General features: G+C 44.1%; 52 protein-coding genes (1 of these 52 running past the window's edge). 30 read left to right on the top strand and 22 right to left on the bottom strand.

The window, feature by feature from the left end; genetic code table 11:
* The 3 genes from PMG71_RS08380 to PMG71_RS08370 all read right to left on the bottom strand — a co-directional run.
* Window positions 1-289 carry the 5' portion of a HepT-like ribonuclease domain-containing protein gene (locus tag PMG71_RS08380; protein WP_283753210.1) on the bottom strand. It extends 59 nt beyond the left edge of the window, so only the first 289 of its 348 coding nucleotides appear in the window; its start codon is at window positions 287-289; its stop codon lies off the left edge, out of view.
* Window positions 279-572, bottom strand: coding sequence for a nucleotidyltransferase family protein (locus PMG71_RS08375; RefSeq protein WP_283753209.1), 294 nt, complete (start codon window positions 570-572; stop codon window positions 279-281). Before PMG71_RS08375 ends, PMG71_RS08380 begins: the two co-directional genes overlap by 11 nt.
* A 75-nt stretch (window positions 573-647) precedes the next feature.
* Window positions 648-1070, bottom strand: coding sequence for a Fur family transcriptional regulator (locus PMG71_RS08370; protein ID WP_283753208.1), 423 nt, complete (start codon window positions 1068-1070; stop codon window positions 648-650).
* Window positions 1071-1421: 351 nt separating this feature from the next.
* Between PMG71_RS08370 and PMG71_RS08365 the strand changes: the two genes are divergently transcribed.
* The 4 genes from PMG71_RS08365 (at window position 1422) to PMG71_RS08350 (ending at window position 5099) form a co-directional block, all read left to right on the top strand.
* Complete coding sequence (locus tag PMG71_RS08365; RefSeq protein WP_283753207.1) at window positions 1422-1988, top strand: DUF4334 domain-containing protein; 567 nt, start codon at window positions 1422-1424, stop codon at window positions 1986-1988.
* A 106-nt stretch (window positions 1989-2094) separates the two neighbouring features.
* Complete coding sequence (locus PMG71_RS08360; RefSeq protein WP_283753206.1) at window positions 2095-2586, top strand: CRR6 family NdhI maturation factor; 492 nt, start codon at window positions 2095-2097, stop codon at window positions 2584-2586.
* 99 nt (window positions 2587-2685) lie between these two features.
* Entirely contained in the window at window positions 2686-4476 is a 1791-nt protein-coding gene (locus tag PMG71_RS08355; RefSeq protein ID WP_283753205.1) for a sensor histidine kinase, read from the top strand.
* A 188-nt stretch (window positions 4477-4664) separates the two neighbouring features.
* Window positions 4665-5099, top strand: coding sequence for an ATP-binding protein (locus PMG71_RS08350; RefSeq protein ID WP_283753204.1), 435 nt, complete (start codon window positions 4665-4667; stop codon window positions 5097-5099).
* A 33-nt stretch (window positions 5100-5132) separates the two neighbouring features.
* Here PMG71_RS08350 and PMG71_RS08345 read toward each other — a convergent pair whose 3' ends face one another.
* Entirely contained in the window at window positions 5133-6389 is a 1257-nt protein-coding gene (locus tag PMG71_RS08345) for an L-lactate MFS transporter (protein WP_283753203.1), read from the bottom strand.
* 553 nt (window positions 6390-6942) lie between these two features.
* Between PMG71_RS08345 and PMG71_RS08340 the strand changes: the two genes are divergently transcribed.
* The 4 genes from PMG71_RS08340 (at window position 6943) to PMG71_RS08325 (ending at window position 12223) form a co-directional block, all read left to right on the top strand.
* The gene (locus PMG71_RS08340; protein ID WP_283753202.1) at window positions 6943-8988 is read left to right on the top strand and encodes a SpoIIE family protein phosphatase; all 2046 of its coding nucleotides are present in this window, start codon (window positions 6943-6945) and stop codon (window positions 8986-8988) included.
* A gap of 25 nt (window positions 8989-9013) precedes the next feature.
* Window positions 9014-9358 carry an anti-sigma factor antagonist gene (locus PMG71_RS08335; RefSeq protein WP_283753201.1) on the top strand — a complete coding sequence of 115 codons (345 nt, stop codon included), beginning with the start codon at window positions 9014-9016 and terminating at the stop codon, window positions 9356-9358.
* 42 nt (window positions 9359-9400) lie between these two features.
* Entirely contained in the window at window positions 9401-11521 is a 2121-nt protein-coding gene (gene glgX / locus PMG71_RS08330; protein WP_283753200.1) for a glycogen debranching protein GlgX, read from the top strand.
* A gap of 441 nt (window positions 11522-11962) precedes the next feature.
* On the top strand, window positions 11963-12223 hold the full coding sequence (locus PMG71_RS08325; protein WP_283753199.1) for a hypothetical protein: 261 nt from the start codon (window positions 11963-11965) through the stop codon (window positions 12221-12223).
* Window positions 12224-12559: 336 nt separating this feature from the next.
* On the opposite strand, the gene rlmN is transcribed toward PMG71_RS08325, so the two are convergent.
* The gene (rlmN, locus tag PMG71_RS08320; RefSeq protein ID WP_283753198.1) at window positions 12560-13639 is read right to left on the bottom strand and encodes a dual-specificity RNA methyltransferase RlmN; all 1080 of its coding nucleotides are present in this window, start codon (window positions 13637-13639) and stop codon (window positions 12560-12562) included.
* Between the two features lie 2 nt (window positions 13640-13641).
* On the opposite strand from rlmN, the gene lgt reads away from it, so the two are divergent.
* Complete coding sequence (gene lgt, locus PMG71_RS08315; RefSeq protein WP_283753197.1) at window positions 13642-14520, top strand: prolipoprotein diacylglyceryl transferase; 879 nt, start codon at window positions 13642-13644, stop codon at window positions 14518-14520.
* A 245-nt stretch (window positions 14521-14765) separates the two neighbouring features.
* Window positions 14766-15536 (top strand): precorrin-4 C(11)-methyltransferase, encoded by a 771-nt coding sequence (cobM, locus tag PMG71_RS08310; RefSeq protein WP_283753196.1) that lies wholly within the window; start codon window positions 14766-14768, stop codon window positions 15534-15536.
* A gap of 4 nt (window positions 15537-15540) precedes the next feature.
* Here the strand turns inward: cobM and PMG71_RS08305 are convergent, their stop codons facing one another.
* From PMG71_RS08305 to gloB, 4 genes are all read right to left on the bottom strand, one after another.
* A complete protein-coding gene (locus PMG71_RS08305; protein WP_283753195.1) occupies window positions 15541-16242 on the bottom strand; it encodes a Uma2 family endonuclease in 702 nt (233 codons plus the stop codon).
* A 46-nt stretch (window positions 16243-16288) separates the two neighbouring features.
* Entirely contained in the window at window positions 16289-18190 is a 1902-nt protein-coding gene (gene dnaB, locus PMG71_RS08300) for a replicative DNA helicase (RefSeq protein WP_283753194.1), read from the bottom strand.
* Window positions 18191-18356: 166 nt separating this feature from the next.
* On the bottom strand, window positions 18357-18815 hold the full coding sequence (gene rplI, locus PMG71_RS08295) for a 50S ribosomal protein L9 (RefSeq protein ID WP_283753193.1): 459 nt from the start codon (window positions 18813-18815) through the stop codon (window positions 18357-18359).
* A 96-nt stretch (window positions 18816-18911) separates the two neighbouring features.
* Entirely contained in the window at window positions 18912-19685 is a 774-nt protein-coding gene (gene gloB, locus PMG71_RS08290; protein ID WP_283753192.1) for a hydroxyacylglutathione hydrolase, read from the bottom strand.
* Window positions 19686-19805: 120 nt separating this feature from the next.
* Between gloB and PMG71_RS08285 the strand changes: the two genes are divergently transcribed.
* The 3 genes from PMG71_RS08285 to PMG71_RS08275 are packed head-to-tail and all read left to right on the top strand — an operon-like array spanning window position 19806 to window position 23325.
* Window positions 19806-20015, top strand: a complete 210-nt coding sequence (locus PMG71_RS08285) for a hypothetical protein (RefSeq protein ID WP_283753191.1) — start codon at window positions 19806-19808, stop codon at window positions 20013-20015.
* A 44-nt stretch (window positions 20016-20059) separates the two neighbouring features.
* The gene (locus PMG71_RS08280) at window positions 20060-21268 is read left to right on the top strand and encodes a glycosyltransferase family 4 protein (protein ID WP_283753190.1); all 1209 of its coding nucleotides are present in this window, start codon (window positions 20060-20062) and stop codon (window positions 21266-21268) included.
* A gap of 35 nt (window positions 21269-21303) precedes the next feature.
* The gene (locus PMG71_RS08275) at window positions 21304-23325 is read left to right on the top strand and encodes an ABC transporter ATP-binding protein (protein ID WP_283753189.1); all 2022 of its coding nucleotides are present in this window, start codon (window positions 21304-21306) and stop codon (window positions 23323-23325) included.
* Between the two features lie 51 nt (window positions 23326-23376).
* Here the strand turns inward: PMG71_RS08275 and PMG71_RS08270 are convergent, their stop codons facing one another.
* Window positions 23377-24639 (bottom strand): glycosyltransferase, encoded by a 1263-nt coding sequence (locus tag PMG71_RS08270; RefSeq protein ID WP_283753188.1) that lies wholly within the window; start codon window positions 24637-24639, stop codon window positions 23377-23379.
* Window positions 24640-24695: 56 nt separating this feature from the next.
* Window positions 24696-25742 (bottom strand): glycosyltransferase family protein, encoded by a 1047-nt coding sequence (locus PMG71_RS08265; protein WP_283753187.1) that lies wholly within the window; start codon window positions 25740-25742, stop codon window positions 24696-24698.
* Window positions 25743-25994: 252 nt separating this feature from the next.
* On the opposite strand from PMG71_RS08265, the gene PMG71_RS08260 reads away from it, so the two are divergent.
* From PMG71_RS08260 to PMG71_RS08240, 5 genes are all read left to right on the top strand, one after another.
* Complete coding sequence (locus tag PMG71_RS08260; RefSeq protein WP_283753186.1) at window positions 25995-27104, top strand: glycosyltransferase family protein; 1110 nt, start codon at window positions 25995-25997, stop codon at window positions 27102-27104.
* 21 nt (window positions 27105-27125) lie between these two features.
* The gene (locus tag PMG71_RS08255; protein WP_283753185.1) at window positions 27126-28037 is read left to right on the top strand and encodes a sulfotransferase family protein; all 912 of its coding nucleotides are present in this window, start codon (window positions 27126-27128) and stop codon (window positions 28035-28037) included.
* A 4-nt stretch (window positions 28038-28041) separates the two neighbouring features.
* The gene (locus PMG71_RS08250) at window positions 28042-29529 is read left to right on the top strand and encodes an MBOAT family O-acyltransferase (protein ID WP_283753184.1); all 1488 of its coding nucleotides are present in this window, start codon (window positions 28042-28044) and stop codon (window positions 29527-29529) included.
* 7 nt (window positions 29530-29536) lie between these two features.
* Window positions 29537-30646, top strand: coding sequence for a hypothetical protein (locus PMG71_RS08245; RefSeq protein ID WP_283753183.1), 1110 nt, complete (start codon window positions 29537-29539; stop codon window positions 30644-30646).
* 82 nt (window positions 30647-30728) lie between these two features.
* Window positions 30729-33401 (top strand): non-ribosomal peptide synthetase, encoded by a 2673-nt coding sequence (locus PMG71_RS08240; protein WP_283753182.1) that lies wholly within the window; start codon window positions 30729-30731, stop codon window positions 33399-33401.
* Window positions 33402-33415: 14 nt separating this feature from the next.
* Here PMG71_RS08240 and PMG71_RS08235 read toward each other — a convergent pair whose 3' ends face one another.
* Entirely contained in the window at window positions 33416-34345 is a 930-nt protein-coding gene (locus PMG71_RS08235; protein ID WP_283753181.1) for a sulfotransferase family protein, read from the bottom strand.
* A 316-nt stretch (window positions 34346-34661) separates the two neighbouring features.
* The gene (locus PMG71_RS08230; RefSeq protein WP_283753180.1) at window positions 34662-35579 is read right to left on the bottom strand and encodes a sulfotransferase family protein; all 918 of its coding nucleotides are present in this window, start codon (window positions 35577-35579) and stop codon (window positions 34662-34664) included.
* A 199-nt stretch (window positions 35580-35778) separates the two neighbouring features.
* On the opposite strand from PMG71_RS08230, the gene PMG71_RS08225 reads away from it, so the two are divergent.
* The 4 genes from PMG71_RS08225 to PMG71_RS08210 all read left to right on the top strand — a co-directional run bounded on the left by PMG71_RS08225 (window position 35779) and on the right by PMG71_RS08210 (window position 39890).
* Window positions 35779-36807 (top strand): glycosyltransferase, encoded by a 1029-nt coding sequence (locus tag PMG71_RS08225; RefSeq protein ID WP_283753179.1) that lies wholly within the window; start codon window positions 35779-35781, stop codon window positions 36805-36807.
* 152 nt (window positions 36808-36959) lie between these two features.
* The gene (locus tag PMG71_RS08220; protein ID WP_283753178.1) at window positions 36960-37973 is read left to right on the top strand and encodes an Npun_R2821/Npun_R2822 family protein; all 1014 of its coding nucleotides are present in this window, start codon (window positions 36960-36962) and stop codon (window positions 37971-37973) included.
* A 2-nt stretch (window positions 37974-37975) separates the two neighbouring features.
* The gene (locus PMG71_RS08215) at window positions 37976-38890 is read left to right on the top strand and encodes an Npun_R2821/Npun_R2822 family protein (RefSeq protein WP_283753177.1); all 915 of its coding nucleotides are present in this window, start codon (window positions 37976-37978) and stop codon (window positions 38888-38890) included.
* A 49-nt stretch (window positions 38891-38939) separates the two neighbouring features.
* Complete coding sequence (locus tag PMG71_RS08210) at window positions 38940-39890, top strand: NAD-dependent epimerase/dehydratase family protein (RefSeq protein ID WP_283753176.1); 951 nt, start codon at window positions 38940-38942, stop codon at window positions 39888-39890.
* A 509-nt stretch (window positions 39891-40399) separates the two neighbouring features.
* Here the strand turns inward: PMG71_RS08210 and cbiT are convergent.
* Together cbiT and PMG71_RS08200 are read right to left on the bottom strand one after the other, a co-directional pair.
* Complete coding sequence (gene cbiT / locus PMG71_RS08205; RefSeq protein WP_283753175.1) at window positions 40400-40996, bottom strand: precorrin-6Y C5,15-methyltransferase subunit CbiT; 597 nt, start codon at window positions 40994-40996, stop codon at window positions 40400-40402.
* A gap of 79 nt (window positions 40997-41075) precedes the next feature.
* Window positions 41076-42560, bottom strand: coding sequence for an aminotransferase class I/II-fold pyridoxal phosphate-dependent enzyme (locus PMG71_RS08200; RefSeq protein ID WP_283753174.1), 1485 nt, complete (start codon window positions 42558-42560; stop codon window positions 41076-41078).
* Window positions 42561-42658: 98 nt separating this feature from the next.
* Here PMG71_RS08200 and ychF point away from each other — a divergent pair, with 98 nt between their 5' ends.
* The 4 genes from ychF to mog all read left to right on the top strand — a co-directional run bounded on the left by ychF (window position 42659) and on the right by mog (window position 45568).
* Complete coding sequence (ychF, locus tag PMG71_RS08195) at window positions 42659-43750, top strand: redox-regulated ATPase YchF (RefSeq protein ID WP_283753173.1); 1092 nt, start codon at window positions 42659-42661, stop codon at window positions 43748-43750.
* Between the two features lie 90 nt (window positions 43751-43840).
* Window positions 43841-44236, top strand: coding sequence for a hypothetical protein (locus PMG71_RS08190; RefSeq protein WP_283753172.1), 396 nt, complete (start codon window positions 43841-43843; stop codon window positions 44234-44236).
* A 222-nt stretch (window positions 44237-44458) separates the two neighbouring features.
* Window positions 44459-44890: a SufE family protein gene (locus tag PMG71_RS08185; RefSeq protein ID WP_283753171.1), complete on the top strand. Its 432-nt coding sequence runs from the start codon at window positions 44459-44461 to the stop codon at window positions 44888-44890.
* A 147-nt stretch (window positions 44891-45037) separates the two neighbouring features.
* Entirely contained in the window at window positions 45038-45568 is a 531-nt protein-coding gene (gene mog / locus PMG71_RS08180) for a molybdopterin adenylyltransferase (RefSeq protein ID WP_283753170.1), read from the top strand.
* Between the two features lie 212 nt (window positions 45569-45780).
* Here the strand turns inward: mog and PMG71_RS08175 are convergent, their stop codons facing one another.
* The 3 genes from PMG71_RS08175 to PMG71_RS08165 form a co-directional block, all read right to left on the bottom strand.
* The gene (locus tag PMG71_RS08175) at window positions 45781-46017 is read right to left on the bottom strand and encodes a DUF2811 domain-containing protein (RefSeq protein WP_283753169.1); all 237 of its coding nucleotides are present in this window, start codon (window positions 46015-46017) and stop codon (window positions 45781-45783) included.
* A 437-nt stretch (window positions 46018-46454) separates the two neighbouring features.
* Window positions 46455-48146 carry an HD domain-containing phosphohydrolase gene (locus tag PMG71_RS08170; protein ID WP_283753168.1) on the bottom strand — a complete coding sequence of 564 codons (1692 nt, stop codon included), beginning with the start codon at window positions 48144-48146 and terminating at the stop codon, window positions 46455-46457.
* A gap of 304 nt (window positions 48147-48450) precedes the next feature.
* Window positions 48451-49152 (bottom strand): DUF4079 domain-containing protein, encoded by a 702-nt coding sequence (locus PMG71_RS08165; RefSeq protein WP_347179231.1) that lies wholly within the window; start codon window positions 49150-49152, stop codon window positions 48451-48453.
* A gap of 41 nt (window positions 49153-49193) precedes the next feature.
* Between PMG71_RS08165 and PMG71_RS08160 the strand changes: the two genes are divergently transcribed.
* Window positions 49194-50045: a hypothetical protein gene (locus PMG71_RS08160; protein ID WP_283753166.1), complete on the top strand. Its 852-nt coding sequence runs from the start codon at window positions 49194-49196 to the stop codon at window positions 50043-50045.
* Window positions 50046-50079: 34 nt separating this feature from the next.
* Here the strand turns inward: PMG71_RS08160 and PMG71_RS08155 are convergent, their stop codons facing one another.
* The 4 genes from PMG71_RS08155 to PMG71_RS08140 all read right to left on the bottom strand — a co-directional run bounded on the left by PMG71_RS08155 (window position 50080) and on the right by PMG71_RS08140 (window position 53546).
* Complete coding sequence (locus PMG71_RS08155) at window positions 50080-51702, bottom strand: alpha/beta hydrolase (RefSeq protein WP_283753165.1); 1623 nt, start codon at window positions 51700-51702, stop codon at window positions 50080-50082.
* 36 nt (window positions 51703-51738) lie between these two features.
* Window positions 51739-52113: a hypothetical protein gene (locus tag PMG71_RS08150; RefSeq protein ID WP_283753164.1), complete on the bottom strand. Its 375-nt coding sequence runs from the start codon at window positions 52111-52113 to the stop codon at window positions 51739-51741.
* Window positions 52114-52253: 140 nt separating this feature from the next.
* Window positions 52254-52574, bottom strand: coding sequence for a FliH/SctL family protein (locus PMG71_RS08145; RefSeq protein ID WP_283753163.1), 321 nt, complete (start codon window positions 52572-52574; stop codon window positions 52254-52256).
* Window positions 52575-52595: 21 nt separating this feature from the next.
* Window positions 52596-53546, bottom strand: coding sequence for an RpnC/YadD family protein (locus tag PMG71_RS08140; protein ID WP_283753162.1), 951 nt, complete (start codon window positions 53544-53546; stop codon window positions 52596-52598).
* Window positions 53547-53663: 117 nt separating this feature from the next.
* On the opposite strand from PMG71_RS08140, the gene PMG71_RS08135 reads away from it, so the two are divergent.
* From PMG71_RS08135 to PMG71_RS08125, 3 genes are all read left to right on the top strand, one after another.
* Window positions 53664-54713, top strand: coding sequence for a bifunctional heptose 7-phosphate kinase/heptose 1-phosphate adenyltransferase (locus tag PMG71_RS08135; RefSeq protein WP_283753161.1), 1050 nt, complete (start codon window positions 53664-53666; stop codon window positions 54711-54713).
* A 350-nt stretch (window positions 54714-55063) separates the two neighbouring features.
* Complete coding sequence (gene rfbB, locus PMG71_RS08130; RefSeq protein ID WP_283753160.1) at window positions 55064-56134, top strand: dTDP-glucose 4,6-dehydratase; 1071 nt, start codon at window positions 55064-55066, stop codon at window positions 56132-56134.
* A gap of 447 nt (window positions 56135-56581) precedes the next feature.
* A complete protein-coding gene (locus PMG71_RS08125) occupies window positions 56582-57442 on the top strand; it encodes a hypothetical protein (RefSeq protein ID WP_283753159.1) in 861 nt (286 codons plus the stop codon).
* Window positions 57443-57671 lie beyond the last annotated feature (229 nt).

Here is a 57671-nt window from a genome sequence, read left to right as displayed (position 1 = left end):
TTTGAATTGTTTCCCAGATAATTTGTAAGTCTAAGTTGAAATATTCATGAATCACTACATTTCTCATTCCTCGAATATCAACCCAAGGCACTTGTGGATATCTAGTCTGTACTTGCGGTAAAATATTAGCCGTTGCCTCACCAATAACGGCCAATCCATACAAAACTGCTTTTAAGGTGCGTCGATCTGCACAAAATTGAGTAAATGTCATACCTTCGACAAATTTCTCAATCTCAATCACTTCTATTAGGATATCCTCAACTCGGTCAGCCAATTCTCTAGAAGGCACGTATAGCCTCCTTTAAGACCTTTTCCTTGAAAGCTGGTTTGAGGGAATTCGGCGTACCCAAATCTACCGAGCAGCCTAAGATCTCTTCCAGATAATGCTTGAGACCCAGAAATGTAAATAACCCAACCGGCCGCTCAAATTCTACCAGCAAATCTACATCGCTGTCTGCATGAGCCATATCTCTAGCCACCGAACCAAATAAAAACAACATTTTTACTGAAAATTGCTGCAATTGTTCACGATGCTCTGATAATTGTTGTAGAACGGTTTGCTTACTTAACATTTCGTTCCCCCTGTCAACTTTGCCCCGATCAACTTTGATTGTTGATTCCAGGATAAACCTGACCAGCTTTCTTGTTTAGGTTTGAGATTGATATCCATAGAAATCAATCCGATAATCGGTGATTTTCACCCCGGTTTGGGCTTCAATTTTCTCGATCAATTCTGGGGGTAGCTCGACGTGAATATCAAGAATCTTGCCATTATCTAAGCAATTGATATGGGAGTGGGGGTCACTAATATGACCATAAAGCCGTCCATCGGCGCGATCGACACATTCAATAATACCTTGGGAAGAAAGGGCTTCGAGATTCTGATACACTGAGGTATGACCGATCGCCCGTCCCTGTTGATTGAGCAGGTCATAAATGTCCCTTGCCGACAGATGCTCTTGTTCTTGCCAGAGCAATTCCAGGATAAACCGCCGTTGACGACTCAGGCGCATTCCTAAATGTTGACATCGATCGATAGCATCCTCTAAGGATCGGATAGGTGGTAGCATGACAGGTTCGTTGCTCATTGTTAATGATATGGATTCTCCTATTTGAGGTACACAACAACAGGATCGGCTCATCAGGGTAAAGCGCGATCGCTTTAGGGGTATGCTAGTTTTACCCTTCAAAGTAAACTCATTACCACTTTAACTCAGAATTTCTAAGGCTGTGTTTAAGTACAACCATTGATCCAGGTTGATCGTAGTGAGTAACAGGATAGTGGAAGATCTGCAATCCGGGTGCAGTTGAGTAGAATTTCTTAAGGCGATCGCCGCGATCGAGGTATATTGCCCTACTCATTCAGGATCAAACCAGCAATCCGATAGAATATAAATCTATAAAAATCAGGAATCGATCCAGTGACCCTTAGTAACTCCAAACAAATCCTCAAAAATACTCAATTAATTCTCAACAAAGGTCGCACAACCCTGGAAACCGCCCTAGAATTATTTGATGCCCTAGAACCCGTAAATCTAGAATTTATGTTCGGTCGGTGGAAAGGTTCTGGATTGCATACCGATCACCCCATGGATGGCTTATTAGAAGCCTCGAATTGGTATGGCAAAGAATTTGTTAATGCTGAGACTGTACATCCTTTACTGTTTCTAGATGCTCAGGGTAAACTCATTAAAGTAGCGCCTAATGCTAGGGCGATGGAGTGGGTCAATAAAATTCCCAAGATCAATCTAGGAATCATCAAGCCTGTATTTAGTTTAACAAATTCTTTATTCAAAACTGAAAAGAGTCAAGCGCGATTACGGATGATGGAATACCGAAATCAAGTCAGTGCCACCATGATCTATGATTATTTACCCATTAATGATTCTTTTAGAAAAATTGACGATCGGACTGTATTAGGAGTGATGGATTTTAAGAGTTTACCCCAACCCTTCTTTTTTGTTCTCGAACGGTCTTTGCAGAAATAAATTGTGTAAATCTTGTTAGAATCAGTTAATCTTTGACATGATTGAAGTACAAATGGTGAAATCCTTGCTCATCTAAGCCGTTCAAATCATGAGGAAGCCATAAACAATGACGATGGAAATTCAATTAGAGGCTAAAGCCATTCAGGGGTTAGATCTTTCGCCAGCTCAGGAGCAGATTGCCCCCCTATTGGCTCAAGGGAAATTATCGGCATACGAGCAACAGCTCAGATTTAGCATTGACTATCCCCGCGAAGACACCGATCCGAGGGAACTCTCAGAAATTCCCGAAATTCGCCTATGGTTTATCCGTTTAGATGCGGTTTATCCTTGGTTACCCTTCCTATTGGACTGGAAAGCGGGAGAACTTGCCCGTTATACCGCCATGCTCATTCCCCATCAATTCCATCGCACCGACGGCATTCAGTTTAATCCCGAAGCCCTAGAAATTTTCGTGATGGGTAAAACTTTTGTCTTAATCGATTGGATGCAACAGCAGGGAATTGAGCCGCGATCGCGACTTAAAGCCATGACCCAGATGCTAGGCTATGAGTTAGACGACGGTTTTTTTGATCTGACGATCAAAGATAGAGCAATTTAAGTTCATTACCCGATCGCTCAGAATTCACCCTAGTGGAGGAAGTCACGGTATCAATTCATCCTTAATGTAAAAAGGAAAGAAACCGATACTCGATCACCCATGGATAGCAGAATTCTGATTCAGGGATACCCAATCAGCCGATACACGGGGTTAACTGGAGCGATCGCCCTAGCGTACTTTACAGTAGCCTATATCACGACAACCATCCTCGGCTTAGGCGCAATTCCCCCCATTTGCCCAGCCGCAGGGATAGCCCTAGGAGTATTAGTCGTTTATGGCATTGAGTTTTGGCCAGGAGTAGCCCTAGGCAGTTGGGCTTATGCTCTCATTCTAGGCCATTCCCCCATAGCAGCGATCGCCCTAGCCCTCAGTTATACCCTAGGCCCCACCCTCGGCGTTTATCTCTTAGGATTATGTCGATGGCAACCGATACAAGCCAATCTCAAGGGAGTCTTTAAGTTGATTCTCTGGGGCGCGATCGTCAGTACAGGGATCAGTGCCTCTCTAGATGTAGCTTTGGGCCTATGGCTCCATACTTTAAGTAACCCTTTAGAGCATCTGTGGAGTCTCTGGTTTGGCCAAACTATGGGAGTTTTATTGGTCACTCCGATACTGGTTTATGCGATGGGGCGTTGGTCTCTGGGGAACTGGGAAGTCGAGGTTAAGGGTTCTGCCTCTTGGATGGAAACGGCGATCGCCATTATGCTTGGGCTAGGGGTGAGTAGCTTCGTTTTTGGCGTACCCCATGGGGGATGGATCGATCGGGGGTGGATACAGGAAGTCGCTGATGTCCCCTTAGAATACCTCTGTTTTCCCTTAATGGTTTGGGCGGCTTTTCGCTATGGGGCGATCGGAGTTTTTGCCACCAGTCTCTTACTTGCCCTTTTTGCTTTAATCGGGTGGAGTCAGGATCGGGGCTTATTAATGATGAGGGCAGATAGCCCAGAAGAAGCCCTCTTCGGGTTTGAGATCCTCATCACCTCCATTGAGATCACAGCTTGGATCTTAGTGGTTAGTTTAACTGAACTGAACCTGAATACAGAGCTATTGCGCCACAATCAAGACCGCTTATCCGCAGATATTACCCGTAGAGAGGCTTGGATTTTAGAATTAGAAGCCACCTTGTGGCAACAGAGACAAAAATTACAGGAAAATCAAGAAGCCTTAAGCCGCTCCAATCAATTGAAAAACTGTTTTTTTCAAGCCATTGCTCATGACTTACGCACCACCCTTATGGGGATACTGATGCTCAATCAAAATTTACTCAAAAAACCTGGAGAAACCTTATCGGTGAGTCGATCTTTACTGCAACGGCTGACTGAAGGGGGCGATCGCCAACTGAGCAAACTCAACACCCTACTGGAAGTCGCCACCCTTGATGCTGACTTGAGAGCGACGCAGCCCAAACCTATCAATCTCGCGCTGCTATTAGAAACCGTATTGGAGAATATGCAATCCCATTTTCAAGCCAATCAAACTCATCTTACCTATCATCCCCCAGAGCAACTCCCCCTAGTCAATGCCAATCCTCAATACATCCGGCGCGTCTTTGAGCATCTCCTCTCCAATGCGATCAAGCATAATCCCCCTGGAGTCGCGATCCAGATTGAGTTACAAGCCCACTCTAACCGGGGTATTTATTGCTCAGTGACTGATAATGGGGTCGGCATCCCCCCAGAAAAGCTCCCCTATTTATTTTCCTTAGATCCCCAAGCCTCCGACAGTCATACATCGACTCCCTTAACCGGTATTTCTCTCGGTCTGTATCAGTGCGATCGCATTTTAGCCGCCCATGGCAGTAAGTTGGGTGTAGAGAGCGATCTCAGCCAGGGGACTCGGTTTTGGTTTTGCCTTCCCAACCATCAATCTATTTCTGTAAATTTAAGCTAATTTTAAACCCAACTTTAGCCGAATCAGATTAGCATTGAAGTGGGGGTAAAACAGATAGTGTTTTGGCTCAACTAAGAGTAACTTTTTTTTAGCTTATTAGATAAAAAGACGTATTTACACTATCTTAGTAACCGATCCCCAATTGATCCCTCCCTAAAAACCGTCGTCTCTGATACCGTTTTAAGACAATGCAGCATTTAGTCGCTTCAGGACAACTTGATTCTTTATCGGCGATCGCGCAGTATATCGTAGCTGTAGCTCAGGAGGCGGGTTTAGATCGCAAATCTTCTTATAAATTAAGATTAGCAGTGGATGAAATCGCCACGAATATTATTATTCACGGTTATACAGAAGCTGGAATTAACGGAGAGCTAGATATCCGAGCAGACATCACCGACCAAGAGCTGATGGTCTCCATGGAAGACACCGGAGCGGTTTACGACCCCACAGAAGAAGAGGAACCCCTCCATTTATGTTCACCACTTGAACAACGGCCCTGTGGTGGATTAGGGGTTTACTTAGCCCTGCAAAGTGTAGATCGGTTTATCCATGAGCGTATCGGCTCGATTAATCGTAATGTGTTTATTGTCAAACGGCCAGAAAATTCTTTAGATCCACTTTAGTGTAGGAGCGAAATAGGTTTCGCCCCTCACTTTCTAAAGTGAGGGTATATTCTTTTCCCGTTTGAGCAGCACTTGGGCGATAACAATACCGATAATCGCTAAAAAAGCCATAACGTAAAACACATAGTTATATGTGCCAAATAAATCTCGAATTTGTCCAGTAACCAATGTGCCAATCAAAGCACCAATGCCATAGGCAGTGAAGACAATGCCATAGTTTTGAGCATACCGATCGGGATTAAAAAAGCGCAATGTAAGGGTTGGAGCCATAGCCAGCCACCCGCCAAGACAAAACCAAAATAGACAGAAGGCAATTAGATAAGTAGTCACTTGTCCAGTTTGAGCATTTACCATTAATACACAACCGATTAAGATCAGCACATAGGACAAAATGGCAATGTAGTGAGGTTTAAAGCGATCGCTTAACCAACCAAACAAGGGACGACTGACCCCATTGAACAGAGCAAATAAGGCTACACTCCTAGCCGCTACCGTGGGATTAATCTCAATGATTTCTTGTCCCACTGGACTAGAAATCCCGATCGCACTCAAACCGACTACCGTTCCAATGGCATAGCAAATCCACAGACCATAAAATGAGCGACTCTTAAACAAGTTGCCAGAATAGGTTGACATTGAGCTGGATGAGGAGGTTATAGCATTCTGGTGGGGATGCCAGTCCCTAGGGGGCAACTTCAACGTCAGGGCAATGGTTAGAATAATGGCGATAAAGGCAATACCAAGAATGCGTAACGTTGTCCGAACCGTATAGTCCGCGATGAATTGGTTGGCTAAGGGAGCAGTGATCAGGGGAGAGAGTCCGAACCCAACGATGGTTAACCCCAAAGCCAGGCCTTTCTTATCTGGAAACCAGCGAGAGACGACCACCATGGGAACACCATAGACCATACCCACCCCAATTCCAGCCATGACTCCATAGGTAAAGACGAGCATTCCAATATCGGTAGCAAAGCTAGAAAGAATATAGCCTAAGCCGACGACGATCCCGCCGATCGCCGTTATCACACGCACACCCACACGAGTAATATAGAAACCGGCGATCGGCATAGATACAGCATAGGAAACCAAAGCAAAGGTGTAGGGTAATAGGCTTTGAGTAGCACTAATTCCTAACTCATTTTCTAAAGGCGTTCTAAAAATACTCCAGGAATACACACTTCCCAAGCAGAGTAAGATCGTCATTCCCAAAGGAATAAAAAGCCATCTGCCTCGATTGGCAGGGATTCCCAAGATCTCTAGGTTTGGCTCATAATCAGTGGTTAGACTCATAAGCGTTGACTTCTCTAAGCATTAAGACATGGAGTGAGGAAGGTTAAACAAAAAAGCCCCTTAGATAGCAAACCTAAATGAGTTATGTAATAACTGCCCCTCATCCCCCTACCCCCTTCTCCCGCAGGCGTTGCCCTGAGCCTAGCCGAAGGGAGAAGGGGAGCAGAAGTCCCTCTCCCGTGGGAGAGGGATTGAGGGAGAGGGCATTTCCAGTTGCACAACTCATTGAGACTAGCTATATACATGGCACACTTTAGCGATCGCCAATCTTATCGAGGGTAGGATTGAATTGAGTGTCTATCTCGATACAGTTCTCTGATGACGATTAGGTTAGAACGAGCGATCGCCATACCAGCCAGGGTCAAACCCGTTTTTAGCCTTCATTTTCAGTTAAAATAAAAGCTTAATCTAGCCCACCTCAAGGGTAGGGGATGGCTGAGATAGTCTTGTTGCTCTCCTCCACACTATTCTGAGTGATGACCCAAAAATGGGATCTCAGGTACTAGGGCCCAAAGCCATTCACTGCTTAAGGTGAGGATATTCAAGGCATCCTATGAAATCTTTTTCTAGCCATAGTTTACGCTTTCAGCTTACAGTCTTGGTTTTATTAGCAGTGATTCCCGGTTTATTAGCCATATCCTGGTTAACCAGTTCTATGGCCACCGCATGGATGCGTCAGAGCGCCAAACAAAATAAGCTCCTTCGGGCCCAGGAACTCGCCCAACAACTGTCAACCTATAGTAGTCAAACGGGGGATATCCTCAGTAAAATTGCCCAAGTTTCGGATATAGGGAGCATGAATCCAGAGCGTCAGAAACCGATATTAAAATTTTTGGTATCTACCTATGGATTAACTTGGGCCCAAACGTTCGATCGCCAAGGCAAAGAGGTGGGCAGTACCTGGGAAAAATCCGGGGAAAATGTGACTCAAAGTTCTTGGTTTCAAAAGGCGATCGCCGGATCGACTTCCATAGAAGCCTCTATTTCTCCAGCCTATCAGCAACCCGTATTATGTTCAGCCGTACCCATCTGGGGTCAAACCCAAGCAATCGGAGTGCTGCGAAGCTGTATTAATTTAGTCACCCTCAGTAGTCAACTGCGATCGCTTCAATGGGGAAAAACCGGCTACGCCATGCTCCTCGATCCTCACGGTTATATTCTCATCCATCCCGATCTTAACCTCCTCTCCCAACCCCAATTCATTTCCTGGAAAAATCATCCCGAAATTCAACCCGCCCTCACCTCCCCCGGCCACCATTTTGAACGACAAGATCGAGAAGGAACAGACTGGCTCGGCTACTCCTTACCCCTGAGTAATGGACTCATTCTCCTCCTACAAGAACAAGCCAGTGAACTGCGCCAACCCGAACAGCAATTTTGGCAAATTTCCATCTTTTTAACCCTAGGAACTGGAGTGGTAATCGGCACAGCCGTCTGGTTAATTGCCACCAGTTTTACTCGCCCCATCACCGATTTAATCATCGTTGCTACCACCCTTAGCACCGGAGAACTCAAGCCAAGAATTCAAGTGAATCGAGAAGACGAAATCGGTATTTTAGTCGATAGCTTCAATCGCATGGCCGATCAACTTCAAAAAAGTTTTCGTCAACTCGCTCAAGCCAACCAAACCCTCGAAGACAAAGTAGCCCAAAGAACTAGAGAATTAGAAGCCGCCAATAAAGCCCTCTATGCAGCCAATAGTGCTTTAACCTTTGAACTTGAAAAAGGTCGGCAAATTCAACGCAATTTTTTACCCAAAAGAGATGAAGCCAAACCCCTCGTCATTCTTAATTCTCCCAACTGGGAAGTTTTAGCCTGGTTTAAACCCGCCCGTCAAGTAGCCGGAGATTTTTATGATGCCTTTGAATTGGGTGAAGGCTACATCGGCTTAGTCATTGCTGATATTTGTGATAAGGGAGTTGGGGCAGCCCTATTTATGCCCTTAATTCAAAGTTTAATGCGAATTTTTTCCGGACAAACCGCCTTAGATGGCTTAGTTTTAACCGGGAAATTGAGTGTAGCAGACATCCTCCATTCCACCTCCGATCGCCATCCCTATGCCGCCGAACAAATCAATGCCCTCAAAGCGGTAGAATTAACCAACTACTATTTAGCCAAAAATCATGGCAACCTGGGAATGTTTGCCACCTTGTTTTTTGGCATCTTAGATCAGAAAAGCGGTAATTTATTTTATATTAATGCCGGTCACTTACCCCTATTTATTCTTGCCTCTAGAGGAGGAGTCAAAGACTCATTACCCCCCACCGGCCCAGCCATTGGCATTAATGTACAAGCTGAGTACAAAACCGGGCAGATGACTTTAGAACCAGGAGATCTCCTATTGGGATATACTGACGGCATCACCGATGCGCGATCGCCTCAAGGTGAGTCCTTTTCCTTAGAAAACTTACTCTCGATATTGGAACAACCCGCAACATCTGCTACTGTCTTGCTAGAGCGGATTATCAATCGGATCAACGCCCATCGGGGTCAAGGGGATCAATTTGACGATATGACCCTACTGGTGGTAAGGAGATCCTTACTATCTGCCCCCTCGGAAAATCAGGACAACTCAGTTGCTTCTGTTTCTTCCTCTTAATCCTTAAAACTGCCCGAAAACCTCCATGGATATTAACATTTACACTGAAGATTCAGTAACAATTATAGAAGTCAATGGAGACATTGATGGACAAACTGCTCCTAGCTGGCAAGAGAAAATTTTGCCAGAAATTGGCTCAACCCCCAAAATTCTGCTGAATATGACCGGTGTTTCTTTTATGTCCAGTGCTGGACTGAGAACTTTATTAGTCTTACAGCGTAAAGCCGCCGAAAAAACCATAGACGAGCAAAATATCCAAATCATATTAGTTGGATTATCAGAGGAAATTCGCGACACCATGGCCATTACTGGATTCCTAGACTTTTTTACCGTTTGTGAAACCATAGATGAAGCCCGTAATCTTGCCTAAATCTCCCTTCTTTGCCGATCTTCTCTAGGGTAACTTATAACCATGGAACGTATTGATATTCATCCCACCCATACCCACAAAACCTTCAAATTTCGCCGAGGAAAACCCTTTCCCTTTGGGGCAACCTTAGAACCCGGAGGCGTAAATTTTTCCATTTTTTCCAGTCATGCGACTTCCTGTACCCTGGTTTTGTTTACCAAAGGCGCTCCCGAACCCTTAGTCGAAATTCCCTTTCCTGAAGCATTCCGCATCGGTAATGTCTACTCCATGATGGTGTTTGACCTAGACTATGAAAATATTGAATATGGTTATCGCATGGATGGCCCCCATGATAAAAGCGCAGGCCATTGGTTCGATCCCAACAAAATTCTCATGGACCCCTACGCTAAAGTAATTGGTGGCCGGGATGTCTGGGGTGAAATCCCCAACTTTAAGGGTATCTATCAACATCGGGCCCGAATTGTAATTGATGATTTTGATTGGCAAGATGATTGTCCTTTAGAATTACCTCCAGAAGATTTAGTCATTTATGAAATGCATATTCGCAGTTTTACCCAGCATTCTTCATCCGGAGTGAAAGAGAAATATCGGGGAACCTTTGCGGGGATGCGGGAAAAAATTGACTATCTCAAAGAATTAGGCGTTAATGCAGTGGAGTTAATGCCCATTTTTGAGTTTGATGAGTTTGAAAATCACCGGTTTAACCCAGATACGGGAGAAAGGTTATATAACTATTGGGGCTATAGTACAGTTGGTTTTTTTGCCCCTAAAGCGGGTTATGCGGCTACCGGCAAGCTAGGAATGCAGGTGGATGAGTTAAAGGCATTGGTGAAAGAACTGCATAAAAATGGCATTGAAGTGATTTTAGATGTGGTTTTTAACCATACAGCAGAAGGGAATGAGCTGGGGCAAACGATTTCCTTCCGAGGGATTGATAATAAGGTTTATTATATGTTGACCCCAGAGGGGTATTATTTTAATTTTAGTGGCTGTGGTAATACGCTCAATTGCAATCATCCGATTGTGCGGAATATTGTCTTAGATTGTTTGCGCTATTGGGCGGCAGAGTATCATATTGATGGTTTTCGCTTTGATTTAGCTTCTATTTTAGGACGCGATCGCGATGGCACGCCATTAACCAATCCGCCCTTATTGGAAGTTTTGGCCTACGATCCGATTTTGGCTAAGTGTAAGCTCATTGCCGAAGCTTGGGATGCTGGTGGACTCTATCAGGTGGGGTCATTTCCTTCCTTCGGCCGTTGGGCTGAGTGGAATGGTAAATATAGGGATATGTTGCGCCAGTTTGTTAAGGGAGATGCGGAAGTTTGGGAGATGTCCCACCGTTTAATGGGGTCTCCAGATTTGTATGCGGAAGGAAACCGCCCTCCAACGACTTCGATTAATTTTATTACGGCCCATGATGGGTTTACGCTGCTTGATTTGTTCTCCTATGACGAGAAACATAATGAGGCAAATGGGGAAGGAAACCGAGATGGAGCTAATGATAATTTTAGTTGGAACTGCGGTGTTGAAGGGGTAACAGATGACCCGGAAATTAATGAACTGAGACGACGACTGGTGAAAAATGCGATCGCCCTGTTAATGGTGAGCCAAGGTGTGCCGATGATCTTGATGGGGGATGAGATGGGACGCACTAAGCAGGGGAATAATAATACTTATTGTCATGATAATGAGCTAAATTGGCTGGACTGGTCTCTACTGGAGACGAATCCAGATATTTTTGAGTTTTTCCAGCACTGCATTGCTTTCCGTCATGCTCATCGGGTGCTGCGACGCAACACCCATTTTCACCATCAAGATCTCGTCGGTAGTGGCTATGCTGATATTAGTTGGCATGGAACCCAAGCGTGGAATGTGGACTGGGCTGACTATTCCCGGACTTTAGCGTTTTTGCTCTGCGGTCAACATGCCAAAGATGGAGAAGAGGAGGATGATTATATTTATGTGGGGATGAATATGCACTGGGAACCCCTGACGTTTGAAATTCCCCAGTTACCGGATGGGAAACAGTGGCATTTGTTTGCCGATACGGGGTTAACTTCGGCTCAGAAAAGCTGGAAACCGGGGACAGAGGCGGTTTTGGAAAATCAGTTTGAACAGAAATTGTGCGATCGCTCCGTATTGATCTTGGTTGGACGATAAGTCTCTCTCTATCCTCTGATTCCGTAGGAGTCAACAGCCGTTGACTCCTATATGGGAGAGCCAAAATATAAAGATATTCTGTAACCGAGCGCAAATGACTGTAAACTGTGATATGTAGATTTTTATTCTAAAACCCGTCTGTTAATTTCTATCAAAAAATACTAAATTTAATTAATTTTTAAGATTACGATTACAGAACTTTATTCCCAGTTTTTCCTGAGTCAAAAAGTCCCAAACCCCGATCGCTAAAGGGTTTTAACCCATAAGGGATCGACGAAAATAGACGATCCCCAACTTTTAGCCCTGAGTAAGTCTTCTTAAAAATTGACTATAATGTATGAATTCTATTGAGTCGCTTAAGGGAAGATCTTTTCTCCAAGAAACCCGGAAGTTGACTGAACTCTTTAGTAATCAACTTTGTAAACTTGTTTTTCAAAAACCATGAAAACTTCTTTAAATAAATCAGGAATTCAAGAATCATCCATTCATGTACATTCCTCAGAGTTTAATATCCCTCTGATTCAACCCATTCCTTGCCCCAACTGTGGTTCGTCTGCTGAACGCAAGCATTTGGTTAAGTCAGAACAAACTAAAATTGAATGCCCATCTTGTGACTATTTTCTGCTTACTTGTAGCCGTACTGGACGGGTGAAAGAAGCCTATGCTCCAGGAATTTATTGGGGGAATGGGCGATCTAAATAGGAGATCTAGCAGTCTTCGCTAATTAAAAATGTAGGGAGCAAGATGCTAATTAAAAATGTAGGGAGCAAGATGCTAATTAAAAATGTAGGGAGCAAGATGCTAATTAAAAATGTAGGGAGCAAGATGCTCCCACTCCAGTAATATCACTCAGATTGAGGGAGTGCGGGCATCTTGCCCGCTTCTATTTTCCCCTTAACCGGACTTGATATAGCGCTTTCCGCTTCGCGGACATGAACGCGCTAGGAAATAGGGAATAGGGAATAGGGAATAGGGTTGTGGTACATGGCTTTGAGCCTTTAATGCTGTACACCATAACAGTGCGAAGCGCTGTATGACTCATGACTCAGTGGCGCGAGAAGCACGCAGTTGCCCACAGGCGGCATTCGCTTCGAGACCCCGTGAGTAGCGGACACTGACGGCAATATGGTGCTTGGTCAAAATCTCCTGGAATTGCTGAATACGCTGACCATTGGGACGCTGGTAATCGACTTCACTGATGGGATTATAGGGGATTAAATTGACGTGATTTTGGAATCCCCGTAGCAGGTGAGCCAGTTCTAAGGCATGTTGGGGTAGATCGTTGACTCCTCCCAATAAAATGTATTCAAAGGTAATGCGCCGACCGGTCAGTTTAACATATTCTCGACATTCATCCATTAATTTCGGCAAAGCATAACGTAGGGCGTTAGGAATTAATTTTTCTCTCAGGGCTTGATTAGAAGCGTGGAGACTAACGGCAAGGGTGATTTGCAGTTGAGCTTGGGCAAGTTTGCGGATACGTTTGGCAATGCCGACGGTAGAGAGGGTGATTTGTCTTTGGCCGATACCTACGTCTTTATTGAGACAGTGGAGTGCCTTTAAGACGGAATCGAAGTTGAGTAGGGGTTCACCCATGCCCATAAAGACAATATGGCTGACGCGCCGTTGAAAGTCGTTTTGGACGGTTAAAACTTGATCGATGATTTCATGGGGTTGGAGATGGCGTTTAAATCCGCCTTTACCCGTGGCGCAAAAATCACACCCCATGGCACACCCCACTTGGGAGGAAACACAGACGGTTAGCCGTTTGGCGCTGGGAATACCGACGGTTTCAATAATTTCTCCGTCATGGAGTTGGAGCAGATATTTAATTGTGCCATCGGGGGCGATCGCCCGATAATGAAGTCGAGAACGACCCAGATTAACCTCGGCCATGTCTTGTCGCCAAGCTTGGGGAAATACGGTGATCTCTTGGAGCGATTGCGCCCCTTTTTGATAAAGCCATTGGTGTAATTGGCGGCCCCGATAGGCGGGTTGGCCGTGGTTTTGTACCCAAGTGGTGAGAGATTCTAGGGATTGGCCGAGTAAGGGGGAGTCCAGGGTGGGAGATGATATAACTGGAGAATTGACGTTAGCTGCTTTCGGGGACAGAGACATTGATGATCAGTCTTGATATTGGGTGGAATACTTCTATTTTGCCCTTAGCTTTTGAATTTGCCTCTCCTGGCCCGATTATTTTCCAAATTGGTAGTTTAGCGATCCGTTGGTATGGCTTGTTAATTGCTTCGGCGGTTTTGTTGGGGGTTACCTTGTCCCAGTATTTGGCTGAACGTCGCGGGGTCGATCCAGAGGCGATCGGGGATTTGGCGATCGCGTTGGTGCTGGGGGCGATTCCTGGGGCTAGATTATATTATGTGTTATTCCAATGGCCCAGCTATGCGGATAATCCAGGGCAAATCTTCGCCATTTGGAAAGGGGGAATTGCCATTCATGGGGCAATTTTAGGCGGTCTACTGGCGGCTTTGATCTTTGCGCGACTCAACCGGATCTCGTTTTGGATGTTGACGGATCTGGTGGCTCCTTCTCTGATTTTAGGACAGGCGATCGGGCGTTGGGGTAATTTTTTTAATTCTGAAGCCTTTGGCAAACCCACAGATCTGCCCTGGAAGCTCTTTATTCCCGTCGATCGCCGGCCGCCAGAGTATGTTGAATTTGACTATTTTCACCCCACCTTCCTCTATGAATCGCTCTGGAATCTGCTGATATTTGCCCTACTGCTGGGCTTGTTCTTCTGGGGATTAAACCGTAAACCCCCCCTAAAACTCGGTACGCTGTTTATGGTTTATCTGATTGCCTATAGCTCAGGTCGGGTGTGGATTGAGGGATTGCGGACGGATAGTTTAATGTTCGCAGGCCTCAGAATTGCCCAATTGGTGAGTTTAGGGGCGATTTCGTTGGGGATTTTGGGCTTGGTTTGGCTGTATGTATGGGATCGCCCTTTACCCGATGTGGTCTCGACTGCTGATGGGAATGACTAAAGCAGATCGGCCAAAAAAAAAGCCCCGGAGGTTAATCTCCAAGGGCTGGATCAGGGTGCATCTACTATTTCTTTATTCCCATCCGTCCCAGCAGCGATCCGGAATAGTTTACCGATTTTGGTCAATTTGAGTGACCCCATGGACTAAAATCTAGAGAAGAGAAAACGCTACCATGCCGCCATTCCACCGCCCCAAAGCCTTGTTTGCTGTTACAATCTACGATCGCCTACTCTTAAATTTTTTCCATGACCGAAATTCCCCTAAAACCTGCCGTTTATATTGTGGGTGCTGGCCCTGGTGACCCGGAATTGCTCACGGTTCGCGCTCAACGGATTTTGGCCCAAGCGGATGTGATTCTGTATGCCAATTCTTTGGTTCCCAAGCAGATGTTGCTCGATACCCGTGAGGATGCCGAATTGATTCCGACGGGTCATCAAACCCTAGAGTCTATTTTGCCGATGATGATTGAGCGGGTGCGTCAAGGTCGGGTAGTGGTGCGGTTGCATTCGGGCGATCCGAGTTTGTATAGTGCGATCGGCGAGCAAATCCAAGGATTATCAGAGGCGGAAATCCCGTTTGAAATTATACCGGGAATTAGTGCGTTTCAGTTGGCGGCTGCCCGTTTGGGGGTGGAGTTAACAGTTCCGGAGTTGGTACAGACGATTATTTTAACCCGCGTCAGTGGTCGAGCGTCTCAAATGCCTTCGGGGGAAGAGTTGGAGTCTTTAGCAGCCCATCAAGCGAGTTTATGTTTATATTTGGCAGCTCGTCATGTGGAACGCTCCCAGGAGCAGCTATTACGGCATTATCCGGCAGATACTCCGGTGGCCATTTGCTATCGGTTGGGATGGCCCGATGAGAAGATTGTGGTGGTTCCTCTGGAGAAGATGGCCCGCGAGACTCAGGAGCAGGAGTTAATACGGACGACGTTGTATGTGATTAGTCCGGCGCTTCAGGGGATGGGAGGGCGATCGCAGCTTTATCATCCAGATCATTCCCATTTGTTTCGTCCTTAAAGCATTAAGTCAGAGTATCTGGATCGATACCGAGTTGCTGAAGACGTTCTCTTAACTGTTGAATGGTCTGCTCTTGCTCATTAACCACGGCTTCAGCGCGATCGGCTCTTTCCTCTGGTGTCAGATAGCGATCGCCATTTTCATCATACCAATAGAGCCATTCTCTGGTTATCCCTTGATACGTGCCTCGATCGCGACCTATGCCTAAATTCAGTCGAGATAACCATACCGGTTCCCCAGATAATAGTTCATATCCACCCCCCTGGAGTTGATAAACTTCTAGCTTCTGTTTCTTTTTCCGCAGAGGATTATAGATGACATAGTAGGGAATCCCCAGTTGTGCATATTGTTGTTTTTTCTCGTTATATTCTCCTCTGCGGGTTTTCGAGACAACCTCTAATACTAAAGTCGGAATTTGTTCCTCTTCCCAGAAAACATAGGATAAGCGTAAACCCTCATCGATGATTCTAGGGACACCGATACTCAAAAAACCATCCGGGACAATAGCAGGTTGCTTGGGGTCATAGTACACTCCCATGTCCACCCCAAAAAACCAATCCATCCGCTCTGACCAAATTGAAGCCAACATCGCTTTCAGGAGAGCGGGAATTAAATCTTGCAGTTCGTTATCCACAGGAGTCTCATCCGAGTCGGGTAAATCTTTTGCCGAGGGTAAACTATTGCTGGGATGGTATTTCAGTAGCATAAGTTGACGAGGAGTTTCTCTTTAGTTTATCGCAGGCTTGATTGAATTAATTTTGCGGTTTAGCGAGGTTGCGGAAGCGGGTAAATTCGGGGTCAAAGAGTAGCTTAACGACTCCGGTAGGGCCGTTGCGGTGTTTGGTGATGATCACTTCGGCGATCGCGCGATCGGGGGTATCGGGATTATAATACTCATCTCGGTATAACATAATCACCAAATCCGCGTCCTGTTCAATGCTGTTGTGAACAACGATATTATTAGCCACAAAATTGTGATAACCGGGAACCGTTAAATCATAAACTTCTGCTTCTCCACAAGCTTCTATAGAAACTACTCGATCCCAATAAATCTCACTATTGGCTAAAGTAGACCATTGCCCCTCATCCCCCAACCCCTTCTCCCGCAGGAGAAGGGGAGAAAGTCCCTCTCCCGTGGGAGAGGGATATAGGGAGAGGGCTAGATGTTTATCACTCATAGATGAATGTTTTAGACTCGGTAATATTCGAGGTAGAGCAATATAAGAGCCTATGTCCAACTGATCCAGTCTTTTCCATCCATCAATGGTTAAAAAGGGATGATTCGCCGTGGCTTGAATCTTACGTCCTAAAGCAGTTGTCAACCTAAAAACAGGCTTAATCCCTGTTGAGAAGACCTTAGTCACTATCGCTTTTTCAATTTTCAAATTCTCTAAATTGACTGCCCAAACCGTAAAGTTAGAGCGACCGAGTAAATTTTGAATTGGAACTTCAATCCCTTCATCAGCTAAGGGAATTAGAGTATCTCCTGTTAAACAACCTGACTCCCTCAAATCGGACATCATCGGGCGCTTATTTGTACGTGACTCTACAGACCGACTGAGCTGAGATAAAGCAATAACAGGCACATTTAACTCCCGTGCCAGTCCCTTGAGTTGCCGAGTAATTTTCGAGAGTTCTTGCACCCGGTTATCGCTGCTACCTTCCATCAGTTGCAGGTAGTCGAGCAACACTAATCCCAGTTGTCCTTGTTCTGCTTGCAGTCTGCGAACTTGCGATCGCATCTGCGTCACGGTAGTATTAGCCGTATCATCAATATAAATCGGCAACTCAGACAAATTCGTTTGCGCCTCAATTAAAGGCTCCCATTCCGTTTGACTAATCCGCCCCGATCGCAGACGATTACTTTCAATGGTTGCTTCACTAGAGAGCAGACGCAGCGCTAATTGCTCTTTCGACATTTCTAAACTAAAAATTGCGGCGGCTAAGTGAGTTGATTGGGCAATATTATTAGCAATATTGAGCGCGAAACTCGTCTTGCCCATGGACGGCCGTCCAGCAATAATAATCAAATCCGATCGCTGAAATCCCCCGGTCATGGCATCAAGATCGTAAAATTGGCAGGGAAGACCCGGTAAAATTTCTCCGGTACTTTGAGATTGGATTTCTTCGTAGGTGTGGGTTAAGGTTTCCGCTAAAGAAACCAGCCCTTTTTGTACCCGGTCTTGGGTCAGGTTAAAGATTTTTTGTTCGGCTTGGTCGAGAACTTGTTTAATATCCGTGGCAGTATCATAGCCCAACTGCACAATTTCATGACCTGCGGTAATCAGTTTACGGCGCAGATATTTGTCCATGATGAGTTTGGCATACTCATCAATGTTCACTGCGCTCACGGTACGGTCGAGCAGTTGTACCAGTTTGCTCTGACCGCCAATTTTGTCTAATAGATTCTGGTCAGAGAGCCAACTGTTGACGGTCATAAAGTCCGTGGGTTTGCCACTGTTATGAAGGGTGAGAGTGGCTTGATAAATTTTTTGGTGTGCGGAAATGGAAAAGGCTTCCGGGCTGAGAATGTCAATTACCCGATTAATGGCTTCTGGGTCAAGCAAAATACCGCCCAGGATGGATTCTTCTGCCTCGATATTTTGGGGCGGTAGGGTTCCGGGAAGGGCTGGAAGGTTGGACTCGCTAACCATGGGAAGGTGTGGGGACGGGACTCGGATATGGGAAGGATACGGGATATATATTATTTTCGCATGAGATTCCCTCTCCCTAAATCCCTCTCCCACGGGAGAGGGACTTTACTCCCCTTCTCCTGTGGGAGAAGGGGTTGGGGGATGAGGGCACAATATTCCCCTACCCCTAGAGGGCGGCAACTTGAATTTCAACAGTCGCGGTGACTTCGGGATGCAGTTTAATTTCGGCGTTATAGAAGCCGAGTTTGCTAATTTCGGGTAGGGTAATGCCCCGACGGTCTACTTCTTGGGCGGTAGTTTCGAGGATGACTTCGGCTACTTCTCGGTCGGTAACGGTTCCAAAAATAGCTTCTCCTTCGCCGACTTGTTTGCGAATGGTGAAGCGACCAATGGTTTCGAGGGCGGTTTTGCGGGCTTGGGCTTGGCGTTTTTCTTCAATTAAGCGCTGCCGTTCTTTTTCTTTGCGGATTTCGACTTGTTTGAGGATGCCTGGGGTGGCTCGTAAGGCAACACCGTGGGGGATGAGATAGTTACGGGCATAACCACGGGCTACTTCTACGACATCGCCAGATTTGCCGAGTTTGCTTACATCTTTGTTTAATACGATTTGTACTCTTTTGCTCATGATGAGTTAGGTTTTCTTGAGTAGGTTAAGTTGGATCAAAGTCTTTTATTATATCGGACTTTGGGGGCGATCGCAATTCTAGGATCGCCTCAAGTTCTAAAACAGGTCTTTTTTACCGCGAATGCGGCTAAAGGTTTGCACAGGATCGGTGCTGTCAGCAGCCGCTTGTAAACTGGGCTGATCCCAACGGAGGAAGGGGTTGGTGAGTTTTTCTAGACCGAGGAGGGAGGGGACGGTGGGTTGGTTGTTTTGCCTCTCTTCCTTGACGCTGGCAAATCTCTCTTGTAATTTGGGGTTATTTCCATCTACCGTTAGGGCAAATTTGAGGTTGTTAAGGGTGTATTCGTGGGCGCACCAAATTTGGGTGTTGTCGGGAAGCGCTCTTAATTTGCTCAGAGAATTAACCATTTGGGCTGGGGTTCCTTCAAAGAGGCGACCACATCCACCGGCAAATAGGGTGTCTCCACAGAAGAGGTTTCCGGGTTCGCTGGAGCTTTCTGGAGGGAAGTAGTAGGCAATATGGGCTTTGGTATGACCGGGTACGAAGAAGATTTGCGCTTCTTGGCCTAAAATGGTGGGGCGATCGCCGTCTTCGAGGAAAAAGTGTTGTCCGGGAATTCTTCCCCGGTCTACAGCACCGCCATAAACTTGAAGTTGGGGATATCGTTCTATTAACGTTTGGTTGCCGCCCACATGATCGCTATGATGATGGGTGTTTAAGATAGCGATTAGGTCTGCTCCTAGCTTCTCTAGGCAGTCTAGTACGGGTTGGGGTTGGGCTGGATCGACAACAGCAGCTTGATTGAGGTGGCGATCGTGTAAAACAAAGATATAGTTATCAGAAAGGGCAGGAAGTCGGTAAACTTGCATAGGGTCTCGATGGTACGCTTAATGAACTTCAGGATTGGCCTATTCTCTTCTATCGTAAGGGTAAGATAGTTAAGTGCTGTGTTGTTCGGTTCGCCTTCTAATTTAGTAGACTAACGCTTTATGTCCCGTTCTCCATCTAGCCAACCGAATTTAGTCACCCATCAAGTGGTGAAAGGAATTCTGGAAAGAGGTCAACTCACCCCGAAAGAATACTTAATTATCACCTCGGCTTTAATCTCGAATAGGGCACTGACTCAGGAGATGAAACAGGAAATTAATCGTATATTGGATGCTCTACAGACTGGACGGTTGAAATTAGTGGATTCTTAAGATATGAAAAAAATAGGACAAGAGAGAAAAGTATTTATATTGATATGTTGGGGCGATCGCCAGTGATGGAGACCAAATCGAGTCCATTGAAGATTTCTATACTCGTCAGCGACCTCTCACAAGCCGGGGCCGGCCGTTGGGGAGGAGCTGTCCGCACCTTTCTATTAGCCCAAGCCTTAACTCAATTAGGCCATGAAGTAGAAATCCTCGGATTTAGCTTTGGTGAACCCCCAGACACTTCTAAGTCGAAGTATCCCATGGTCTGTGTGCCCGGTGTCAACTATCCCGGTTTTTTCCGCTCTGCCCAAACCTTACTTAAAGCCATTCAAGGAGATATTCTATACGCCTTAAGACCAAAACCCACCAGTTTTGGTTTAGCCCTACTGAAAAAATTACAACGCCGTTGCCCTGTAATTTTAGATATAGATGATTGGGAATTGAGTTGGCATGGGGGAGACCAATGGCGCTATCATCCCAGCTTAAAACAGTTTGGCCGCGATATTCTCAAGCCAGAGGGAGCGCTGAGAATGCCCGATCATCCCCTGTATCTCAAGTGGATGGAAAATCAAGTCTCACTCGCTGATGCAGTAACTGTTCATACCCGATTTTTGCAGGATCGTTTTGGCGGGGTTTATGTCCCCAATGGTAAAGATACAACCCTGTTTAATCCCCAGAATTACGATCCCGAAGTGTCCAGAGAGCGCTACGGACTCTCAGACTATCGAGTGCTAATGTTTCCCGGAGCGCCAAGACCCTATAAAGGTATTGAGGATGTTTTACAGGCGTTAGATCAACTCAATCAACCGGATTTGCGAGTGGTCATTATTGGCGGGAGTCCCTATGATGATTATGACCGCCGTTTACAAGAGCGATGGGGACGTTGGATTATTCAGATTCCCAAACTGCCCTATGAGAAAATGCCAGAAGTTGTGTCTGCGGCCCATGTCGTCGTGGTTCCCCAACGGAATACCCCCGCAGCCTTAGCCCAGTTTCCGTTAAAATTAACCGATGCTATGGCTATGGGCAAACCGATTTTAGCCTCTAATGTGGGGGATTTACCAGAGATTTTAGGAGAAACTGGTTATTTAGTCGATCCGGAGTCTCCCGATCAGATTGCTAATCAGATTAATACTATTTTTACCCATCTAGATTTAGCCCATGAACAAGGTCAAAAAAGCCGTCAAAGATGTATGGAAAATTATAGTATTCAATCCATGTCAAAAACCTTAGAAGATTTACTGTATAAGCTTTGACTATGATTGTAAAAAATATATTGTAAAGAGTAAAAATGAACAAAATATCTTCTAGAGAGTTTGTACTTTCTTACTTAAAAAAATATCCTCTTCCGGTCATTGCAAATATTATCCTAGGATTTTCTGGAGCAATATTTAATGGTGTGAATACCGCCTTGATTATTCCAGTTGTTCTTCAGATTGTGGGACAAGAAGTGCAACTCAGAGGTGCGCCTCCTGCCCTAAAATTGCTCTTTACGCCATTTGAAGGGATACCTGAACGGTATCGACTGGTTGTGATGTTAGCATTTATTATCTTAACTATTGTCCTCAAGGAAGGGGTTAATTATTTGCGTGCTATTGTGGCAGCCGCGTACAAACGAAGAATCACGAATAGTATGAAGATTGATATTATGTCAACTCTTCTAGAAACGGATATTGATTTTTATAGTAAAAATAAGTTAGGTGATATTACTAAACGTTTAGGGAGTGATACAGGACAAACAACGACAGCCGTAAATTCTTATATAGATTTGACTATTCATTTAATTACTGCTTTCGTGTTTTTGTATTTCCTGATTTCGCTGTCTTGGCAGTTGACAATTATCTCGACTCTACTAATTGTTTTAGTGGCTGTGGTTAACCAAGGGATAATCAAACGGTCTAAGCGGTTGGGAAGAGAAGTATCCAATAAGCAAAAAACATACTCGATTAAGGTATTGGAAGTTTTGGGAGGAATTCGATTAGTTAAGTCAGTGGGGAATGAGCAGCAAGAGTTTGGTTTGATTAAGAAAATGATGCTTGATCTGGAGCAATTTAATTTCTTAGCGCAAAGCAATAGCTCTTTAATTAAGCCGATCAGTGAAATCACTAATATATTTACAGTTATCGCGATTTTATTAGTTGGTCGTACTTTTTTTGCGAGCCAACTAGAAAGTTTATCGGCTATATTACTTACTTATTTGTTTGTGTTGTTTCGGATGATGCCAGTGGTGAATCAAATTAATAATGTGCGAAATACTCTGGCTAAAGCATCAGGAAGTATAGATTATGCTTATGATATTTGGCGGCGAGATAATAAGCCGATTATGACTCAAGGGATTGTTCCGTTTAATGGGTTTAAGGATAAGATTCATTTTAAGGAGATATCTTTTGCATATCCCGGTCATAGTAATTTGGTAATTAAAAAGGCTGATTTGGTGTTACCGAGAGGGAAGAGTTTGGCGTTGGTAGGTTCGTCAGGAGCCGGAAAATCAACGTTTGCGGATTTGTTGCCTCGATTTTACGATCCGACGGAGGGTTCTATTCTGATTGATGGCCGAGATATTCGTGAGTTTGAGCTGCGAAGTTTGCGGCGATCGATGGGGATTGTCAGTCAAACGACGTTTCTGTTTAATGATACGGTACGCAATAATATTATCTATGCTCGTCCGGATGCGACGGAGGATGAGATGATAACGGCAGCGAAACAGGCTAATGCTTATGATTTTATTATGCAGTTGCCGAGACAGTGGGAGACGGAGGTGGGCGATCGCGGTGTTATGCTTTCTGGGGGACAACGGCAACGGTTGGCGATCGCCAGAGCGCTGCTGCAAGATCCGGATATCTTGATCTTAGACGAAGCCACCAGTGCGCTCGATACGGTGTCTGAACGTATCGTGCAGGAGGCGATCGATCATCTCAGTCGCGATCGTACCACCTTAGTTATTGCTCACCGCCTCTCCACCATTCAAAATGCTGACCAAATCGCTGTTTTAGATAAAGGTAAAGTGGTGGAACTTGGGACTCACCAGGAATTATTAGAAAAAGAGGGATTGTATCATCGTCTGCATTCCATGCAATTTTCAGAAACAGAAGAGATCGAATCTACTGGCCCGCAAAAGATTGACTATGAAACCCTATCTAAAGCTTCCTACGAAGCCAGAACTCAACTCAATTCCATGATTGGCTCTTTAAGATTACTAGCCGATGAGATTGTCGATACCCCAGAAGAACAATTAGAATTGACAGAAGAGGCCTATCGTTCAGCCATTAATCTACTGAGAACCTTTGAGATTTTTGAAAATAAGCTACGCTAAATCAAGACCTAAAATAAATCCCTGTATCAGAAATGAAAGATGATGTTCAGGCTAGGTATTCGATCCCAATAAACTAATATACTCTTCGGCGGCATCCTTCCAAGTCCAAAGAGATAGTTTTTCTTCTACTTGTTCTGGAAGTAACTTACTTTTAGGATTATTAATAAATCTTTCCATGCAGAGAGCTAAAGCCTCTGCATCTCCTGGAGGGAAAAACTCAACTTGATCAGAACATTGATAAAGTTTAACTTGCTCTTGAAACACTTCTAAATCTGAAGCAATAACCGGTAAACCTCTTGCAATTGCTTCAGAAAGAGCCAAACCAAAACCCTCATATTGTGACGGTATAACTACACAAGAGCAATGCTGATACCAATATTCTACCTGTTCATACTCTCCATAACCCAAACCTTTAAAATACTGTTCAACTAAATCAGCATTTTCTACATAGACTTGATGACATTGCTTTAAATAATTAGAATATTCTTGGGTACTACTTTGCTGTGACAGGCTTAAACCTCCATTGACTAAAGCATCTGTTTCTTTACCTGTCAGTACAACCTGAAACTGAAGTTTTTTCTGGGCAACCTTTATCCCGCTCCTCAGTAGAGTTAAGTGATCCTTATAAATTCCAAATGAAGAAGGAAAGTAAAATGTAATTAGAGCATTAGAGTTAAGAATTGTCTTTCTATTATCTTCCGTTTTACGGATTGCTACTCCAGCATTAGGAATGGGTTTAATTTTAGATGAGAAACCCGGAAAAACTGATATTATATCAGTCTTTGTCTTTTGAGAAACGGTAAAAGTAATATCAGATTTTTTTAGCCATTCTAATAAACTTTGATCATACTCTCTCATATAATGTTCTGGATAGGTCATGGGAGCAAACCTCCAAAAAACATCATGAGCGATCATTCCCAAGGGAATTTTCAGGTCAGGTGGAGTTAATCGATTGGTTAAAACATATAAACAATGGGTAGCTTGATACTTGTCAATTAATCCATTCAGTGCATTACGCTTAGACTGCCTGCTTCTTATTTTCTTTATTTTTTTCTCTATTTTTTTTAATTTCAATATCTTTGATCCTGAAATCAAAATCTTCCAAAAGGATAAAAATATGTTTTTATTCGGAGCAAAAGATTCATAAACTATGCTCTCAGAAGAGGGTAGAATTTTTTGAAAATAATTAATATCTTTTTTGGGTAAAACTATAATTATTTTTTCTATTTTTTTAGAAAATTCTTCGATCAAAGAGATGATCACTCGCTCTACACCACCAGAGCGATAATATTCAATCGGGATAATTAACTTCATATCAGTTAAGTGAGCCACCTTTACAAAAAGACAAAATCAAAGATTCCACTTAAATCCTACTGATTTTTTAACCAAATAGGAGCAATTTTTTCCCAGGTCTCTTCTTGAGTTAATTGCTTAAATTGTTCGCGAATTAACTGTAATTTTTCTGGGTCTTCTCGCAGTAACTCTATCACTTTATAAGCTACTGCTTCTTGGGTTTCCTGAGATTCTGGGTCTCCAGAAACCTTGATTCCATAAGGTTTTTCACCTAAAGCAGCTAAGTCAGTCATGACGGGAATACAACCGACCATGGCTGATTCACGTACAGAAATACAATCAATTTCTGGATAGGTACAACCATAATAATGAATCGATGAGGTTGATTTTTCCTCAAGAATCTTATCTTGGGAAACGCGGCCATGATCAAAAACCCCTGGTTGACTCATTAGATCAACCATTTTTTTTCTCCACTCAGCATGTTTGGGTTGATTATCTCGCTTGGTAAACCCATAGTACAAGTGAAGTTCTGCTTCAGGGATTTCCCGTTTAATAATCGGCCATCCGTAGGTTAGCATATACTCTAGCCCTCGATAGTAGCGGGAACCATAGATTAACTTGTAGGGATTTTTGGGTTGATTATATAAATTACTGATGTCTTCACTGACTCCGTTGTGAATGACGACAAATTTATCATCATTAAACTGGGGCAATAATTTCCGTTGATAATTGCTCTTAGAAAAGATTTTGTCAAAGGGTTCTAATCGTTCTGTTGTAAAGGCTTTAGCTGGGCCTAGGGTATCATGCCAATCTAACCAAAGGTTTTTGGTATTAATGGGATACTGTACTAAGGTGGAATGTCTCCAAATGATCACCGTATCGAAGCGATCGCACCAATTGAATTTATAATAGTTCACATATTTTACGCCATCATAGGTTCCCTCCTGATCGCCACAATTGCTATATACGGTGACTTCATGCCCCAACTTTGCCCATTCCCTAGCCAGATAAATCACAGCAGCATGAGAACCGCTTGCACCTACTTTCAAGCTATCCGGAGTTAAGCCTTCATGATGGTTACCTGTATAATAAACAATTGAATCAGTAGACCATGTTTTAGCCATTATTTTCTTATACAGAGTCTGAAGATTAGGAAAACTTTGCTTAACCCATTCTTTAATTTTTTTCATGAGCTGTGCTTTATATAATGGAGATAGTGAAGATTTCTTTATTTTCTGTCTCTAGTATAGACAGGTCGTTTATGATTGGTATGGTCGATTAAGAGATGGTCAAAAGCGTCAATCATTTCCGACAGTTGAACCAGAACTTGCTAATATCATAACTATATCACAACGGATGGACTAGGTATGTGTTTTATGAAGATTTATCAACAAGCACTAAGTAATATCATGTCAAAAATAAAACTTACCGGACAGTACTTAAGACCTAAAGTATGGCCAAATAAGTCTATTGTTTACTATACTGGAGCAACCCAAAGAGTATGGACTCCAGAGACGTTGAAAGTGGGTCTGGGTGGATCGGAAACTGCTATCATACAGCTAACTAAAGTTTGGGTAAAATTAGGATATACAGTAACTGTTTACAATAATTGTGGTACAGAAGCCGGAATATATGATGGAGTGGAGTATCGCCACTATTCTGAGTTCAATCAATACGATGAATTTGATATATTAATTATTTGGCGCTATCCTTGGCGACTATATGCCCGAACTAAAGCCAAGAGAATTTGGTTAGATTTGCATGAAGTCATGCAGCCCGATCAGGTCACTAAATCTAAACTGAAGAATTTTGATTGCGTGTTTGTCAAATCAGCTTACCACAGAAGTTTATTACCAGAAATAGAGGAAACAACGATCGCGATCATCCCGAATGGAGTCGATCCATCTTACTTTGAGTATAGTAAATGTTATAAAGATCCTTACAAATTGGTTTACGCATCCAATTATATTAGAGGATTGGAAAGAATGTTGCAATATGGCTGGCCGATCATTAAGAAAGAAATTCCAGAAGCTCATCTACATATATATTATGGTTGGTCTGGCAATGATTTTAGTAAACCAGAAGTTCAAGCCTGGAAAGAAAAAATGATAGCATTAATGAACCAATCTGGTGTCACTGACCATGGTAGAATCGGAGTGGAAAAGTTAATCCAAGAAAAATCCACAGCATCGATTCATTACTATGGCTGTACCTTCCAAGAAATAGATTGTATTTCAGTCCGGGAATCGGCTGCCGTGGGTTGTGTTCCCGTCACAACTGATTATGTGGCACTGAGTGAAAAGAACTATTGCATGAAAGCACCAGGTAATCCTTACAAGCAAACGACTCAAGAAGCGGTAGCGATGAAAATTATAGAGTTATTAAATAATCAGGATAGATTAGAAGAAATCCGTCAAGAATTTCAGCAACTTGCACAAGAAGAAACTTGGGAGAATAGTGCTAAACTTTGGTTAAACTACCATTGATTGATATGAGGATTTACTGTTATGACGATGCCTAATTTTTTGCTCATTGGTGCTGCCAAAGCAGGGACGACATCTCTGTATTATTATTTGAAGCAACATCCGGAAATTTACGTTCCCTCCGGATATAGCAAAGAACCCGATTTTTTTGCCCTAGAAGGTGAACCCTTAGAATATCCAGGGCCCCAAGGTACATTTAAGATGAACGATCGCGTTACCGATCTCGACACTTACCGATCGCTTTTTGACCCCGTGACGACCGAAAAGGCGATCGGGGAAGCCTCAACTGTATACATTTATAGTGAAAAAGCACCGGAACGGATACAACACTATATCCCAGACGTGAAACTGATCGCCATTCTTCGCGATCCAGTAGAACGAGCATTCTCACACTATTTATACTGGGCATCCCAGGGATTTGAACCCCATACAGACTTTGATTTTAATCAAGCCATTCAAGCAGAAGAGACACGCATTTCTCAAGGTTGGAGTCACAATTGGCATTATATCAAACGAGGATTTTACTATACCCAACTAAAGCGCTACTTTGACCGCTTTGATGCGAGTCAAATCAGAATCTATCTCTATGAAGATCTCATCAAAGATAAGTTAGCCGTAGCCCAAAATATATTTGAATTTTTAGGTGTCGATAAAACCTTTACGCCAAATTTCACCAAAACTCACAATAAAACAGAGGTTCCTAAAAATCGAACTGTCAATACACTCCTCAATCGACCCAATCCCATTAAAGCAGTCTTAAAACCCCTCTTACCTACTGGACTACGCAAGCGTCTCGCTACTAATCTCAAGCAGCGTAACCAAGGAAAACCCAAACTCCCTGACAAAACTAGGAAGCAACTTATTAACCTTTATCGACAAGATATTCTGCAACTGCAAGACTTAATTAACCGAGATCTTTCCAATTGGCTAGAGTAATCCTATGCTATTTAATTCCCACGTCTTTATTCTCTTATTTTTACCCCTTACCTTAATTATTTTTTTTGGTCTAGCTAAATTTCGACTCACTTTAGCAGCGATGATTTGGCTAGTGGCTACCTCCCTCTTTTTCTATGCCTACTGGAATGTAGCCTATTTGCCGCTACTGGTAATTTCCATTCTCACTAACTTTTTCATCGGTAGAACTCTATCAAGAACAGAGCATGGAAGTCAACAGGCTAAACTCTTATTAATCAGTGGTGTCTGTATCAACTTAGGATTTATCGGATACTACAAATACGCAGGATTTTTAGCTCAATCGATGAATGGCATCTTGAATACCGATCTTCCAGTGCCCAACATTGTCCTGCCCCTAGCCATTTCCTTTTATACCTTTACCCAAATTGCTTATCTCGTTGATGCCTATCGTGGGGAAACCAAAAAATACGGCGTTCTTGAATACAGTTTATTTGTGTCTTTTTTCCCTCAACTCATTGCTGGCCCGATTCTCCGTCATGATGAACTGATCCCACAATTTTGGCAGAAGCGTAAATTTATTTTCTCCGATCGCAACTTTGCCAGAGGACTAACCCTGTTCACCTTGGGCTTGAGTAAAAAAATGCTCATTGCAGACCGTCTTTCCCCTTGGGTGGCAGACGTATTCGATCATGCAAGCCAGGTGAGTTTTGTAGAAGCCTGGGTAGGAGCATTATGCTATACGCTACAACTGTATTTCGACTTTTCCGGCTACTCAGATATGGCGATCGGCTTGGGATGGATGTTTAATATTGAATTGCCGATTAACTTTGATTCTCCCTACAAAGCAACCTCCATTGCTGATTTTTGGCGCAGGTGGCATATTACCCTCTCAAACTTTCTCCGGGATTATCTGTATATTCCACTAGGAGGAAACCGTAAAGGAGAACTAAGGCGAAATTTGAATTTAATGATTACTATGTTCTTAGGAGGACTTTGGCATGGTGCAGGTTGGACATTTGTGGTCTGGGGAGGACTTCACGGTTTATACCTCGTTATAGACCGGCAATGGCAACGACTGCGTATTAAATTACCTTGGTTTCTTGCATGGTTCATTACCTTTTTTGCTGTGGTGATGAGTTGGATCTTATTTCGATCGACGAGCTTTCAAGATGCTGCCTTCATGATTCAATCAGTTACTGGAATGAAAGGTATTGTTTTACCCGGTAAGTTTGAGTCACTTTTATCTTGGCTCACTCCTTTGGGTGTAGAATTCAAGGGACAAGAAGTGCTATCAGCACTACCCTATCTTCCAGGAACCGATGCTACAACTTTAGGCATCAATTTGGGAACCATTATCGCCTTACTTGCACTGGTAATTTGGTGTCCAAATACCCAAGAAATAATGGAAAAGTTTCAACCTAAATGGTGGTGGGCAGTTGGAGCGGGTACGATGGTTTTTGTGTGTTTACTCTCCTTGAATCAAGTCAGCGAGTTCTTATATTTTCAATTCTGAGGTGAAGATGAAGCCTTATCGTAGTTTTACTCTGATCTTGTTGTCAGTAGCAGCAAGCGGATCGTGTCTAGTTGCCCTCTTTAATGCAATTATTGATCCTTTCGGCATTATCAAGATCCTAGTTATTCCAGGAATTAATCAGTCTAAGCCTGCAACTGTAGATAACACTAGATTATATAAGGCAGTAGACCTAACTCGTCAAGATGCTAAAACCATATTTTTAGGGGCATCTCGCGTAGAAACAGCCTTTGATGTAGAGCATCCAGCATTACAAACATATCAACCTGTTTATAATTTAGCTATGCAAGGAATGACGTTTTATGAGCAAAGACGTTATTTGGAATATGCTATTCAAACACAAGAAAATATTCAAGTCGTTATTCTAGGCATAGATTTATGGCTTCTAGAAGATCCCTATTTAAGGAAAACCGGTTTTAAAGAAGATAGGTTGCAACAACAAGGTTTGCCGTTATCAGAATCTCTAGAAATTAATTTTTCTTGGGATACGTTTAGTAAAAGTCTTGAATCTATTAAAGCTAATTTAGACAAACCAGATTACGAATACTATAACTCTAAAGGCGTTCGCGATACTGACTATGTGAAATATAGGAATGTGAAGTTTACTTCTTGGCTTCCAGGAATAATTAATAATCCAAAGGATAAAATATTTCCATTTGCTTTAGAAAATCTCAGTATTATTGTTGATTTATGTCGAGAAAATAACCTGAATTTGATAGCCTTTATTACACCACCTCACGTTACTCAATTTGAAGCTATGTATATGTCAGGTAGTGAAGCAGTTATAGAACAAGGGAAGCGAGAGATTGTTAATATACTCCCAGTTTGGGACTTTTCTGGCTATAACAGTATAACTACGGAATTCATCACCGATCAAATGACTAAATACAGGGATAGTTCTCATTTTACAATGCACGTTGGAGACTTGATTCTCAATCGGATTTTACAGTATAATCAAGAAATAGTGCCGGAAGATTTTGGTATTATGATTGCTCAAGAGAATATTGAAGAGCATTTGGAAGACATTCGTAAACAAAGAAATATCTGGAGGAAGGACAATCCAGATGTCGTGACAATGTTAGAAGGACTAAAGCGATAGCAAAATACGACTCATTTCAATTTAAAGAAGAGAAAACCGTGGCTATAAGCTATTATATATCTATCTATGGAGTAAAATTACTATGAAACTATTTCAAAGTTTATGGGAAGAGCAAGTCCAGCAAAGCCCCAATGCGATCGCCCTCGAATGTAATGATGTGCAGTTAACATATGAGCAACTCAATTACCAAGTGAATCAACTGGCACATTATTTACAAAGCTTAGGGGTAAAACCAGAAGTCCGTGTCGGCATCTGTGCCGAACGCTCTTTGGAGTTAATTATAGGCATTTTAGGGATTTGGAAAGCAGGAGGAGCTTATATTCCACTCGATCCGAAATATCCTAAAGAACGCTCGGAATTTATTCTTCAGGAAACAGAAATTTCTTGGTTACTTACCCAAGAACATTTACGAGAGGGGTTTCCTAGTTATTTGGGAAAAATAATAAATTTAGATACAGATCGTTCTCTTTTGAGATCCTATCCACAGGATAATCCCTTAAGAACTGTTCAACCCGATAACCTGGCTTACATTATCTACACATCAGGATCAACCGGTAAACCCAAGGGAGTACAAATTACTCAGGAAAATGTTAGCTATTACCTGAAGGGACTAACAGATGTTTTCCCTATTACAGAACAAGACTACTACTTACATACTGCTTCCTTCTCGTTTTCTTCGTCTTTACGTCAACTCCTATTTCCCTTATGTAAAGGAGCAAAAGTTATTGTTGCCACTGATGAATACATTAAAAATCCACTCCAGTTGTTTCAATTCATCATAGATAAAAAGGTAACTGTATTTGATACAGTTGCGTCAGTTTGGCGCTACGGGATTCAATCTTTAGACACTCTTCCTCTCGAAAAGCAAAATTTGCTCCACTCTAGTCAGTTGCGGTTTCTTGTCTTTTCAGGTGGTCTTTTACCTTGTCCTCTCCTGAAAAAAGTTCGCCGTCAATTTCCGATAAACAAACAACCACAAGTTTTTAATCTTTATGGTCAGACAGAAACTCTAGGAGTTTGTGCCAATTGTGTCCCTGAAGACTTTGAACGAGATTCTGGTTATGTACCGGTTGTGGGGAAACTTTACGATCACAATTGTATTCACGTGGTGGATGAAAACCTTAATCTTCTACCTATGGGTGAAATTGGGGAATTGGCGATTTCTGGAAAAAATCTGGCACGAGGCTATCTCAACCGCCCCCAAGATAATGAGGCCAAATTTATTTCTAATCCTTTCTCAGAAGATCCCTTTAATCGGCTTTTTCGCTCTGGGGATGTGGCTCGTATTTTAGAAAGCGGTGGTTTAGAAATTCTTGGGCGAGTAGATTTTCAAGTTAAAATCCGTGGAATGCGAGTCGAAACTGGTGAGATTGAAGCTGTTCTAGAAAATCATCCCCAGATTAAACAATCTGTTGTTTCTGCCCATGAAACTCTTCAAGGAGAAACTCAACTGGTTGCCTATTTAATCCCCAAATCTGGCCTTACCATGGCTGTTCACTCTTCTTTAAAGGAAGAATTACGACATGAGATTCAAGGCAAGCTCCCTGACTATATGATACCTGCCCATTTCATGTTCTTAGATGCTCTACCTCTAACACCAAATGGTAAATTAGATCGTCGTGCTTTGCCAGAACCAAGCCGCGATAACTTAGAATTAACTCAGCAGTTTATCCCTCCTAGCAACGAAATTGAAGGCCAATTGGTAGAAATTTGGGAAAAATGGTTGGAGCAAAAGCCTATTGGGATTTGCGATCATTTCTTTGAAATTGGCGGACATTCCCTATTAGCTGCCCAAATTTTCTCTGAAATTGAACAAACCTTGGGGGTGAAGCTTCCTCTGGCTTTACTGATGAAAGCACCAACGATCAAAGAAATAGCAGAAATATTGCAAAGCGATCGCTTCACTGATGCCTGGTCATCGTTAGTTCCAATTCAGCCCAATGGCGATAATCCTCCCTTCTTTGTTAGTCATGGGATAGGAGGAAATGTTCTTAATTATAGCAACTTAGCAATTGAATTAGGTTTGCATCAACCGTTATATGGTTTACAAGCACAAGGTCTTGATGGCAAAACCCAACCTTTAACTACTATTGAAGCTATAGCTGCTCGTAATATTCAAACAATGCAAGCATTGCAAGCTCAAGGTCCTTACTTGATTGGAGGTTACTCTTTTGGTGGTCTAGTAGCTTTTGAAATGGCACAACAACTCAGACAACAAGGCCAGGAAATTGCTCTGCTTGTCATTCTTGATAGCCATAGCCCCTATGCTCTTGAACGTATTCACACCACACCTCTTTCACCCTATGAACGACTCGCTCGGCATTGGAGAAGATTTTCTCAACAAGGTTTTGAGTATCTTGTTGAACGTTGGCAAGATCGTATGAAGGGTATGGCTTCATCTTCTAAGGCTTTCGACCAACTTCCTTCTGAAGACTGGTTGCCTAAAGATGATGGCACAAATATTGTGATTCAAACCAGTCATTTTATTCGGAAAGTCAATAGAGCTGCAAAAAGCCGCTATACTCCTACCATCTATGATGGCAAAATTACACTATTTCGCTCCAGGTTAGGACGACCCATACCAGAAGGATGGAAACTTGATCCACTACTAGGTTGGAGAAAAATGACTTCTGTTGGTGTAGAAGTTTATGATGTACCAGGCAACCATGGCTCTTTTATGGATTACCCTAATGTACTTGAGCTGGCCCAAAAGTTGAACCAGTGCCTCCAGAACGCAAGATCAGACTTGAATTAAAACTTAGTCATTACTTATATGTCTAAGTTCCATTCATAAGGTTTATTAAGTTCTCCAGCAATCTGATTAAACACTTGTAAATTTTCTGGTGATAACTCTTGCTTCCATCGCATGTCTAGCTTGATTTTAAATTCTGGGTCTTGATAGTATTGACCATGACTTTCCATGTTTTTTTGTTTTTTCCCCTTGTATTTTGCAATTAAAGCATTTGCTCCTCGACTGCCAACAACATGATGATGATCGTGCTTCCAGTATTCGATCATATCCGGGACAAACTCAATATCTAACCAATGGCATATATGTTGCAACACTTTGTGAGGATTGGTGGCCATTTCTTCATAGCGAATTGCTAACTTTCTATCATCTGAAAAATTATTGTAAAATTCACTTTGCTCTTTAAAAAGATTAACCCATTGATGACTGAGGTTTTCTATGGAGTCTTTCTTAAACCGGAGATAGGAGTTAATAACTGCTCGACCATCTCGTACATTATATAAGAGGTAAGCATCAATTTTATTTTGCCTAAATTCCCTAGCCTTCAATTTATTGGAGATCCAACTCACTTCCTTGCTAGAATCAGTCAGAATAGATTGTTTAGTTTTAGAAAAAAGTATAGTATAGGGATTAAGAATTTCGTCATTCCCTAACCATTCTCGAACTAGGCGTTCAAGTTTTAAAGGAATATATCGATGCAATCTGTGATTGCTCATTCCTGCTGCAAATTGCTTTAATTCTGCCTTTGTAAAATTATCTAGCCAAAAGGTACTATCTTCAGGATACCAAAAGTCTCTTCCTTTTTGTACCATCTGAGGAAGCTTGCTGATTTCACCTAATGAAAACGCATCTGGGTGACTGCCAATCATCAATTCAACTAAGGTTGATCCTGAGCGACCCATACTTATTACAAAAACAACTTTATTTCTTCTATCTATTTTTTTGATCATAAATGACAATTTTATATTATTTTGTACTATATATTTTCCTCCTTTAGGTTATCATGTTTATTTATAATTGTCAATAATTAAGGGTGATCACTTAATCCATAGATTCACTCTGTTAAGCGATGATAAACTTTATTTTTGATATCACAAAAATATTGATGATTGCTTCATTCCTCACTTAATATGAGAGGGTACAAGAGTTATTCAAAAATATCTCTAAACAAAGATATTTGGGGAAAAAGAAAGCAAACTTTCATCAGTAGACCTTACCCTTATATCTATAAGGTTCATGATTTAATTACCTTCTCATCCTCTTTGCTCAATTGTACTCATAGGGTTGGTTAACTGCTCCAGCAATACGGTTGAATATTTCTAAGTTCTCTGGTGATAGCTCTTTTTTCCAGCGTAAATCTAATTTAATTGATAAATCTCGTTTTTCGTAATACTCTCCATGAACTTCACGCACTTTATCTAGTATTTCTTTCCCTTGGTAGCGTCTAATTAAAGAGTAAGTTCCATCGTTGCCAGAAATGTCATGGTGATCGTATTTCCAGTACTCTAGCATATCCTCTATAAATTCTATGCCAATCCATTGGCAAATGGTTTGAATGGTTTGGTGTGGTTGACTGGCCAAGTCTTCATAGGCAATTTCTATTTTTTTATCTTCTTTAAATGAATGAAAATAAGCCTGCCTTCCCTTCGTCTTTTGTACCCAACCCTCAGTAAAGTCTACAACGTCCATATCTTGGAATCTGCGTAGGAAAGAATTAAGGACTGCTCTTCCATCTCTAACTAAATGTAATAAATAGGCTTCAACTTCCCCAGATCTAAATTCTCTAGCCTTAAGCTTCTTTTCCACAAAGGGGTAAAATTTAGTGGCATCGATTATTACTTCTTCATTAAGTTTAGAAAACATTAAGCTATAGGGATTAAAGACTTGGTCGTTGCCTAAGAATTCTCGAACTCTTTTTTCTATTTTTAAAGGAATATAGGGTGTTGCACGAGTGTCCCCTAAGCCAATAGAGAGTTGCTTTATACCTTCTTTGCCAAAGGTTTCTTCCCAAAAATCTGAATTACGGTTAATACAGTCTAGGAAAGCTCCGTTTCTGTAGCGGTTAGGCAGATTTCCAAATTCTCCAGCAGAAAAGCACTGAGGATGACTCCCCAGAATGACGGAAAGAAGGCTAGAGCCAGAGTGTCCTGCTGAGATGATAAACAAAACTTTTTTGGTATTCATTAAACTTAAGTTTAGAGAAAATTATGATTATAGATTTTTTTGATGCAAGTTGTTGCTTGACATAAATCAAACAAACAAATAGTAACATAACATTTATATCTTTATTTGTCAATAATTTTGATTTTGTATATGGAGTGATCCTAATAATTGTATAATTGATCTAATTTATTAGGGATCAGACGAGCTGGAGTTAACTTTGATGATCGAGAACCTACCTAAAATATACTTTTATATTCCTCGCAGAGATTGGCCAAAAATCATTCCTGATAGAGCAGAAGAGCTGCGTCCAGCAAATGTTCTAGGGAGTTGGATTTTACAAACTTATTTGCGTTTGTACGAAAGTGGATTTTCTTGCCAGTTGGTTTCAGAAATGCCAAAGGAGGGGATCGTAGTTGCTTATCGGTACTCTTTGCCTTATGAAGCAAAACCTCCTGCCGATCTCCTTTGGGTGTGTGTGAAGGGAGATCAAAATTCTCATCCTTACGCACCAATTCATGTGGTTCAGAATGCTTGTGAAGTTGATTCCCCTCCTTTACAGATCCAATCTGTGGATGAAGATAGATACTTGTTACCAAGTAAGCGATTTTACTTGCCCCATTGGCCTCAAGCTGGCGTTATTCCGAGAAACCCCGAAAGAGGCGATCGCTTTGAGAATGTGGCTTACTTTGGTATTACTTATAACTTAGCTCCTGAACTTTGTCAACCCCAATGGCAGGAACAGCTCAAGAAAATGGGGTTAAACTGGCGACGAGAGAAAGAGCGCGATCGCTGGCACGACTATAGTGAAGTAGACGCTATCCTTGCTGTGCGCTCATTTAACGATAACACAGATTATCCTTGGAAACCAGCATCAAAACTCTTCAACGCTTGGAACGCAGGAGTTCCAGCGATTTTAGGACGTGAGTCTGCCTTTCAGGGAGAGAGAAAAAGTGAGCTGGACTACATCGAAGTCAATAGCTATGAAGATACCGTGAATGCGCTGAAACGTCTGCGAGATGATATGCAATTTCGCCAAGCGATGATGAACAATTGTAAACAACGGGCGCAAGAAATCACTCCAGAGAATATTACTAAGAAATGGCAAGATTTTTTACTCGAAACTTGCGTTCCTGCCTATGAAGAATGGCGAAATTTATCCAATTGGCAACGTCAAAAATTTTTCATGGGTCGTTATCTAGCCCTCAAGTTGAATAATTTACAGCGACGAATTCTATCTTTGAAGAGATAAAAAAATCACGAATGATAAAAAACTGATTGTCTTTATCTTTGTTTTTAGACAGGTTGTAAACCCTACAAACCTTGCCAAAGGAAGAATCTATCAGTCATAATGGAGACGAATCTATTTTTGCGTCATGTCTGTGACCTACAGATCGTAAGCTTATGACTGATGGAATTTACACCCTTGCCAATGATGTTGTCTACGATCAAGTTGTAGCTCTTTTAAACAGTATTGAAGTTAATCTCAGTCCAGAGTTTCCCGTTTGGATTATTCCCTACGATAACCGCTTAGATCGAATTCAGGAGTTAGTCAAAAGTCGAAACAATGTCGAGCTTCTTTCTGATGAGGCTATTCTTTCTCGATGGGAAGATTTTGCGTATGAAATTTGGAAGAGACATCCTTCAGCCTTAGCAAATTGGCAATCAAGAGGAATTGAAGGAGTCAATCGTTTAGGGATGCATCGGAGATTTTGTGCTTTTGATGAAGACAGTCCTTTAGAAAACTTCATTTATTGTGATGGTGATGTTCTGGTTCTCAATCAGTTAGATTTTGTTTTCGATCGCATCCATGATAAAGATTTCGTGGTCTATGATTTCCAATACAAAGATCTTAGCCATGTTTACAATATTCACTCTGAAAAAGTCGGGGAGATTTTTCCACAAGAGCGTTTAAGTTCAGAAATTTTTTGTGCAGGTTTTTATGCATCTAAACGGGGATTATTTCCCCAAGAAACGCGAGAGTGGTTACTCCAGCAATTGGAATCAGGTGAAGCAGAAATCTTATACCCCAATGGGCCGGATCAGTCTATCCTTAACTATATGACCATGCGTTGCGATCGCCCAGCCTACAACTTTTCTCTGCAACTTCCCAAAGAGCAAACGACTGGATGTTCTGTCACTTCTCCTCACTTTGAGCAACGGGGTCATTTGCTCTATGATAAAGGAGTACAGCTCACTTACCTACACTATATCGGTATATCCTCTAAGGTATTCACTAGACTCTGTGCGGGAGAAAACTTAGACTTTCCCTATCGAGATATCTTCTTGCACTATCGCTATTTGCACGAACCAGAAAAGCGACCCCAGTTTGTGGGTAAACCTAAACCTTATAATGCACCCCCTACGTTTATAGATAAAGTGTTGCGTAAATTAGGAATGAAGACCTCTAGGAAATAATCATGAACCAAGGAATTTACATTGTAGCGAACAATAAAGTTAAAGAGAATGCGATCGCCCTCTTAAACAGTATTCGCATGTACGATCCTGGCATTACAGTTTACATGATACCCTTCAATGAGGAATATCAAGAAACCGCCCAAATCCTGGGAGAGAAACATAATGTTCAGGTTTTTCCAGATTTAGATCTTGTAGAAGAATTTACTAGCAAAATTGGCGAGATATTCGATCGGGACTTTCTGGCCTTACCCAACAAAATGCGAAAGCTCGTTGCGTGGTTCGGCCCCCTAGACGACTTTCTCTATATCGATACGGATATCATCGTCTTTGAAAAGATGTCCGATATCCTCTCTTACTTATCAGACTATGGGTTTATCTGTTGCGATTATCATCACTCTGGACGAGGATTACAAGATATTTTTTCGCCCTTAGTCAAAGAACAAAATCTCTTTACGGAAGCAGAATTACAAGATGTTTTTAATAGTGGCTTTTGGGCCTCTAAAAAAACGGCTTTTTCTCAAGAGCAGATGTATACTCTTCTGCAAGAATGTGCCCAACATCGAGAATACTTTGATTTTTCCTCCCAAGTCACTGACCAACCCATTCTCAACTACCTGGTTCTCAAATCAATTCCTAAACGTTTAAACTTGGTGAAACTACCAGAAGGAGTGCCGGGAAGTTGGGCAGGATCAAGCCATTTTGAAGAAAAAGATCATGTTTTGTATGATAAAGGCAAGCGATTAATGTATCTGCATTGGGCTGGAAGTCCCATGAGACAAGGTGGCCCTTATAGGCAATTATGGAGATATTACCGCTATCTCGGAGATCCCAATCCTCCGGCTGACCCTCCAGCACCTAAACCGGAACCGCAATGGAGACAAAAACTGAGAAACATTAAGAAAACCATCCTCGGTTAATTCATCTCTTATAATTGTGCAGGAATGAGATCTAAAATTTATCTTTGAAATGACTAAAGTAATTGTAACCGGTGTAGCTGGTTTTATTGGTTCTACCTTAGCCGAAACCTTACTCAATCAAGGTCAAGAAGTCATTGGTATCGATCAATTTAATGATTATTATGACCCTACACTGAAACGTCGGAATGTTAGCAGTTTTGAAAATCATCCGCAGTTCACCCTGGTAGAGGGAGATATTCAAACTTTAGACTGGAATTCCCTGCTGACGGATGTAGAGGTGGTTTATCACCAAGCAGCGCAAGCGGGAGTGCGTGCGAGTTGGGGGGAAGGGTTTCGCTCCTATACGGAACGGAATATTAACGCGACTCAAATTATGCTGGAAGCGGCGAAACAGTTCACGACGTTAAAACGGTTTGTCTATGCTTCCACGTCTTCGGTGTATGGGAATGCGGAAACCTTTCCCACTTCAGAGATGATTCCTCCCCAACCGGTTTCTCCCTATGGCATTACCAAGTTGGCGGCGGAACGATTATGTGTGTTATATCACCAAAATTTTCAGGTTCCCTTTACGGCACTCCGCTATTTTACGGTCTATGGCCCCCGTCAGCGCCCGGATATGGCGTTTCATAAATTTTACAAGGCGGTATTGGAAGATCGGGCGATCGACATCTATGGAGATGGTCAGCAGACCAGGGATTTTACCTTTATTAAAGATGCTGTAGCTGCCAATATTGCGGCGGCAACGGCTCCTGACGCAGTTGGGGAAATTTTTAATATTGGTGGCGGCAGTCGGGTGGTACTGACAGATGTGTTGGATACGATGGAAAAAATTGTAGGTCAGCCTATCCGTAGAAATCACATCGATCGCGCCATGGGAGATGCTCGCCATACCAGTGCTGATGTTTCCAAAGCCAATCAGCTCATTGGATATCAGCCGCAAGTTTCCCTAGAGCAGGGCTTAACGGAGGAGTGGAAATGGGTTCAGGAACTTTATCGTTGAGAGCGTGAGGGAAAACGGCTGTAATGATTTTTACGGCGTTTCGCGCTGTTATGAGGTACAGCATTAATCTATGGGTTAGAATTGTCATTGCGACCGCAGGGAAGCATTCGCGCTTCGCGTTTCACGCAAGCTTCGCTTTTCATGTCCGCGAAGCGGAAACACGCAAGCTTCGCTTTCATGTCCGCGAAGCCCAAACGCCAAGATTGGGGGATTTTGCGATTGCTTCATTCCACTTCGTTCCATTCGCAATGACTTAATCTTAATAATACTGTACTACAACCCTATTCCCTATTCCCTATTCCCTATTCCCTAGCGCGAAGCGCTATATCTGCGAAGCAGAAATTTAGAAGACCGTACCTCACTACAGCGCGAAGCGCTGTATCGATGGGGTGGGGCGGGTTTTGGGAATTGATCGTTCTTTTCCTAGTTGTTGGTGAACCCGCCCCTACAAAATTCGTAAATCATGATCAATTTGGGGGCAAGAAACCGGGTTTCTGGATTGACGACCATTAATCCAGTTTTTCCCCACTAATAATAAACATGGGATTGACGGCGGCAAAAACCTGATACATGCCCCGTTTTTCCAGACGGTTAACCCCAGATTGAACCACTTCGATGTTGCGGACTTGGAGCTGGGCAAAGCCTTCGGAGAGGGCATATAGACTTTCTAAAGATGCAGCAGTGGCGACAATGCGCCCTTGTGGAAGTAACAAATTCCAGACGGCTTCTAAAATGGGTTTAACAGAGCGTCCCCCTTCCATACAAACGCGATGGGGACGCATGGGAATATCCTCTAAACATTCGGGGGCGCTGCCTTCAATAATTTCTACATTATTGACTTCAAAGCGATCGCAATTTCGACGAATGAGACTAGCCACCTCACGATCGCGCTCCACCGCAAAAATCCGTCCTTCTGGACACAATAACCCGGTTTCCACCGGAATCGTTCCCGTTCCTGCGCCAATGTCCCACAAAACCGAATCCTTACGCAACCGTAGAGCGGAAATCAACAAAAGTCGGATCTCCCGCTTACTTAAGGGAATACCCGGTAACCGCTCAAAAAGATCGTCAGGGATACCAGGAGTAATAAAAGGCCAAAGGGACATAAGATCAATTAAAAATTAGAAATTAAAAATTAAAAATGGGTCTGGCTTGGGGTCACCATTGCCTATTTCACCCAACGTCCTATTGTCTCACGACTTTTAAAGTTTTTAGAGTAGGATCGCTACATCCGGTAATTGTACCTCCTAGGGAGAGAACCTGTTGTAGATAGTCTAAGGCGGACATATTAATCATTTCACCGGGCATGATCGCCGGAATTCCAGGAGGATAAGGGCAAATGATTTCCGCACAAATGCGCTCATCGGTTTGTTCGAGGGGTAAGGTTTCTGTTTCTGAGAAAAAGGCTTCACGGGGAGAAAGAGCCGGAGTAATCAGAAAGGAGGACGGATGGACAAATAAACATTCTTCTTGCCATCGTTGTAAGACAGTAGGAGGGCAGTTAAATTGATGAGTGCCTGGGGTTTGGCAAACCTGGGATAACCCTTGAATTAATTGATCGATATCGCTTTGGGTATTACCCAAGCTGATAATAAAAGTTAAATATTGGGCTGAGGGTAATTCAGCAATGACTCCATGGCAATCGTGTAAAAGCCGATCCACTTGATAACCCGTTAAGCCACAAGCGCTCACTTTCACACTTAAGCGAGTGGGATCTAAAGCCAGAAATCCCTTACTCATTTTGGCCTCTAAAACCGCCAATTGGGGAAGTGTTTTCAGATTTTGTTTGGCTCGTTCTGCTAATTCTAAAGTGTGGGAAATTAATGCTTCTCCCTGGAGAGCCATTTGCTGACGTGCGGCATCTAGAGAAGCGAGGAGTAAATAACTGGGACTGGTAGACTGGAGTAATTGGAGCGATCGCCCAATGGCTTGGGGATCGACCCGCGATCCCTTCAGATGGAGCATGGAAGCTTGCGTCATCGCCCCCAAAACCTTATGAATCGATTGAATGGTGACATCAGCACCACAGGAGAGGGCTGAAGGGGGTAAATCCTGATGGAAGTGAAAATGGGGGCCATGGGCCTCATCCACAATCAGAGGAATATTATGCTCATGACATAAATTGGCGATCGCCTCCACATCCCCACAAACCCCCTGATAGGTCGGATAGACCATCATCACCGCCTTCGCATCCGGATGTTTAGTCAACGCCTTCTCAATCGACATCGGCGTAACACTATTGACCATATCCCAGTCTGGGTCGTACTCCGGATTCACAAAAATCGGCATCGCTCCAGAGAGAATTAACCCAGAAATCGCCGAACTATGGATATTTCGCGGTAAAATAATCTTCTGTCCACTGGTGCAAGTTGCCAAAATTGCAGCGATCGCACCGACGGTCGAACCATTGACCAAAAACCAAGTCCGATCGGCTCCAAATGCTTGGGCCGCCAAGTCTTGCGCTTCTCGGATCGCCCCATCTGGAGCATATAAATTATCCAGATCCGGCAGTTCCGGTAAATCCGATTGAAACACCAAACTCCCGAATAAATCCGCCAAAGGGCGAGAAATACCCACTCCCCGTTTATGGCCTGGAGTATAAAACGGAGCGTGAGCGTGAGTCGCATAGTGCCGGAGTGCATCTAGAATTGGGGTTTTGGCTTGAGACACTTTGGTAAATCCTATAACTTTCAATCAACCCAGTTGGCGATTCGGTACACACTATAAATCAACTTGACAACCTCAAACTTCATTAACAAACTCCACTAATGCTCAGAGCTGGAATTGTTGGACTGCCTAATGTGGGCAAATCAACCTTATTTAACGCCTTAGTCGCCAATGCTAAAGCACAAGCGGCTAATTTTCCATTTTGTACGATCGAACCCAATGTTGGAGTGGTTGCCGTCCCCGATGAACGCCTCTCTGTGTTGGCTAAACTTTCCCAATCTGAACAAATCGTTCCCACGCGGATGGAATTTGTGGATATTGCCGGTTTAGTCAAAGGAGCCAGTCAAGGCGAAGGCCTCGGTAACCAGTTTTTAGCCAATATTCGAGAAGTAGATGCCATTGTGCATGTGGTTCGATGCTTTGAAGATGATGATATCATTCATGTTTCCGGTTCTGTTGACCCTAGTCGGGATATTGAGGTGATTAATCTAGAATTAGCCCTAGCTGACCTGAGTCAGGTAGAACGCCGATTAGACCGCGCTCGTAAGCAAGCTAGGGGCAATAAGGATGCTCTGGTAGAAGTGAGCGCCCTAGAAAAACTAATTCCGGTATTGAATGAAGGCCAATCTGCCCGTTTAGCCCCCTTGAACGAGGAAGAACTCGACAGCATTAAAGGTCTGGGATTATTAACGGCTAAACCGATTATTTACGCGGCTAATGTGTCTGAGGATGATTTAGCCGAGGGCAATGAATGGGTGGAGCAGGTCAAACAAATTGCCGCCCAAGAAACGGCCCAAGTCGTCACCATTTCCGCTCAGGTAGAATCAGAGTTAATCGAGTTGCCTCCAGAAGACCGGGCTGATTTTTTGGCCAGTTTGGGAGTAGAGGAAGGCGGTTTGCAGTCCTTGATTCGCGCAACCTATACCCTGTTAGGATTACGCACTTATTTGACCACCGGGCCCAAGGAAACCCGCGCTTGGACAATTACAGCCGGGATGACCGCTCCCCAAGCAGCAGGGGTGATTCATTCCGATTTTGAGCGGGGTTTTATTCGTTCTGAAACCGTGGCTTACTCTGATTTGGTCACCAGTGGCTCGATGAATGCAGCCAAGGAAAAAGGACTGGTACGCAGTGAGGGTAAAGAGTATGTGGTACAGGAAGGGGATGTGATGCTCTTCCGGTTTAATGTTTAAGTGGGGCGAAAAAAACATTACCCATGACCAGCGCCTAGCGCTATAGGATAGATCACAAGTGTGCTTCTGTTGCATTTTCCCCGTTTAAAGATGACTAAATCTAATTCTAGCGATCGCCAGCCCTCCGAGTCTAAACCTGAATCCCAACCCGAACTCTCCTTAACTCCCCCTAGGGTTCAACGGCCCAAACGGCCGGAAATCGTCCAAAAACCCCAAAGACCCCAACCCATTACCCAGACCACTCCATCTGAACGGGTCTCCAAAGTCCCCAAACCCCGTAAAGCCCATGATGCTCCCCGACTGCCGAGACTAGAACAACCGGAGCCAGTACCAGAGTACGAAGGACGGAAAGCAGGCGATCTCATTGTGCTGCCCTATAGTGGTAAAACCGTCGAGATTAGCCACTTCTATGAAAGCGCCAGCCATTGGTACGCTGCCTTTGAAATGGGCTGTGTTCGGGTCGATTTATTAGAAAAATTGTCTTAGCTCTTGACACATGCTCAAGATGTGATAGACTGTGGTTGGTGGTGAGGAGTAAAGTGAAAGGAAAACGCGCTTGGGGTCGAAACACGGCCAGACTCCCAGGCGCTTTTCCTTTTTCTTCAAGATTTAAAACACAGAAAAAATATCTTAAGTCTGAATAGGTAAAGGGAATTCATCGATTAGAATCCAGTATGACGACTAGATGATGTTGGTGGCGATCGCCCTATGACTGAAACAACCCAAAGCCTACCCCCTAACTTAGAGAAAATTGTCAAACGCTTCCAACGCTGTCAAGACCCGAAGCGTCGCATCGAACAATTAATCGACTACGCCAAGAAACTCCCCGCCTTTCCAGACACAGATAAGGTAGAGGAAAATAAAGTCCCTGGTTGTGTTTCCCAAGTTTATGTGACGGCAACCCTAGAAGAGGGGAAACTGCACTATCAAGCGGATTCTGATGCTCAACTCACTAAAGGCCTAGTCGCGCTACTCGTAAGAGGACTCGATGGCTTAACCCCCGAAGAAGTAGCCCATCTCTCCGCCGAGTTTATCAAAGACACTGGTTTAGAAGTGAACCTAACGCCATCTAGGGCTAATGGATTTTACAATATCTTCGAGACGATGAAGAAAAAGGCGATCGCAGCTAGTACAACCTAGTGCCGTGACACAGCTACAATAGTGCATTAGCGTAGGGGGGGTTAGGCGGCTAAAACCTAGACTCTGACAGCAATCTCTCAATCCGCCGTAACCCACCATTTTAGGGTTGTCTCAAACCTAGCACCCATTCCCCATTCCCCATTCCCCATGAACACCCGTATTGGAATCCTGACGGCCTCAGACCGGGCCAGTGCAGGAGTCTATGAAGACCTGTCCGGAAAAGCCATTATTGACCGTCTCACCGAATACCTCACCAGTCCCTGGGAACCCGTCTATGAGGTCATCCCAGACGACTATGAGACAATCAAAACCACCCTCATCTCCCTGATTGACGAGCATCAATGCTCCCTCGTCGTCACCACCGGAGGAACCGGCCCCGCTCCCAGGGACGTAACCCCCGAAGCCACAGAAGCCGTCTGTGACAAAATGCTCCCCGGATTTGGGGAGCTGATGCGCTCCGTTTCCCTGCAATACGTTCCCACCGCCATCTTGTCCCGACAAACCGCAGGCATTCGCGGCAGCGCCTTAATTGTCAATCTTCCCGGTAAACCGAAATCCATTCGAGAATGTCTAGATGCCGTCTTTCCGGCCATTCCCTACTGCTTAGACTTAATTGGCGCACCCTATTTAGAATGTAATCCGGACGTGATTCAAGTTTTTCGACCCAAGAAAAAGTAAGTTATATCAAGTCCGGATAAAGGGTGAAGAAGCGGGCAAGATGCCCGCACTCCTCTAATCCCTTGATATTACTGGAGTGGGAGCGTCTCGCTCCCTAAATTTTTAATCATGGTATTGAGATCAGCCAATAACAAATCCGATTCTAGACCCACCTCTACAATGAACTTGAGCAACTCTGGAGTGGGCTGAAAACTATTATGGCCTTCCTCCCATTAGGGCAAAGCGGATATATTAAACAGAGCATCAAGATAGACCCGCGCTGCCTTCCGATAGCTCGATTCATGGCTCTGGGAAGTCTGACCATTTCCATTTTGCAGCAAAAATAGGGACAAGGCCGCAGAAAATACCCGCTCTTGATCCCAATCCGGATGATTTTCTAAATAGCATTGGATGGATTCGTGGAGATCTTCAGGTATTTCTGCCAGAATACTCACAGTTGTAGTATGCATATGCAGCCCTCTAGGGTTGGGTTGAGTGGATATCGGCAAGATGCCTTGTGGCTCTATTGTGTGCTACCAATAGGTGGTCTTGTCAATGTTGCGAAACGTAAAAAAAAACGATCATTTTTTGTTAGGTCAACGAAAAACCGATACTTTCAGCCCAATTTTCGTTACATAACTTTATTTTTTTGGGATAGGGAATCGAGATTAAAGGGCCAGTGGGGAAATCCCCAAGCCAGACCTAGGGATGGGGCTACAGGGCAGTTTTGTCCGGTTAAGGTTGTGTAAAATTCAGGAGAAGTTGTGGAAAAGACGAGGGTAAATTGTGGAAAGGTTGTGGAAGGTGTGGGGAAAAGAGGGGGAAATGATAAGAATTACGAATTTGGGGATGGGGAGACAGGGAAGGATGGCCCGCTCCCCACTCATAACTCATGGCTTACTGACTCTCAGGCAGCCGAAACGGTCTCTTTTGGCCAGGTATGGCCGAGAGCGGTAAAGACTTGGCGCTGTTCAAAGAGGAGAACGAGATCGGGGTTGATTTTGCCGTTGTCGGCTTCTTCATGGAGGATTTTGATGACGATATCGATGGGGAGACGGCGTTTATAGGGGCGATCGGCGGCCGTGAGCGCGTCGTAGATGTCCGCAACGCTCATCATTTGAGTTTGCATGGGGATGTCTTGTTGATGGAGTCCTTGGGGATATCCCGTACCGTCGAGTTTTTCATGGTGTCCGTAGGCGATCGCCGGAATATCTCCTAAACCCTTTGTCCAGGGAATGCGCTTGAGAAACTCATAGGAATGGGTAACATGGGCCTCGATCGCCAGCCGCTCTTGGGGGGTTAAATTGCCTCGAACCACCAGTAACTGGGCAATTTCGTCGGGTTTGAGCAAGGGTTTTTGCTGACCATCCACATCCCGATAAGTAAATTGGGCTATCTTTTGTAATTGCTTCTCAAAGCTCTGATAATGGGTTTTGAGTTCTTGGGTTTCAATGGCCAAAGGACGCTTGAGGTCTTCAATTAAGGCTAAAGATTCTTTTAAGTAGGCGATCGCCCGATCGAGTTCCTGGTCTAACTGAGCCAAGCGATCGCAATGGGGACAATTTTCCCCTTGATGCTGATGGCTAGGATGTTCCACCAAAACCTTAAACTTGCTTTGATAACACTCCATTTCTAACGTCCGTTGCGCCAAGGCAAACCGATGGCGAATCACTTCCAACTGTTCTGGATACAGCTTTTCCCGTTTGCCTAAAATCGTTTCCGGAACCAACACTTTACCAAAATCATGCAGTAAAGAAGCATAGCGAATTTCTTTAAGTTGTCGGTCATTAAACCAGATTAAATTAAGCGGCCCCGCGTGAACATCATTCACTTCTTGCGCGAGTCTCACCGTTAATTCCGCCACCCGTTCCGAATGTCCCGAAGTCGTCGGATCGCGGGCTTCAATCACCTGTACAGACGCTTTAACGAAGCCTTCAAACAGAGTTTCAATGCTCTCTTGTAGATGATTGCGTTCAATGGAAATTGCCGCTTGGGAAGCCAGCGATCGCACAATGCGTTCTTGAAACTGACTAAACGGTAGAGTCAGCTCCAGAGCGTTATCAGCCGTAACCTTCTCCTCTGAGTGACGTTTACGATTAATGAGCTGTAAAACTCCGATCGCCGTTCCTTCATGGTTTTGCATCGGTAATACCAAAACAGAACAAGTCCGATAGGCAAAATCTTGGTCAAAACTGCGATCGAGTTGATAAGGAACAGAGGAGGGTAACTGATAAGCATCAACAATATTTAAGCTATCCCCAGTTAGGGCCACATAACCGGCTAAACTTTTTGGAGTTAAAGGAATAGCAAACTCTTGAAACAGGTGAGTCGAGATCGAATCATTTTGGGCCGTCTTAAAAATCAATTCTTGGGTATCTTCTTTGCGATTGACTAAATAGACACTTCCAGCATCACTAGAGGTGATTTCACGACTTTTGGATAAAATCAAATCTAGTAACTGTTGTAAATCCTGACTCCCGGATAGCGCTGTCCCAATAGCAAGCAATTCTTCCACTAATTTCGCTCGTTTAGCGACTTCTTTTAAATCCTTTTGATCGAGTAAACAGGCTAATTCGGGATGCTGGTACTGTTCATCCATAATCCTAAGTTCTCATTGGCTTTAGCTGAACTGATGCACCCGATATAGTAAACCTAAATGAGTTGTGTAACGATTGCCCCTCATCCCCCTACCCCCTTCTCCGGATGGAGAAGGGGGAAAGTCAAGAATCCCGTGGGAGAGGGATTTTCCTTCGGACATGAAAGGGAGAGGGCATTTCCTATGGCACAACTCATTTAGACTAGCTATAGAGGAGTGGAGAGTTAAAAGGTATAATTTTCACTCCTCTATCCCTGTCTTAAGTCAGGGGTAAGTGTTTAACACCCAAATTAAAATACTATATCTATTAATCACCCAATTGTGGACAGGTTTTTGCCTTCCAGCTACACTTATAGACATAGGGTTTTTGCCAATCCAGGGGAAGTTCGAGTAAGTCACGGGAACCGGTGAAACCTTGGCCGACAAAGAGTAAAATGGCGACACAGTTAATGATGGTATGGGCAATGCGCCATTTGTGGGAGCGATCGCGGTAAATATCTTGTACGATCGCCAAAGAGAAAATCATTAATAGGGCCGCAACAATACCATAATAATAGTGAGAAATATACCATTCATTGGTGCGTCGAAAAACCCCATCTTGGCAGCCAAGAATGACTATCCCCATTCCTGCACCGGTAGCAAATACACCTCGCCATAATTTCGAGCCGCTTTTACTGACGCGAAAGAGGAAGACTAAGGAGCCAATCGTAGCGGCAAATAATAGGGCAACTAAAATACTTTCAACGGCACTAGAGCGGGGTTTGTCAATGAAGAGAACATAAGCAAGGGCAACTAAGCTAATACCAACCACGGAGCCAGTGAGCCATTGACCCATTTTGACATGATCGGGGCCAACCATGGGGGTAATTTTGCTTTTTTCTCCCGCAGCAGTTGCTAGTCGTCGTTGACGAGTTTGCCAGGCAAAATGAACGACGATACCAATCAGGGGATAAACTAAGGCTACGGCGAGGGTAGGATGTAGGATAGCGAGGAGATCTTTGGTGTCCATCATAGGGGTTACAACGGTATAAGGAAGAAAGGGGAATATGGATGGATATTAACAAACTCTTAAATCAACTGACACAGCAGGAAAAAGAATTACAAGAACAGGAGTTTCTCGCGCCTTGTGTAGCGGGAGGAGGGCTGAAAACGGCGATAAAACTCCGTTTCGCTGGCGCGATCTCCTCTATTGCGTATTCTTTCCAACCTCAACCCGCCGATTTTGAAGGCTGGGGAATTTTCAAACCTCTGGATACGCGCACAGCTCAATGGGTTGATGAGCCAACTTTGCCCCAAATTAGCGAGTATTTAAGTTTGCTCAAACCCCTGAGATTTTGGCTCGGTTATCGCCTTAAAGGACAAACTTGGTTAGCTTATCCGGTGAATGGGGATGAAGCGAAAAGACGCTATGGAATTACTCAACCGACTCCTGTTCATTTAGTGACTGAAGGCGGAGCGTTTGAAACGATTATCGCCCGTGGAGATGGCTCTAGCTGGTGGTTTGAGAGTGTCGATCGCCGCGCCGATCCGCAAATGATCGATACTCTTAAGCATCACTTAAAACAGTTGACTGAGCCGGAAACTCTCCAGTTTTCGGGCATGACTCCGGAAGCGAAAATTACTTATGAGTTAGTGGCTGGGCAACAGGAAGAATTTAGTAGCGAAAAACGCGATCGCCGTCGCTTAAATCAAGCACTCCAACAAGGGGGAGGAGCGCTGCAAGACTTTGGCGATCGAGGAGACTATTGGCACGTCGAATGGACAACGGCGGATGGAGAACAGCATGTTTCTGCCATTAGTAAAGGAGATTTAACGGTGATGAGTTCGGGGATTTGTTTAAGTGGGCGCGATCGCGACTTTGATTTACAATCTCTCGTAGGCGTTATGGAAAACCGGGATTAGTCTAGTTTAAACCTCTGTAATTGTTCCTTGTTAATTAACTCCAACCGAGCCAATGCAACAAACGACTGACTTCTATTCGCTCCCATAAACTGCCTGGAAGGGACTGATTTAAGCGCAGGGGTATTTGAGGAGTGGAAAAAGATTGGGCATAAGTGGGACTGAGGAAGACTTGATAGTTCTCTTTTTCTGGGGTTAATTGTTTGATAAAGGCTAAGGAAACGCCATTAAGCAAGTGTTGCAAGGGTTGAAAGGGGGAAGCCACTGAATTGGAATATCTCAGATTACCAATACTTAAATGGGGGGTTCCAATGGCAGTCAGGAGATATTTGGGCCCGGTTAAGTGGTTGAAGGGGCGAATTTGATGTTCGAGGGCAGGGGTAACGGCATCATTGGTATTGGCTAAGATTAAGGTAGGAATTTTGACTTTGCTGATGCCGGTTTCGCCAAATAAACGGCCGATGACGGGACTAATGGCGATTACTTGTGCAATGCGGTCATCCTTGAGAGACTGGGGAACAGTGGTGAGATCGGCTGCTGCACATTGCAACCAGTCAGCCGGAGAACGACCCAGGGGGAGGCGATCGCGGCAAAAATGGCGTAAACTGGCTAAATCTAGCTCTGCACCGGCTAAAACGAAGGCGGTATATCCCCCCAAGGAATGACCCACCATTGTCACTTTATTGGTGTTCAGTTTGCTGTAAAAGGGGCCGGGTTGATGATTGACGGTTTCTAGATAATCGAGCATAAACCGGATATCTTGGGGGCGATCGATAAATTCTTCCGGGGGAACTAAGGTGGCTAAATGGCTAAATTTTGACCCTTTCATTAACCATCTGAGGCTACTTCCAGGATGCTCGATCGCCGCTACGGTTAGGCCATGGGAGGCTAAATGATACGCTAAACCGGATAAATAATTGCGATCGGAACCAAAGCCATGGGAGATGACCACTAGGGGGGCAGAATCTAGCGATCCAGGAACTGTGTAGAGATCTACGGGAATGATTCGATTTCTCTGGCTATCTCGCAGGATTAAGGATGTTTTTTCTACTGGCCCATCCGCCGGTTGACTCGGATCGATTTCCCCGACAAGATCCTCTGGGGAATTAACTAACAAATCCCGCACCAGTAAGGGTTCTAGAAGCCGACTTTGCCAATAATCATGGTTGAATTGGAGCGCAAAAGATAAAGCGGCGGACAGATTAAGGGTAATTTCTTTACCGGGATAGGCTTTGAGAATGGAGAGAACACTGAAATGGTTGTTTTTCAGGGTAGTGGTTACGGCTTGCTCTAGATAGTCGAGGCGACTATCGGGCAACATGGGAACAATGCTTTGGTAAATTTGTAGACTTAGGGGGGAGTGGAAAATATTTCTGAGGATGCGATCGCCCAGTTGGGTATCGATGGGAAAGCGATAATCTAAGAGCTGCTGCACCTTGGGAGTAAGGACAGAGCGGTAGGGTTGTAAGGCTGGGGATAGGGTTCCGGTTTCGCTAAAGTCTTCTAAGTCGGCGATCGCAATTTGGCTCTGCCATAATCCTAAGCGGAGATTAATGCGATCGGCTCCATAGGCAGCTTGTGCTAAGGCACACCACCCGGTCAGCAAAGCTAAGACACATCTTAAACCCCATCGCTGGTGCGATCGCTTCATGATCCTCATACTTTACTCAAAACTCAACCATCCTAGGCATACTCCTTAAGGAGCTTCTTCTTGTACCTCTCTCAGTAATAACACAAACTGATAAGTTCCTACCGGCATATCCCTCTCAGGATTCCAATTCCCATTCACCCAATCCCAAATATAAAGCTGTTTATTCAGAATTGTTACATAAGATATTTCTCCTAAATTTCCAGTTACCAAATACATCGGCACACCCAACCGATAAGTATTATTACAATTTTCAGAACTCGATTGAATTTGATTACAAATCTGGCGGTATAACGTGGGATTTAAATCAATCAGTTCATGGAAATTTCGGCGGTGTTGCGCCCAAGCGGCTTCCGAAATTCCCATAGATCCTAAAAACGCTGTTAAACCCGTTAACAGGCTGGCAACTATACGAGTTTTCATCATCTAGACTCCATTTGGGAATTTGGCTTTGATTATATAGCGCTACAGGCTGGTAATGGGTAATGAAGATGCTCCCAACCTCTGATTGATTGAGAGCATCCCGATCCAGCGTTAAGTTTGGGGTTCACTCACTCCTATGGTTATTCGTTCTCTGTCGTAAATTGTCTGAGTAACTCTTCACGAGACAATTGTAGAACCAGAGGGGTAAATTCTTCTGAAGGCAGGGCGGCTATTCGCCCTACAATAGCTCTCAGTTCCTCATCCAGTTCTCCAAACCGAACTCGTAAGAGATTGGTTATGAAGCGCACAGTGGCTTGCTCTTCCCCCTCTTGTCGTCCTTCTTGTCGTCCCTCTTGCCGTCCCTCTTGTCGTCCTTCTTGCCGTCCCTCTTGTTGTCCTTCTTGTCGTCCTTCTTCACGCAGTTGGGCGATCGCTTCTTCATAGAGTTGAGTTAAAGTCACGATGAGCCACTCCTCTGACACTTAGTCCTGTTCTACCCTAAATCGCAGGAGTAACTCTTCACGAGACAATTGTAGAAGTAGAGGGGTAAATTCTTCTGAAGGCAGGGCGGCTATTCGCCCTATAATGGCGGCAAGCTCCTCATCCACTTCTCCAAACCGAACTCGTAAGAGATTGGTTATGAAGCGTACAGTGGCTTGCTCTTCCCCCTCTTGCCGTCCTTCTTGCCGTCCCTCTTGCCGTCCCTCTTGTCGTCCCTCTTGTCGTCCTTCTTCACGCAGTTGGGCGATCGCTTCTTCATAGAGTTGAGTTAAAGTCACGATTAGCTCCTCATCATCTCGATCTGCTTCTTGGTTTTGCCTAGTGGCTAGAATGGTTAAAAGTTCGTAGACCAATTTTATCACATTCGCTCGCCAGCGATTTCCTTTAGGTAACGCTTCGAGTTCTCGAATGGCTTGCTGTTGGATTCTTCCGCGTCCTAAGAGTCTCAACCATAGCGTCTCTGGTGTGCGAGGGAGTTGATGGATAACGATAATGGCACTTTTGTAGAGCGCTGGACAATAATAGACTCCTGTCGGTTCATTGGCTAACTCTTTTGCACCAGCGCTCTCTAGTAAGTTTTCTGATGCTGTGGGAGTTAATATCCATAGTTTCGGTGGCTCAGTATTGGTCTGTTGTGTATTGTCTCTTTCCCGTTCCTCTTTGGCTTGCAGTACCAATAATTTCAACAGACAGGTGCGAATGTCCTTAGCTGTGATGGGATTACGAAAGGGTTCAAAGATTGCCGGAGTTTCCGTGAGTTTCCCTAACAACCCAAGTTCGCTGCTATCAAGTTCGGAAGAAGATGGGGTAAAGTACACATCAACTTGGCGGACTTCTGAGGCAACATCTTTGCTGGTTTCTACTGTGCCAAAAGAGGAGAGCATTTCGCTCAGATATTGTTTGGCAAACTGGTCATGGATAAATCTAGTCACGATCGCCGATTATGCAACTGCAATAATTTTACCCGCAATAGGGCCCATCTCCCATAGCCAGGGTTCAGGGGCGATCGTAGACTGATTAAGGTTTAACATTCAACCCCCTCAACTCATATGACCTTACCCGCAGATTTAATCGGGCAACTCAAACAGAACCAAAGCCGTTTAAATGAACTGATCGATCGCTTCCCGACTGCTAAAGTGCTAGTGGTTGGCGATCTAACCCTCGATGAATTCCTCACCGGTCAAGTAGAACGACTCTCCAGAGAAGCGCCCGTTCTGATTTTACGCCATGAGGAAACTCGCCAAATTCCTGGAGGGGGAGCCAACGCGGTTTATAATTTGGCGAAATTGGGGGGACAAATTAAAGCGGTGGGTATTGTGGGAAAAGATGACCAAGGGCAAGCCCTGCGGCGGATTTTTGAGGAAGCGGGAATTAATACCCAAGGCATTCTGATCGATGAAACCCGACCAACCGTGACCAAAACCCGCATTTCTGGCCATGCTCGTCAGTCGGTGACTCAGCAAATTGTGCGGGTCGATCGCAAGTCGGATCGGTTGCCAGAGTTATCTTTACAACAGGCGTTAGCAGATTATGTTCAATCCCAATTAGACCAAGTAGACGGGATAATTTGTTCGGACTATGGGGATGGAGCTTTTTGCACTCGACCGGATGGGCAACTCTCTCCAGTAATTTCTACAAGTTTAAAACACAAGCGAGTGATGGTGGATACTCAGAAGGATTTGCCGCGCTACCAGGGAGCGACCTTGTTTACTCCCAATTTACCGGAGGCAGAACAGGCAGTGGGTTATGCCATTGATGACGATGAGCGGTTAATGCAAGCGGGGAAAGATTTGTTAAAAATGACTCAAGCTGGTCATCTTCTGATTACTCGCGGGGATGAGGGTATGAGCTTATTTACACCTGAAAAGCCCATGGTTCACATTCCTGCCTTTAACCGTCGTCAGGTGTTTGATGTGACCGGAGCGGGGGATACGGTGATTGCAGCGATTTCTTTGGCGTTGTGTGTGGGGGCTTCGTTCTGGGAGGCGACGGTGTTGGGTAATTTGGCGGCTTCTCTGGTGGTGCGCCACTTCGGAACAGCAACGACTAATGGTGAAGAGATGAAACAGGCTTTAGCGGATATGCTGGACAATGAGTAGGGAGTAGGCAGTGGGGAATAGATTCTGTCTTTCTCAAAGCAAGGAGTGCGAGCATCTTGCTCGCTACCTTTCTCAAAGCAAGGAGTGCGAGCATCTTGCTCGCTACCTTTCTCAAAGTAAGGAGTGCGAGCATCTTGCTCGCTACCTTTCTCAAAGTAAGGAGTGCGAGCATCTTGCTCGCTACCTTTCTCAAAGTAAGGAGGAGTGCGAGCATCTTGCTCGCTACCTTTCTCTCAAAAGGAGGAGTGCGAGCATCTTGCTCGCTGCCTTTCCCTAGCGAGCGAGACGCTCGCATTCCTCCAGCACCAAATTAGCTGAGACAGTCCACTAGGTTAAGGATATTTAAGGTGATGGAAAATCGTAGTTCTCGTCGTGTTTTGGTTACGGGTGGTGCGGGGTTTATTGGCTCGAATTTTGTGCAATACTGGTGCGATCGCCACCCTCAAGACCGTATAGTGGTCTTAGATGCGCTCACCTATGCGGGAAATTTGGCTAATTTACAGCCGGTGAAGGATCGTCTTCAGTTTCGATTTGTACAGGGAGATATCGGCGATCGCCCCCTCATTGACCAACTCTTAGCCGAAGAACAGATTGATACCCTTGCCCACTTCGCCGCCGAATCCCATGTAGACCGCTCTATCCTCGGCCCTGGGGCATTTGTACAAACCAATGTCGTCGGTACATTCACCCTCTTAGAAGCCTTCCGCCAGCATTATCCCACCCTATCCGATAAGGGCTTATTTTTGCATGTCTCTACCGATGAAGTTTATGGCTCTTTAGGGCCCAATGATCCCGCATTTCAAGAAACCACACCCTACGCGCCTAACAGTCCCTATTCTGCCTCCAAAGCAGGCAGCGATCACCTGGTTCGCGCCTATTATCATACCTATAATTTACCCACGATTATTACCAATTGCTCCAATAATTATGGCCCCTATCAATTTCCTGAAAAGCTGATTCCCTTGATGACAATTAACACCTTAATCGGCAAAAATTTACCCGTTTACGGCGATGGTCAAAATATCCGGGATTGGCTCTATGTGATTGACCATTGCAGCGCTCTAGATGTGGTTATTCATAAGGGAAAACCAGGGGAAACTTACAATGTAGGGGGAAATAATGAAGTTAAAAATATTGACTTAGTAACCCTTTTATGCGACCTGATGGATGAACTCGCGCCCCAGCTCCCCGTCCGTCCTTGTCGTAACCTGATTACGTTTGTTAAGGATAGACTCGGACACGATCGCCGCTACGCGATCGATTCGACTAAAATTCAAACCGAACTCGGTTGGCAACCCTCGGTTACCGTAGAGGAAGGACTACGCCAAACCCTGAAATGGTACTTAGATCATCAAGATTGGTGGCAACCCTTACTTTCTCAAGAATATCAGGACTATTACCGCCAAGTTTATGAAGGGTAAGGTGCTTTTAGAAACCCGGTTTCTGGAAGAAACCGGGTTTCTAAGTCCCAATTTTTAACTATTGACTGCTCATCGTAAGAAAAGCATAGAAACAAAAATCGTAGAAGTTATGTTAGAGGGTGAATCTTACTATTCCCTTGAAGCATAAAATCAACCAGTTGCTGGCGATCGCCCAACCGGATCTGATTCGATTGAGCTAAATTATAGGCACTCTGGGTAAACCTTGGCTGCTACTACCCCCCCCTCGCAGCACCGACTTCCAACCCATAACCCCTACTCCAGCTAAAAACGACACATACATCTAAGATAACGAAAAAACTGCCATAGACTCTCAAACTCTGCTACTATTGACGCGAGTAGTAATGGCCAAAAAAACCGAACCTGAGCGGCCATTGTCTGTCTCACCCCTCCTTGTCCAAGTTCATCCGGTTCAGGGTACTCAGCGCCATGGCACAACCTAATCCAGCAGAGATCACCGATGCTCTAAACAGTGTCTTACAACCCCAAGGGGTTACCGCTAAAGCACTGATCAAAGAAGGCTGTTTACATATCCTCCTCGAAGGGGAAACCATACCCGAAAAGGAACAATATGTGGCGATCGTTCATGATGAAATCCTTAATATGGGTATTGACTCCTTCCCTACCCTACAAATTTATGGCCGCCAAATAGGAGCGAAAAAGCCGAGTTGGAGTGAAACCCTTGACCTCTTGCAAGGGAAAGATGAGGAGGACGATTTACCCAATTTTGCCCTTGACGATCCTGATGATGATATGAATTCTTATAACGATAACGATCTCGATGGTGCGGAGCCTTTAGACTCCGAGTCTGATGAATCGGGAGAGCAGAAGAAATCAGGGGCGAATAAGTTCCTGCCCTTGTTAGCTATCCCCATTGTTGCTCTAATTGGTGGTGCGGTTTGGTGGTTTTTCCTTCGTCCCGCTCCAGCTCCTATGATTCCTGCTACCGCTCCAGAGGCTGCCCCTGAACAAACTGCCGCAGAAGTACCCGCAGAAGCTCCTCCTGAAGCCCCCGCAGAAGCTGTTCCTGAAACTCCGGCATCGGTTCCCCCAGCATCCTCTAACCCTTGGAGAGATGGGATTAATATCGCTATGAGTGCGGCTGAACTCGCACAAACGGCAAGCACCCGTGCTGAGTGGGAAGAAGTGGCGAGTCAATGGCAGCAAGCGCGAGATTTAATGGCTCAAGTACCCCAAGATAGTGAAAATTATGGGGCGGCTCAAGAGCGAGTAGCGACTTATGATGAGAATGCTAGTTCAGCACTAATCTGGGCAGATCGCAGTAATTGAAGTTGATCGACCTAAATGTAGGTGCTTTCGGGGTGGAAAGCCCCCTCTCCCGTGGGAGAGGGGGTTGGGGGTGAGGGCGATACCTCGATATTATATCAAGTCCGATTGTTCATGTCCGCGAAGCGGAAATACCATGATTAAAAATTTAGGGAGCGAGACGCTCCCACTCCAGTAATATCAAGGGATTAGAGGAGTGCGGGCATCTTGCCCGCTTCTTCACCCTTTATCC

This window comes from Roseofilum acuticapitatum BLCC-M154 (assembly GCF_030068475.1).
Classification (GTDB): Bacteria; Cyanobacteriota; Cyanobacteriia; order Cyanobacteriales; family Desertifilaceae; genus Roseofilum; species Roseofilum acuticapitatum.
The sequence above is the reverse complement of the archived record's forward strand: the minus strand, read 5'-3'. Positions and strand labels throughout refer to the sequence as shown.

What these genes read in the sequence shown, in the direction of transcription:
- PMG71_RS08375 (WP_283753209.1), bottom strand. Translation starts at nt 572, where the DNA reads ATGTTAAGTAAGCAAACCGTTCTACAACAATTATCAGAGCATCGTGAA.
- PMG71_RS08370 (WP_283753208.1), bottom strand. Translation starts at nt 1,070, where the DNA reads ATGCTACCACCTATCCGATCCTTAGAGGATGCTATCGATCGATGTCAA.
- PMG71_RS08360 (WP_283753206.1), top strand. Translation starts at nt 2,095, where the DNA reads ATGACGATGGAAATTCAATTAGAGGCTAAAGCCATTCAGGGGTTAGAT.
- PMG71_RS08355 (WP_283753205.1), top strand. Translation starts at nt 2,686, where the DNA reads ATGGATAGCAGAATTCTGATTCAGGGATACCCAATCAGCCGATACACG.
- PMG71_RS08350 (WP_283753204.1), top strand. Translation starts at nt 4,665, where the DNA reads ATGCAGCATTTAGTCGCTTCAGGACAACTTGATTCTTTATCGGCGATC.
- PMG71_RS08345 (WP_283753203.1), bottom strand. Translation starts at nt 6,389, where the DNA reads ATGAGTCTAACCACTGATTATGAGCCAAACCTAGAGATCTTGGGAATC.
- PMG71_RS08340 (WP_283753202.1), top strand. Translation starts at nt 6,943, where the DNA reads ATGAAATCTTTTTCTAGCCATAGTTTACGCTTTCAGCTTACAGTCTTG.
- PMG71_RS08335 (WP_283753201.1), top strand. Translation starts at nt 9,014, where the DNA reads ATGGATATTAACATTTACACTGAAGATTCAGTAACAATTATAGAAGTC.
- glgX (WP_283753200.1), top strand. Translation starts at nt 9,401, where the DNA reads ATGGAACGTATTGATATTCATCCCACCCATACCCACAAAACCTTCAAA.
- PMG71_RS08325 (WP_283753199.1), top strand. Translation starts at nt 11,963, where the DNA reads ATGAAAACTTCTTTAAATAAATCAGGAATTCAAGAATCATCCATTCAT.
- rlmN (WP_283753198.1), bottom strand. Translation starts at nt 13,639, where the DNA reads ATGTCTCTGTCCCCGAAAGCAGCTAACGTCAATTCTCCAGTTATATCA.
- lgt (WP_283753197.1), top strand. Translation starts at nt 13,642, where the DNA reads ATGATCAGTCTTGATATTGGGTGGAATACTTCTATTTTGCCCTTAGCT.
- cobM (WP_283753196.1), top strand. Translation starts at nt 14,766, where the DNA reads ATGACCGAAATTCCCCTAAAACCTGCCGTTTATATTGTGGGTGCTGGC.
- PMG71_RS08305 (WP_283753195.1), bottom strand. Translation starts at nt 16,242, where the DNA reads ATGCTACTGAAATACCATCCCAGCAATAGTTTACCCTCGGCAAAAGAT.
- dnaB (WP_283753194.1), bottom strand. Translation starts at nt 18,190, where the DNA reads ATGGTTAGCGAGTCCAACCTTCCAGCCCTTCCCGGAACCCTACCGCCC.
- rplI (WP_283753193.1), bottom strand. Translation starts at nt 18,815, where the DNA reads ATGAGCAAAAGAGTACAAATCGTATTAAACAAAGATGTAAGCAAACTC.
- gloB (WP_283753192.1), bottom strand. Translation starts at nt 19,685, where the DNA reads ATGCAAGTTTACCGACTTCCTGCCCTTTCTGATAACTATATCTTTGTT.
- PMG71_RS08285 (WP_283753191.1), top strand. Translation starts at nt 19,806, where the DNA reads ATGTCCCGTTCTCCATCTAGCCAACCGAATTTAGTCACCCATCAAGTG.
- PMG71_RS08280 (WP_283753190.1), top strand. Translation starts at nt 20,060, where the DNA reads ATGTTGGGGCGATCGCCAGTGATGGAGACCAAATCGAGTCCATTGAAG.
- PMG71_RS08275 (WP_283753189.1), top strand. Translation starts at nt 21,304, where the DNA reads ATGAACAAAATATCTTCTAGAGAGTTTGTACTTTCTTACTTAAAAAAA.
- PMG71_RS08270 (WP_283753188.1), bottom strand. Translation starts at nt 24,639, where the DNA reads ATGAAGTTAATTATCCCGATTGAATATTATCGCTCTGGTGGTGTAGAG.
- PMG71_RS08265 (WP_283753187.1), bottom strand. Translation starts at nt 25,742, where the DNA reads ATGGCTAAAACATGGTCTACTGATTCAATTGTTTATTATACAGGTAAC.
- PMG71_RS08260 (WP_283753186.1), top strand. Translation starts at nt 25,995, where the DNA reads ATGAAGATTTATCAACAAGCACTAAGTAATATCATGTCAAAAATAAAA.
- PMG71_RS08255 (WP_283753185.1), top strand. Translation starts at nt 27,126, where the DNA reads ATGACGATGCCTAATTTTTTGCTCATTGGTGCTGCCAAAGCAGGGACG.
- PMG71_RS08250 (WP_283753184.1), top strand. Translation starts at nt 28,042, where the DNA reads ATGCTATTTAATTCCCACGTCTTTATTCTCTTATTTTTACCCCTTACC.
- PMG71_RS08245 (WP_283753183.1), top strand. Translation starts at nt 29,537, where the DNA reads ATGAAGCCTTATCGTAGTTTTACTCTGATCTTGTTGTCAGTAGCAGCA.
- PMG71_RS08240 (WP_283753182.1), top strand. Translation starts at nt 30,729, where the DNA reads ATGAAACTATTTCAAAGTTTATGGGAAGAGCAAGTCCAGCAAAGCCCC.
- PMG71_RS08235 (WP_283753181.1), bottom strand. Translation starts at nt 34,345, where the DNA reads ATGATCAAAAAAATAGATAGAAGAAATAAAGTTGTTTTTGTAATAAGT.
- PMG71_RS08230 (WP_283753180.1), bottom strand. Translation starts at nt 35,579, where the DNA reads ATGAATACCAAAAAAGTTTTGTTTATCATCTCAGCAGGACACTCTGGC.
- PMG71_RS08225 (WP_283753179.1), top strand. Translation starts at nt 35,779, where the DNA reads ATGATCGAGAACCTACCTAAAATATACTTTTATATTCCTCGCAGAGAT.
- PMG71_RS08220 (WP_283753178.1), top strand. Translation starts at nt 36,960, where the DNA reads ATGACTGATGGAATTTACACCCTTGCCAATGATGTTGTCTACGATCAA.
- PMG71_RS08215 (WP_283753177.1), top strand. Translation starts at nt 37,976, where the DNA reads ATGAACCAAGGAATTTACATTGTAGCGAACAATAAAGTTAAAGAGAAT.
- PMG71_RS08210 (WP_283753176.1), top strand. Translation starts at nt 38,940, where the DNA reads ATGACTAAAGTAATTGTAACCGGTGTAGCTGGTTTTATTGGTTCTACC.
- cbiT (WP_283753175.1), bottom strand. Translation starts at nt 40,996, where the DNA reads ATGTCCCTTTGGCCTTTTATTACTCCTGGTATCCCTGACGATCTTTTT.
- ychF (WP_283753173.1), top strand. Translation starts at nt 42,659, where the DNA reads ATGCTCAGAGCTGGAATTGTTGGACTGCCTAATGTGGGCAAATCAACC.
- PMG71_RS08190 (WP_283753172.1), top strand. Translation starts at nt 43,841, where the DNA reads ATGACTAAATCTAATTCTAGCGATCGCCAGCCCTCCGAGTCTAAACCT.
- PMG71_RS08185 (WP_283753171.1), top strand. Translation starts at nt 44,459, where the DNA reads ATGACTGAAACAACCCAAAGCCTACCCCCTAACTTAGAGAAAATTGTC.
- mog (WP_283753170.1), top strand. Translation starts at nt 45,038, where the DNA reads ATGAACACCCGTATTGGAATCCTGACGGCCTCAGACCGGGCCAGTGCA.
- PMG71_RS08175 (WP_283753169.1), bottom strand. Translation starts at nt 46,017, where the DNA reads ATGCATACTACAACTGTGAGTATTCTGGCAGAAATACCTGAAGATCTC.
- PMG71_RS08170 (WP_283753168.1), bottom strand. Translation starts at nt 48,146, where the DNA reads ATGGATGAACAGTACCAGCATCCCGAATTAGCCTGTTTACTCGATCAA.
- PMG71_RS08165 (WP_347179231.1), bottom strand. Translation starts at nt 49,152, where the DNA reads ATGGACACCAAAGATCTCCTCGCTATCCTACATCCTACCCTCGCCGTA.
- PMG71_RS08160 (WP_283753166.1), top strand. Translation starts at nt 49,194, where the DNA reads ATGGATATTAACAAACTCTTAAATCAACTGACACAGCAGGAAAAAGAA.
- PMG71_RS08155 (WP_283753165.1), bottom strand. Translation starts at nt 51,702, where the DNA reads ATGAGGATCATGAAGCGATCGCACCAGCGATGGGGTTTAAGATGTGTC.
- PMG71_RS08150 (WP_283753164.1), bottom strand. Translation starts at nt 52,113, where the DNA reads ATGAAAACTCGTATAGTTGCCAGCCTGTTAACGGGTTTAACAGCGTTT.
- PMG71_RS08135 (WP_283753161.1), top strand. Translation starts at nt 53,664, where the DNA reads ATGACCTTACCCGCAGATTTAATCGGGCAACTCAAACAGAACCAAAGC.
- rfbB (WP_283753160.1), top strand. Translation starts at nt 55,064, where the DNA reads ATGGAAAATCGTAGTTCTCGTCGTGTTTTGGTTACGGGTGGTGCGGGG.
- PMG71_RS08125 (WP_283753159.1), top strand. Translation starts at nt 56,582, where the DNA reads ATGGCACAACCTAATCCAGCAGAGATCACCGATGCTCTAAACAGTGTC.